Consider the following 56,458-nt stretch of genomic DNA (forward strand, 5'->3'; position numbering starts at 1 on the left):
GCAAGCCCCTCCCCCTTGTGGGGAGGGGTTGGGGAGGGGTCTTTGGGCCGAATGCAGAGGGATCTTTTTCTCCAACCCAGAAACGCACCCCGCCTTGCAATCCCCCCATTTCCACGGAACAACTCCCGCATGACCATCCCCAAGACGCACCCCTTCCCCTTCGACCCCACCTACGGCATGACGCTCGACACGCTGTGCGCCATCGTCCCGCCCGAGGCGCCCCCAGGCTTCGACGCCTTCTGGCAAAAGCGCTACAAACGGGCGCTCACCATCGACCCGCAGCCGGCGCTTAAGCAAAGCAACCTCACCCACCCCGCCTGGCAGGTGCTCGACATCACCTACACCTCGACGGATGACGTCACGATCGGCGGCTGGCTGCTCTTGCCGCGCGACGCGCCGGTGCGGCGCGGGCTGGTGGTCGGCCATGGCTATGGCGGCCGCGATGCGCCGGATTTCGATCTGCCGGTGGAGCAGACCGCCATCCTCTTCCCCTGCGCGCGCGGCATGTCGCGGAGCGCGCAGGCGCCGATCCCGCCCGATGCGCCCGGCCATGTGCTCCACAATATCGATAGCCCCGACGACTACGTCATCGGCGGTTGCGTCGAGGATCTCTGGATCGCGGTCTCGACGCTGCAGGCGCTCTATCCATGGCTCGCAAACCGCATCGGCTATATCGGCGGCAGCTTCGGCGGCGGCCTGGGCGCGTTGGCGATCCCCTTCGACAATCGCATCGATCGCGGCCACCTGATCGTCCCCACCTTCGGCGACCGTAAGCAGTGGCTCACGCTACCGACGGTCGGCAGCGCCGATTCCGTGCAGACCTACCAGAAGACCCATCCCGACGTGCTCGACCATCTGCGCCTCTTCGACGCCGCGACATCAGCGACGCGCATCAAGGTGCCGATGCTGGTGGCCGTCGCCCTCTTCGATCCGGCCGTCGCCCCGCCCTGCCAGTTCGCCGTGGCCAACGCGGTACCGCCGTTAAAATATAATGAAATCTTCATCCTCGACGCCGGACATTTCGACTATCCTGGAATGACGGAACAGAATTTTGCTCTGCGCGAAAAGCTGCGAGGTTTTTTGAAGCTTCATGAACCGGGAATATCTGCGCTGGCATAGCCCGCGCCTGCATCGCGAGATGGAGCTGTTGGTGTTCGGCCATGCCGGCGCCAAGGTGTTGATGTTTCCGACGCGCGATGGCCGTTTCTGGGAGTATGAACGGATCGGCCTCGTCGCCAGCCTCGCCCACAAGCTCGAAGCCGGCCAGTTGCAGCTCTATTGCATAGAGGGTCTCGCCACGGAGACCTTCTACGGCTTCGACCGCCACCCGGCTGACCGCATCCATCGGCATCAGGCCTTCGAGGACTATATCCTCCACGAAGTCCTGCCGCTGATGGCCGCACGAAACGGGCACGACTGCACCATCGTGCATGGCTGCAGCCTCGGCGCCTTCCAGGCGGCCAGCCTCGTCTTCCGCCACCCGCATCTGTTCCGCAAGCTCGTCGCTTTCTCCGGGCGCTACGACCTGACGCTGAGGGTCGAAGCCTTCGGCGACTTGCTTGACGGCTATTACGACAACGCCGTCTATTTCCACACCCCAACGCATTTCCTGCCGGGGCTCCATCACGGCTGGCAGCTGGACAAGCTGCGTGAGGTCGAGATCGTCATGACGATCGGCAATGCCGACCCCTTTCTCGACAACAACCACTATCTGAGCCGGCTTCTGTCCGACAAGCAGGTCGGCCATCAGCTGCATGTCTGGGACGGCCGCGCCCACCGCGCCAGCGCCTGGCGCAAGATGGCGGCACTCTACATCTGAGCCGCCGAACGCCAGTAGGCGGCCAATAACGCCAAAGTCAAAACTCGTGAATTGTCATTGCCGGGACCGTGGCTAAAGGCTTCGAACAGTCATTCCTAAAGAAAGGTCTTTCATGTTCGCTTCGATCCACGCCCTGCAGCCGGCCCTGCTCAGCCTGCTGCGCATCGTCTCCGCGCTCGTTCTCTTCAGCTACGGCACGCAGAAGATCCTGCATTTCCCGGCTGCCGAGCGCGTGCCCGATGTCGGGTCGATGTCCTGGATTGCCGGCCTGCTTGAACTGACGCTCGGCTTCCTGGTGCTGATCGGCTTTCAGACCCGCGCCGCCGCCTTCGTCCTCTCCGGCCTGATGGCTTTCGCCTATTTCATCGGCCACGCGCCACGCGGCTTCTTCCCCGCCCAGAACGGCGGCGTCGCCGCCATCCTCTTCTGCTTCGTCTTCCTCTACATCGTCGCCGCCGGCGCCGGTCCGTTCAGCGTCGATGCGATGATGAAGCGCAAGCAGGGTGCGGTTGCGGCTTGATTGGTTGATGGGCTGGTGAGAAGCGGGCGGCGGAGCGGGGATACCCCCCTCTGCCCTGCCGGGCATCTCCCCCACAAGTGGGGAGATTGGCTGGGCGCAGCCGCTCGTTCCACCTTCATTGTTTGGCGTAAACATCGCAACGAGTCGATCTCCCCCCTTGTGGGGGAGATGCCCGGCAGGGCAGAGGGGGGTGCCCCGCGGCACACCCCCTCCACCCAAGCCAAGCCCGAAACTTACACCTTCACCCAGGCCCCATTGCGCTTCGACGACGCCACGCAGGCATCCACGAAGGCGACACCCTTCACGCCGTCATCCACTGTCGGGTACACCACGGCCTTGTCGACCGCCTTGCCCTTCTTATGCGCGTTGATGGCATGCGCGGCTTCCGTGTAGATCGTCGCAAAAGCCTCGAGATAGCCTTCCGGGTGACCGGACGGGATGCGCGAGACGCGGGCGGCGGCGGCTCCGGAGCCGGCGCCGTTGCGGGTGATCAGGCGCTTCGGCTCGCCGAACGGCGTGAACCACAGATAGTTCGGATCGGCCTGCACCCATTCCAGACCACCCTTGGTGCCGTAGACGCGGACCTTGAGGCCGTTCTCGTGGCCCGGAGCCACCTGGCTGCACCAGAGCATGCCCTTGGCCGGCTTTTCCGAGCCCTTGGCCTTGAAGCGCAGCATCACATGCGCGTTGTCGTCGAGACGGCGGCCTTCGACGAAGCTGTCGAGATCGGCGGCAAGGCTGTCGAGTTCGAGGCCGGAGACGAAGGTGGCGAGGTTATAGGCATGCGTGCCGATATCGCCGGTGGAACCACCGGCACCCGATTGCGCCGGGTCGGTGCGCCACACCGCCTGCTTGGCGCCCTGCTGCTCGACGGCTTCGGTCAGCCAATCCTGCGGATATTCGGCCTGCACCAGGCGGATATCGCCGAGTTCGCCATTGGCGATCATCTCGCGCGCCTGGCGCACCATCGGATAGCCGGTGTAGTTGTGCGTGAGGATGAACAGCGCGCCGCTCTCGTCGGCCACCTTCTTCAGCTTCTTGGCGTCGGCGAGGTTCGAGGTCAGCGGCTTGTCGCAGATGACGTGGATGCCGCGACGCAGGAACTCCTTGGCGGCGTCATAGTGCACGTGGTTCGGCGTCACGATCGACACCGCCTCGATGCCGTTCTTCAGCTTCGCCTCGCGGATCGCCATCTCGCGATAGCTGGAATAGGTGCGGGTCGGATCGAGCCCGAGATCGGCGCCAGACGCCATCGCCTTTTCCGGCGTCGACGACAGCGCGCCCGCGATCAGCTCATACTGATCGTCGATACGGGCAGCGATGCGGTGCACCGCGCCAATGAAAGCGCCGGCGCCACCGCCGACCATGCCAAGACGGATGCGCGGTTCGCGCGTCTGCTGCGTTGATGCTTCGATTGTCATTGGTTTCTCCAAAATTGTGCTGTATTTGCGTGAGGGTCCGGTTTGGCGTTGTGCCGCGTGGCCCCCTCATCCGCCTGCCGGCACCTTCTCCCCGTTGGGGAGAAGAGACTCGGGGCAGGCCGCTCGCTCGACCTTCCCTTCTCCCCCACGGGGAGAAGGTGGCCCGAAGGGTCGGATGAGGGGGCTGCACGGCACCACCTCTCCTACCAGACGAAACCCAGCTTAAATCCCCAGCATCCGCCGATTGGCCGCCTGGTCCGTACCGCTACCCGCGAAGTCGTCGAAGGCCTTCTCCGTCACGCGGATGATGTGCGACTTGACGAACTCGGCACCCTCGCGCGCGCCGTCTTCCGGATGCTTCAGCGCGCATTCCCATTCGACCACAGCCCAGCCATCGAAGTTGTTGGCCGTCATCTTCGAGAACACCGCACCGAAATCGACCTGGCCGTCGCCCAGCGAGCGGAAGCGGCCAGCGCGTTCGACCCAGCCCTGGTAACCGCCATAGACGCCCTGGCGACCCGTCGGGTTGAACTCGGCGTCCTTGACGTGGAACATCTTGATCCGGTCTTTGTAGATGTCGATGTTGTCGAGGTAATCCAGGTACTGCAGCACGTAGTGCGAGGGATCGTAGAGCATGTTGGCGCGCGGGTGGTTCTTCACGCGCTCGAGAAACATCTCGAAGGTGACGCCGTCATGCAGGTCTTCGCCGGGATGGATCTCGTAGCAGATGTCGACGCCGTTTTCGTCGGCGTGGTTCAGGATCGGCGTCCAGCGCTTGGCAAGTTCGTCGAAGGCGGTTTCGACGAGGCCGGCCGGGCGCTGCGGCCACGGATAGATGAACGGCCAGGCAAGCGCGCCGGAGAAGGTCGCATGCGCCTTGATGCCGAGATGCTTGGACGCCGTCAGCGCCATCTTCACCTGCTCGACGGCCCATTCCTGGCGCGCCTTCGGGTTGCCGCGCACTTCGGGTGCGGCGAAACCATCGAAGGCTTCGTCATAGGCCGGGTGCACGGCGACCAGCTGGCCCTGAAGATGGGTGGAGAGCTCGGTGATCTCGACGCCGTTCTGGCGCGCAACACCGGCGAACTCGTCGCAATAATCCTTGGATGATGCAGCCTTCTTGAGGTCGATCAGCTGGCCCGCCCAGGTCGGAACCTGCACGCCCTTGTAGCCGATATCGGCTGCCCACTTGGTGATCGAATCCCACGAATTGAAAGGTGCGGCATCGCCCGCGAACTGCCCGAGGAACAAGCCTGGGCCCTTGATCGTTTTCATGTCAATTCCTCCCTGAATGATGACCGTAAACGTTTCTGGTGTAGTTCTAGCACTTGATTTGCACTCTGCAAGCCGATTTTGGCGAGAATGCAAATCCTGCCCCGATGGGCGGAAATGGACGGTTGCGACTAAACCATGTCGGGCACCTAGCCGCAAGACGTACGTACCGCATTTCTTGGCGCTTACGTCGTGAGAGCCCATGCGGCAGCGCATCTTTGTGGACTTCCCGCCACCGCGTGCTACTCTTGGTCGACCAGGAGGGTGGTCCATGACGCGGCGGCTGGCAGCAATCTTGGATGCGGATGTTGTCGGCTTCTCCCGGCTGATGGGCCTCGACGAAGCGGGGACGTTTGCGGCGCTGAAACGCCACAACACCGAGACCATCGTCCCCACCATCACCAGGCATCGCGGACATGTCGTGAAGTTCGTCGGAGACGGCACGCTGGCGGAGTTTTCCAGCGTGGTCGACGCGTTGCGCTGCGCGATGGAGATCCAACAGGCCATTCTCGCCGGCAATTATGATGTCGTGCCCGACCGCCGGATGATCTGGCGGATCGGCATCCATGTCGGCGACGTCCTCAACGAGGATGGCGATATCTTCGGCGAGAGCGTCAACATCGCCGCGCGGCTGCAGGCGCTGGCGCCGGCCGGCGGCATCTGCCTGTCGCAGCAGGTGCGCGATCAGATCGGCACGGCGCTCGATTTCGAGGCCACCGACTTCGGCAATCGCAAGCTGAAGAACATCGAGCAGACCGTCCGGGTATGGCGCTGGTTTCCGCCGGGCAGCCAGACGGACGGTCTCGACGAAGAAATCCCGGACCGGGCGATCCCGAGCCAGCCGCCTGAGCGCAAGCGCCCGTCGATCGCCGTACTTCCCTTTGCCAACATGTCGAGCATCGAGGGGCAGGAGCATTTTTCCGATGGTTTCACCGACGAGCTGATCGCCACCCTGGCGCGCTGCCGCTGGCTGCTGGTCGCCGCCCGCAATTCTTCCTTCAGTTTCAAGGGCCGCGCCGTCGATGCCCGACGCGTCGCCGAGGATCTCGGCGTCAAATACGTGCTCGAAGGCAGCGTCCGCCGCTCCGACACGCGCATCCGCATCACCGCGCAGCTCCTGGATGGAAGCGAGGGCACGCTGCTCTGGGCTGAACGCTATGACCGCATGCTGGCTGATATCTTCGACCTCCAGGACGAGATCGCCTCCGAGATCACCGGAACCATCGAGCCCGAATTGAGCGCCATCGAATTCGCGGCGCTGCGCGGCCGCTCGATCGTCGACATGACCGCCTGGGAGATTTATCTGAAGGGCCTCTGGCATCTCTACCGCTTCACCATCGACGAATTGAACACGGCCAAACAGCTGTTCGAGCAGGCGATCGCCATCGATCCGAGTTTCGCGCAGGCGCAGGCGCGGCTCGCCTACGTCCACATCCAGCTCGGCTGGTACGGCTCGCTCGAGGAGCGTTCCGGGCGCATATGCGAGGCGATCGAGCTTGCCGAACGGGCGATCACGCTCGATCAGAAGGAGCCCGCCGCGCATCTGGCGCTCGGCCGGGCGCTTGCGCTCGACGGCGCCACGGAGGCAGGGATCGCCCATCTCCGCCATGCGGTGAAACTGGACCACAGCTTTGCCCAGGCGCATTTCGCGCTCGGCCAGGCGCTCTGCTACGCCGATCGGCCGCAGGAGGGCATGCCCGAATTCAGCGAAGCCTTTCGTCTCAGTCCGCGCGACCCGCATCTCTGGACCTTTCACAGCATGATGGCCTTCGCGAACTACCAGATGGACAAGCTCGACGAGGCGGCCGACGCCGCCCGCGCATCGATGCGCTCGCCGAACGTCACCTTCTGGCCGGCGATGGCGCTGGTGGCGATCCAGGGACGGCAGGGCAAGATCGAGGAGGCGCGCCGGACGATCGACGAGCTCTACAATTTTCGACCGGGCATGACGCTTGATGATGCCAGGCGTGAATTCTACTTCGGCCTCAAGCCGGCGATGAGCGAAACCTTCATCGAGCGCTTTGTCGGCGATCTCGCCAAGGCAGGCTTGCCGCCACAATGAAAGACGCCCGCCCTTTCGAGCGGGCGCCTCGTATTCACAAGGATCAGAACGGCGAATCCGGGAAGTAGAAGTCCTTGGCGTTGTCCTTCGTCACCAGCGTGGCGTCGAGGATGTAGGTGCCGCGAACCGGCACCTGGTCGTAAAGCGACGCGGCCGTCAGTTCCATCGCGGTGCCAACCATTGCCGGCGGATAGAGAACGTCGACCGGGATCATCTTGTCTCCGTCCATGACCTTCTTGACCATGTCCTTGGAGCCGGCGCCGGCCACGACATACTTGATGTCGGTGCGCTTGGCCTGCTCGATTGCCTGCAGTACGCCGACGGCCATGTCGTCGTCCTGGCACCAGACCACGTCGATCTTCGGGTACTTGGTGAGATAGTCCTGCATCACCTTGAAGGCGTCATCGCGGTTCCAGTTGCCGAACTGGCGGTCGAGAACCTTGACGTTGGAGCCGGCGATGCCCTTGTCGAAGCCGTCCTGGCGCTGCTGGTCGATCGGGATCGGCAGGCCGCGAATGACGACGACCTGTGCGTCCGGCGTGGTTTCCTTGATGTACTTGCCGGCGACTTCGCCAAGCGCCGGGTTGTTGCCGGCGATGTAGATGTCACGCACGCTGTCGTCGTTGGTGCTCGGCGCACGGTCGACCAGCGCCACGAAGGTGCCCTTGTCCTTGACTTCCTTGATGGCGTTGACGAGCGGATCCGGATCGGACGGCAGGATGACCAGCGCGTCCATGCCCTGCGTCGCCAGATCCTGCACCGCGTTTGCCTGGCTTGCGGCATCCGGCGAGGTCTTGACGATGACGGTGAGGTCAGGGTGCTCGGCCATCAGCAGCTTGGCGACGCGCTCGGCATGGAACACCACGCCGGAGGTCCAGCCGTGGTCGGCCGCCGGGATCGATACGCCGATGGTCTTCTTGTCCGCCGAGTGAGCGACGCCGGCGAGCAGCGCCGCCGTCACGACCGCCAAACTGAATAGTGTCTTACGCATGTCTGTCTTCCTCCCATTAAACCCCAGGGCTTGCGAACCTTGAGACCGGGCGCCCCGCCGACCCGGCCAATCCCTTGCTACCTGCGCGCCAGCGACCGCTGCACGAGCATGGCGATGATGATGATCGAGCCCTGGATGGCGCCGATCAGATATTCCGAGATGAAGTTCGAGAGCAGCATGATGTTGCCGACGAGCTCGAGAATGAAGGCGCCGCAGATCGTGCCCCAAACGCGCCCTGCCCCGCCCTTCAGCGCCGTGCCGCCGACGACGACCGCGGTGATCGCCTGCAGCTCCCACAGGATGCCCGTTGTCGCCGATGTCGAGCCGAGACGCGGCACGTAGAGCAGCACGGCGATTGCCACGCACAGCCCCTGAATGACGAAGGCGATGGTGCGCACCTTGTTGACGGCGATGCCGGAATAGCGCGCCACGTCGCGGTTCGAGCCGACGGCCGTGACATGCCGGCCATAGCGCGTGCGATAGAGAATGAAGGCGGCGACCGCGGTGACCGCGAGGATGACGATGATAGGCACCGGTACACCGGCGATCGAACCGAAATAGACCGGGCGATAGAGCGACTGCTGCTCGGCGGAGCGCAACGTGATCGCGCCGCCCTGTGAGAGCCAGGTCGTCAGGCCGCGATAGATGCCCATGGTGCCGAGCGTGGCGATGAACGGCTCGATCTTGCCAACCGTGGTGATCAGCCCGTTCGCCAGACCGCAGAGCGCGCCGGCGACGATGGTGAAGACGACGGCGACAACAAGCATCAAGGCCGGATCGGCAATGAGGCCGGAATTCATCAACAGGATCATCAGGCTGGCGACGAAGGCGACCATCGACCCGACAGAGAGATCGAGATCCCCCGACGAGATGACGAAGGTGGCGCCGACGGCGATGATGGCGATGAAGGCGCTGCGGGTCGCGACATTGGCGAGGTTGGTGATGCCGATGAAATTCGGATTGACCAGCGCGCCGACGACCAGCAACAGCGCAAGCGCCGCGAACGGCGCAACCGCCCTGAGATCGATATCCCGCCAGGAACGCCGTCTGATCTGACTGGTCTCGTCGTTCGCACTCATATCCAAAGCCATCCTCCCGTCATGCCTGCAGGCATTTTGTCTCTTGATCCGCCGCGTCGGCGGTTATTTCTTGCGACCGCCTCAGGCGGCCTTCTTCTTCAGGCCCGCCGCATAGCGCATGATCTCCTGCTCGGAAATCTCGTCGCCCTCGAGCACGCCGACGATCCGCCCCTCGCGCATCACGGCCACCCGGGTGCAGAGCCCGATCACCTCGGGCATCTCCGAGGAGACGACGATGATCGAGCGCCCGTCGCGCGCCAGTGCCGAGATGAAATGATAGATCTGCTGCTTGGTGCCGACATCGATGCCGCGCGTCGGCTCGTCGATGATGATGATTTCCGGGGCCGTCTCCATGACCTTGGCGAGCAGCAGCTTCTGCTGATTACCACCCGACATGCGCCCGGCCACGATATTGGCGTCGCGCACGCGGATATCGAAGCGCCGCCGCGCTTTCGCCAGCGCTGCCGCCTCGCTGCTGGGGCTGAGATAGCCGTGCCGAGAATGCTGACCCAGCGACTGCAGCGTCAGGTTTGCCAGCATGTTGGAGCCGAGCAGCAGGCCCTTGTGCTTGCGATCCTTGGTCATGTAGGCGAGCCCGGCGCGATTGGCCGCGTGCACGTCGCCCGACTGAACACTCTCGCCACGGATGACAACCTCGCCGGCGGTACGGCCGCGCAGGCCAGCGATCGCCTCCATCAGTTCCGTGCGGCCGGAGCCGATCATGCCGGAAAAGCCGATGATCTCGCCCTTGCGCACCTCGAAGCTCGCATCCTGCACATAGCCGGTCGAGATACCCTCGACCTTCAGCACGATCTCTTCGTCGACATCGGGCTCGTTCTTGGTCGGATAGAGGCTGGAAAGTTCGCGGCCGACCATCAGCTGGGCGATCGATTCACCATCGAGCATCGCCGTCGGCGCCGTCTTCACCCACTGCCCGTCGCGCAGCACCGTCACCCGGTCGGTCAGCTCCATGACCTCGTCGAGCTTGTGCGACACGAAGACGAAGCTCGTGCCCTTGTCGCGAAGCTTGCGCACCTGCTTGAACAGGAAATTGGTTTCCTCGCGCGACAGCACCGCCGTCGGCTCGTCCATGAACACCACGCGCGCATCGCGGCTGATCGCCTTGGCAATCTCCACCATCTGCTTGTCGGCGATCGAAAGCGTGCTGATCAGCGCGTTCTCGTCGACATGCGAACCGAGCAGATCGAGCGCCTTGCGGGTCTCGGCCCGCATGAACTTGCGATCGAGCACGCCGAAGCGCGTGACCTCGCGACCGAGAAACAGGCTTTCGGCGACGGTCAGGTGATCCGCGAGATTGAATTCCTGGTGGATGATGACGATGCCAAGCGCCTCGGCGGCGCCATTCGGCGGCAGCACGACCGGCTGGCCGTCGAGGATGATCTCGCCCGAGGTCGGCTGTTCGAAGCCGGACATCACCTTGACGAGGGTCGACTTTCCCGCACCGTTTTCGCCCATCAGCGCATGGATTTCACCGGCGCGAAGCTCGAAATTGACACTGAAGAGGACCTGCACCCCATTGAAGGATTTGCATATGCGTCGGGCCGACAACACCACCGGCGCAGCCTCGACAGTCTCCAAACTCATGATGTCCTCCCCTGCGGGCTCCCACCCGCTTGACCCTTGTGTAAACCTTTACATGTGCGATGTAAAGGTTTACATCATCATATCACGAAGTTCTCTTGGCTTCGCCCTTTGACGTATCCTTCAGTCTGTGTAGTGTCGCCGCGAATTGAGCCCCAAGGCAGAACGCAGTGTCGAATTCCACGCCAGCAACCATCGAGGATGTCGCCCGGATCGCCGAGGTTTCAATCGCGACCGTGTCGCGGGCGATCCATACGCCGGAGAAGGTCGCCAACTCGACGCGGCTGAAGGTCAACCAGGCGATCGCGATCACGGGATACACGACGAACGCCATGGCCCGCAGCCTGCGTCTCGGCCGTTCCAACATGATCCTGGTCGTGGCTCCCGACATCGGCGACCCCAACTTTTCCAACATTCTGATCGGCCTGGAGAACGAGGCCCGCGCCCATGGCTACGGCATTCTCATCGGCCATACGCAGAACGACGCCCAGCGCGGCCTCGAATATCTCAAATTCCTGAATTCAAACCAAGCCGCCGGATTGATTCTCTTCACCGGCATCCTGCCCTTCGGCCACCAGACGATGACGGCAAGGCTCCCGCCCAGCGTCGGCGTCTTCGAGCCGGTCTTCAACGGCGGCATTCCCTATGTCGGCGTCGACGATATCGAGGGTGCGCGCAAGGCGGTCGACCTGTTGCTCGCCGAAGGTCATCGCAGAATAGCCTTCATCGGCGACAGCAAGACGCGTCTTGCCTATTCCAGGCGCCGCCAGGGCTATGACGAGGGACTGGATGCAGCCGGCGTCGCGAAAGGCCAGCGCATCATCCTCGAAGGCGACGGCACGCTCGAAAGCGGCCGCCACGCCGTGGAGCAGCTCTTCATGCGTGACACGCTGCCGACCGCCTGCATGTGCGTCAACGACCAGACGGCGATCGGCGTGATGATCGGCCTCAACGCCCGCGGCTACGACATCCCCCGCGACTTTTCCGTCACCGGCTTCGATGACGTCCCCCAGGCCGTCTTCATGTCGCCGCCATTGACGACGGTGCGCCAGCCGCGCACCGCGATCGGCAAGCAGGCGATGGCGCTACTGCTGGAATTCCTGGGCGACGGCCAGCCCGCCGAGACCGAGATCCTGCTGCGGCCGGATCTCGTCGTCCGCAACTCGGTGTCGGTGCCGTCGAAACAGTGGTCAAAGCGCTAGCGCAAAACGCGATATCGGCTACGGTGCATAGCGCGTAAAGACATAGTCGTGACTGTTCACGCGCGCCTCGTGACAGGCAAAGCAGGTCTCATGCTGAGCCTGGTCGGCTGGAACGCCATTGATGAACCGGCCAAATCCCCAACCACCAGAGGCGGCGTATTTCGTCGCATCCTTGACCATGACCTGCACCGTCGTCGCCGCACCGGGGACGGACGCGGGCGCGAATTCGGCCGATGGCGTGCGTTTCCAGGCAAGCTTGACGAGCACGCTGCCATCAGGAAACGGAAGCGTGCCGTCGCGATAGGCCTTGACGGCGATATCGTTGCCGACGACCACGCGCAGCTCGTTTAGCGGCGCATCCTCGAGCGCCGGCGCGATCAACTCCCACTGCCGGTAGCCGTCAGGAAGGGAGACGCCGTAGATCGGCGAGACCGGCTTGGCGCTAGGCGTTTCGCCGGCGAGCGAGCCGATCGCAAAGACGCTGGCGCCGACAGCGGTGGCGGCTGAAAGCAGCATGATTTCCCCTGTCATGGCAGCCACTCACGCAAGCCGGTCTGCATCGATGATCGCCTGGGCGAAGGCCGCCGGCGCCTCTTGCGGCAGATTGTGACCGATGCCGCCGGTGATCGTCCGATGCTCGTATTTGCCGGTGAACTTCGTGGTGTAGGAGGCCGGATCCGGGTGCGGCGCGCCGTTGGCATCGCCTTCCATGGTGATCGTCGGCACGCCGATATCGGGCAATTTCGCGAGCTTGCGCTCCAGCGCATCGTATTTCTTCTCGCCCTTGGCGAGATCGAGCCGCCAGCGATAATTATGGATGGTGATCGCGACATGATCCGGATTTTCGAAGGCTTTGGCCGTGCGATCGTAGGTGGCGTCGTCGAAGTGCCATTGCGGCGAGGCGAGCGTCCAGATGAGCTTGGCGAAATCGTGCCTGTTGGCGTCATAGCCCGCACGCCCGCGTTCGGTGGCGAAATAGAACTGATACCACCAGGAGAGTTCGGCCTTCGGCGGCAGCGGCTTCTCGTTGATCGCCTGGCTGCCGATCAGGTAGCCGCTGACTGAGACCATGGCCTTGCACCGCTCCGGCCAGAGCGCGGCCATGATATTCGCCGTCCGCCCGCCCCAATCATAACCGCCGACAACCGCGCGCTCGATCTTCAGCGCGTTCATGAAGTCGATCATGTCGACGGCGATCGCCGCCTGCTGTCCATTGCGCGGTGTCTTCGAAGACAGAAACCGCGTCGTCCCGTATCCCCGCAGATAGGGAATGAGCACGCGATAGCCGGCATCGGCAAGAACCGGCGCGACATCGACAAAGCTATAGATGTCGTAGGGCCAGCCATGCAGCAGCAACACGGCGGGTCCGGTCGCCGGACCAAGCTCCGCATAGCCGATATCGAGCACACCGGTCTTGACCTGCTTCAGCGCTGGAAAGGACGTATTCGTGCCCGGCTTGACCGAAGCAAGCGCGCCACTTCCCGCTCCCGTCGTCTGCGCACGCACAGTGCCGGCAATGCCGACAGCAGCGGCAGCGAAGGCCGCGGCGCCAAGGAAGCGGCGGCGTTGGTGATTGGTATCATCGGACATGGGGGCCTCTCGATTGGCGGTTGCAAGGAGCGCGAGTGCTCAGCCTGAGAGCTAGCGCGAGCCCCAAGAGACCGACAGGCAACCGAGGTATGAAATGGCCTATATGTTGGTATAGAGCGCGGACGCGGCCGGTGCGATGATGGGTTGATATTTCGTAGTTTTAAAACTACAATTCCTTATGCTCGAACTTAGGCAGTCCGAGACCTTTCGAAAATGGCGGGCGCGCTTGAAAGACGAGCGCGCTAGGGCGTTGATCGCTTCACGGCTGGATAGGCTGGCTTTTGGACATGCCGGCGATGCCGCTCCGGTCGGCGACGGGATCAGCGAACTGAGGATACATTACGGACCAGGCTATCGCATCTACTTCAAGCAGGATGGCCAGACGCTGATCATCCTGCTTTGCGGTGGCGACAAAGGCAGTCAGAAGCGCGATATAGCCGAGGCGAAACGGCTGCTCAGCGAATGGAACGAGAACAATGGCTGAGAAATTCACCCAATACGATCCGGCCGATGACCTGACATCGGACGAAGCAATTGCCGTCTTCATAGAAGAAGCCTTCGAGACAGAGGACGCCGCCTATATCGCCCATGCGCTGGGCGTCGTTGCGCGCGCTAAGGGCATGACCCAGATTGCCAGTGAGACGGGGCTCTCCCGCGAACAGCTCTATCGCTCCTTCAGCGCCGAGGGCAACCCGACGCTGAAGACGACGCTATCCGTCATGAAGGCGCTCGGCATCGGCCTGACGGCAAAAGTGCCGGCGCACGCCGATCGAGAGGCAAAGGCGTCGGCTAAACCGTAAACGCCTCGAGGAACGCCACAAGCGCTGCCTCGGGGTCACCCGACGCAAACGCCTCCATGCCGACAGGCACGGCATAGCCCATGGCCTTCAGCGCCCGGGCGCTACTGTCTCATCATGCTCCGGCCAGTTCCACAGCCCGACGCCGAAGCCCATCTCCTTCAGCCTGGAGGCGCGCCATTCGATCGCTCGGTCACGTCAGATCATCTCGGCTCAGTCGGCGAGCTAGAAAGGCAAGCTCATGTGATCCTCCCGATCATGCATGCTGATTTCTGTTCGCAATAGAGCCGAGATCGCGCCCGCCGCAATGCGACATCGCGTGCCATGCCGGCACACGGAATTGACAATTGTCATGAGAGGTTCACGCAGCAGGCATAACTCGAAGGGACGGCTTCTGAGAGAGGAACTGAGATGGCTGACATCACCAACGAGACTATCCACCGGGATCACGAGAACCACCCGCTGCACGGGTCGGCTTCGAAAAAGTGGTTCCTTCCAGCGATCATCCTGCTGCTTGTCGCCGGTCTCGGCTATGTCGGTTACGCGCTCGGGCGCGATCTCACCAGCGTTGCCGCCGTTCCCTGGATCATGCTCGGACTGGCATTGCTCATCGCGCTCGGCTTCGAATTCGTCAACGGTTTCCACGACACCGCCAACGCCGTCGCCACCGTCATCTACACCCGCTCCATGCCGGCCGAACTCGCCGTCATCTGGTCTGGCTTTTTCAATTTCCTCGGCGTCATGATGTCGAGCGGCGCGGTCGCCTTCGGCATCCTGGCGCTGCTTCCGGTCGAGCTCATCCTGCAGGTCGGCTCCGGTTCCGGCCTCGCCATGGTCTTCGCGCTCTTGATCGCCGCCATCCTCTGGAACCTCGGCACCTGGTATCTCGGCCTGCCGTCCTCGAGCTCGCACACGCTGGTCGGCTCGATCATCGGCGTCGGTCTCGCCAACCAGTTCCTGGCGCCTGTTGGTAGCGCCACCAGCGGTGTCGACTGGTCGCAGGCCACCAATATCGGCCTGTCGCTGCTGATCTCGCCCCTGATCGGCTTCGGCCTCTCCGCCGTCCTGCTTCTGGTCATGAAGGTGCTGGTGCGCAACAAGGCGCTCTATGAGGAGCCGAAGGGCAACAACCCGCCGCCGCTCTGGATCCGCGGTCTTTTGATCTTCACCTGCACCGGCGTCAGCTTCGCCCACGGATCGAACGACGGCCAGAAGGGCATGGGCCTGATCATGCTGATCCTGATCGGCCTCGTCCCCACCGCCTTCGCGCTGAACCGCACCCCTGACGTCAACTATCTCGAAGCCTACAAGAGCGCGTCGGCCCAGGTGGAAACCGCGCTCGGCAAATATGTGAAGCCGGGTGCTGCCGCCGGCGATTTCCGCGTCGAGGTCAGCAATGCCGTGAAGAACAAGGTCTGGACCGACGCCACGACGCCGGCGCTCCAGCAGTTCATCCACGCCACGAGCGCCGAAGTCGCCGCCTTCCCGACGCTGGAGGCTGTGCCCACGCATCTCGTCAGCAACGTCCGCAACGACATCTATCTGATCGGCGAAGCCCTGAAGCTGATCGACAAGCAGAAGCTGCTCGCCATGGAGCCGGCCGATCTGCAGGCGGTGAGCGCCTATCACAAGGCGGTCGACAACGCGACCAAGTTCATCCCGCTCTGGGTCAAGATCGCCGTCGCCATCGCGCTCGGCCTCGGCACCATGGTGGGCTGGAAGCGCATCGTCATCACCGTCGGCGAAAAGATCGGCAAGACCCACCTGACCTATGGTCAGGGGGCCGCCGCCGAAGTCGTCGCCATGGTCACCATCGGCGCGGCCGACCATCTCGGCCTACCGGTTTCGACCACCCACGTGCTGTCGTCGGGCGTCGCCGGCACGATGGCGGCGAATGGCTCCGGCCTGCAATGGTCGACGGTGCGCAACATGCTGATGGCCTGGATCCTGACGCTACCCGCCTCCATCGCCATCGCCTTCGTGCTCTTCATCATCCTGCGCCAAGTATTCTGAGGCCTGAGCCGATAGCGCAATTGAAAAAGCCGGGAAGCGAATGCTCCCCGGCCTTTTTGTTTCAACAATCCGCCGACTATCAGACGTAGCGGTTGACGACGTTTTCGAGCAGTTCCTGCTGGCCGGACTTCGGCTGCGGGTTGATGTCCTGGCTCTCGACGCGGGCCGTGATCTGCTCGAGCGAATATTCGCCGCGCAGCATCTTCTGGCTTTCGGCCGAATCCCAGCCGGCATAGCGGTTGGCGAGCGGCTGCGACAGCGCCTTGTCCTCGATCATCTTGGCGGCAGCCTTCAGACCACGGGCGCAGCAATCCATGCCGCCGATGTGACCGATCAGGAGGTCGGCCGGATCGAGCGACTGGCGGCGCAGCTTGGCGTCGAAGTTGGTGCCGCCGGAGGTGAAACCACCGCCTGCCAGAACCTGGTAGTAGGCCAGCGCCATCTCAGGAACGTTGTTCGGGAACTGGTCGGTATCCCAGCCGGACTGGTAGTCGTTGCGGTTCATGTCGATCGAGCCGAAGATGCCGAGCGCGTTTGCGAGCGCCAGTTCGTGCTCGAAGGAATGGCCGGCGAGGATCGCGTGGCCCTGCTCGATGTTGAGCTTCACTTCGTTTTCGAGGCCGTTCTTCTTCAGGAAGCCGTAGACGGTCGCGACGTCGTAGTCGTACTGGTGCTTGGTCGGCTCCTGCGGCTTCGGCTCGATCAGGATCTGGCCCTTGAAGCCGATCTTGTGCTTGTACTCGACCACGAGGTTGAGGAAGCGGCCCATCTGGTCGAGCTCGCGCTTGAGGTCAGTGTTGAGCAGCGTCTCATAGCCTTCGCGGCCGCCCCACAGAACGTAGTTCTCGCCGCCGAGCTTCATCGTCGCGTCCATGCAGGTCTTCACGGTCGCTGCGGAGAAGGCGAAGACATCGGGATCGGGATTGGTTGCGGCACCCGACATGAAGCGGCGGTTGGAGAACAGGTTCGCCGTGCCCCAGAGCAGCTTAGTGCCGGTGGCAGCCTGCTTCTCCGCGAAGTAATCGACGATCTCGTTCAGGTTCCTGGTGTTCTCGGCGAAGTTCTTGCCTTCGGGGCGCACATCGGCGTCGTGGAAGCAATAATAGGGTGCACCGAGCAGCGAGAAGAATTCGAAGGCAACATCGGCCTTCAGCTTCGCAGCCTTCATCGTGTCTTCGAACCACGGACGCAGGAACGTCTGCCCACCAAAGGGGTCGCCGCCCGGCCATGTGAACGTGTGCCAGTAGGCAACGGCGAAACGCAGATGGTCTTCCATCCGCTTGCCGAGAACGATCTCGTCCGGCTGGTAATAGCGGAAGGCCAGCGGATTGGTGCTGTCCGGGCCTTCATACTTGATCTTCTGGATATCGCCGAAAAATCCGGTGCTCATGGGGTACTCCTCCTTGGGTGTGGTTTAAAAAAGTGTCCGTAATTCCGTGTGGCCCCCTCATCCCCGGTGCAGCAAGCTGCACCTGACCTGCCGGCACCTTCTCCCCGTTGGGGAGAAGAGACTCGGGGCGGGCCGCTCGCTCGACCTTCCCTTCTCCCCCACGGGGAGAAGGTGGCCCGAAGGGTCGGATGAGGGGGCTCCGACCTCAGTGCAAGCGTCCGTCAGCCCTCAATGCGCCAAAGCCTTGATCGCCGGATAAAGCGCACGATAGCGGCCATAAGCCTCCTCATACGCCCCGCTCAGCGCAGCAACCGGCTCGATCGTCCCATCCGTTTCCGGCGGCGTGCATACCGCGACCGGATCAGCCCCCGTCGCCGCAATCAGCCCCAGACGCGCCGCACCGAAGGCGGCGCCGAAATCGCCGTCGGCGGGCAGATCGACGGGGACGCCGAGTGCTGTGGCGATCGAGGCCAGCCAGTAACGCGAGCGCGAGCCGCCGCCGATGGCGGTGACGCGGGCGATATCGGTGCCAGCCGAGCGCAGCGCCTCGAGATTGTCGCGGATCGCGAACGACACGCCTTCGAGCACCGCTTGGGTCAGCACCACGCGGCTGCTCTCATGCTCGAGCCCGATGAAGGCGCCGCGAATGACGGCGTCGTTGTGCGGCGTGCGCTCGCCGGAGAGATAGGGAAGGAAGGTGACGCCCGATGGCGCCTTCAGCGTTTCGCCAAGCTCGGCGGTCAGCTCCGCCGCCGACTTTGACGTGACATGCGAGTGCCAGTTCAGCGCGTCGGTGGCGGACAGAATGACGCCCATCTGGTGCCAGGTGTTGGGCAGCGCGTGGCAGAAGGCGTGAACGGCACTTTCCGGCTTCGGCAGATAGGAACCGTTGGCGGCGAAGAGCACACCCGATGTACCGAGCGACACGAAGGCCGCGCCATGGCTGACGGTGCCCATGCCGCAAGCGGATGCCGCGTTGTCGCCTGCCCCGCCGGCAACGACGACGGAACCGGTGATGCCCCATTGCGAGGCGAGCTCGCCGCGCAGCCTGCCGCCCTCTTCCGTGCCTTCGACCAGCGTTGGCATGTGCTTTTCATCGAGGCCGGTCGCGGCCAAGAGCTCGGACGACCACTTGCGCTTGCCGGTATCGAGCCAAGACGTGCCGGCCGAATCCGACATCTCGGAAATGTGCTCGCCGGTCAGCCACAGGCGCAGATAATCCTTCGGCAAAAGCACCTTGGCGACCTTGGCGAAAATCTCCGGCTCGTGCTTGGCAACCCAGGCAAGCTTCGGCGCGGTAAAGCCGGGGAAAACGATGTTGCCGGTGAGTTTGCGGAACTTCGGATCGGCATCGAGCGCTGCCGCCTCGAGATAGCTGCGCGTGTCGTTCCAGAGAATGCAGGGACGCAGCACCTTGTCATCGGCATCGAGCAGCGTCGCGCCGTGCATCTGGCCGGAAAGGCCGATGCCCCTGACGGCGGCAAGCTCCTTCGGATGCTTCGCCTTCAGCCCAGCGATCGCCTCCTCGGTCGCCCGCACCCAGTGCGAAGGCTCCTGCTCCGACCATCCGTGATGCGGACGCGACACGTCGAGCGAACCGTTGGCCGAGCCGATGATCTTCTGATCGCCATCGATCAGCATGGCTTTGACGCCGGAGGTTCCGAGATCGAGACCCAGATACATGTGTTTCTCCCTTTGCCGTTACGGCAGATTGTCTTTCAGAAAGATATCGAGACGGATGCGCTCCTGCGCGTCGATGACCGAGAGCCCGTCGGCCTTGGCCTTCAACACGCGAATGGCGCTGCGCACCTCGTGGCCCGCATCCTGGTTCAAGATTGCGTCGATCGTACCGTCGAGAAGGGCCGTGCGCGTATGATCCGTCAGTTCGTGCGCGATGACGGTGAGCGCCCGGTCGACGGATTTATCCTTCAGCGCCCGGATCAGGCCGCGATTGCCGGCGCCGAGGCTGTAGACACCGATGATGCCGTCGCGCTTCGACAGCGCGTCCGAAACCAGCATATGCGCCATGTCAGGATCGTCGCGCCCCTCGATGACGGGCAGGATGGAGAGACCGGGAAACTCTTCCGCCATGACGGCCGCGAAGCCCTCCAGCCGCTCGCGATGGTCGCGCACCAGCATGGAGCCGGCGAGAACCGCGACATCGCCCTTGGCGCCACCAAGGAAACGCCCGAGCAATCGCGCAGCCGTCCGCCCGGCCGCGATATTGTCGACGCCGGCATAGTGATGGCGCAGCGAGCCGGTGAGATCGGAGACGACTGTGACGACGGGAATGCCATCCTGCACCAGCCGGTCGACGGCATCACGCACCTCCGGCGCATCGGTCGCGACCAGGGCCACGCCGGCGGGACGCTCGATGCGTAGCGTATCGAGTGCAGCGGCAAGGGCTGCAGGATCGAAGGCCGGAACCTCCAAGGTACGGATATCTGTGCGTTCCACCGGCGAGCGCGCAACCGCGGCCATCACCTCGGCGTTCAGCCCGTGCATGAAGGAATTGTCGCTGGCGGGAACAATGAACACGAATGAATAAGTCCGCCCCTTCGCGAGATTGGCGGCGGCGACGTCGCGCACATAACCGATCTCGCGAATGGCGGTTTCGACCTTCTCCCGCGTCACGTGCCGAACGCCCGGGCGCTGGTTCAGCACCCGATCGACAGTCGCAAGGCTGACGCCCGCAGCTGCGGCAATATCGTGAACCGTAGGTCTCATCGCTCCTCCTGACGAGACCTTTAGCGCCATTTTTGATGTACGTAAATCAAATTTTTCGACGACGTGTTTTCCGTGCCGAAATGACCGCTACTTTTCGTGATCCCTGGCGATCTCGGCTTCGAGCCTGGCTGCCGCACGCTTCAGATCACGCGACCTGCCGGCGACGCTTTCGATCGCCGCCACCGCCACATCCCGCGCGACATAGTCCGACTTGTGACCCATGTTGTGGATCATCAGCAGCCACGCGCCCTTGATGGCGCGGGCAAGATGGCGCGCGTGGATATCAGGCGAGACGACGCTGTCGGTATCGCCCGAAATGATCACCGTCGGTGCATGGATGCGGCCGAAGTGCTGTGAATTGCGCTTCGTCCATTCCAGGAGATTGGCGACATCGATGGCGTTGTCACGGAAAGCCTTCGGCCCAAGCGCCTGCAACGCACGCGCCTCCTTGATGTAGCCGGGCGGCCGGGGGTTGGGCGCGAAAACCGAGCGGGTGGCGCTGTCGATCATCGCGAGCCCCACCGGCGGCACGACGATGGCACTGAACAGCGCGCCGGTTACCGGCACCTTCGCGGCATCGTAATACCAGGCGATACCGCCCGGCCAGGGGTAGACGGCGGGCGACAGAAAGACGAGGCCGAGCACCCGGTCGGGATGCCTCAGCGCGAAGCTCGCCGCCACCGCGCCCCCGAAGGAATGACTGACGATGATTGCCTTCTTGATACCGCGTTTCGTCATGACGTCAGCGATGGCATCGGCCTGCCCGTCGGGAAATGCATTCTCCTGATCGCCGCGATCCGAGCGCCCGTGGCCGGGACGATCGACGAAGAGAAGATCGGCGCGCCCTTCCAACAGGTCGCGAAACGAAAACACCGGATCGTGCAGATTGGCGCTGGCCCCGTGGATGAACACGATCGGCGGCAGATCCGGCCGCTTCGCCTTGAGATAAAGGCTGTTCATCCTGTAGCCGCCGACATCGATGCGCGCCTCGTCGGCGGACGGACTGGCGGCGAACACATGGTTCACGGCGACGGACAACATAAGGGTGAGGAGTGCAACGAATCTGGCGGAAGCTTTGAACATGAAGCGCGGTCGATCCCGGTTATATCATCGCGTATACGCGAAAACGCCGGCTTTGGTTTCCCAAGCCGGCGCCATAATTCGTCCATGCTGTCGTGAACCGTCAGTGGCCGCCGCCACCCCCGCCACCGCCTTGCGGCGGCGCCGGCTTGTCGATCAGCACGATGCCGAAGATCATCGCCACGAAAAGTCCGGTGAGGATGACGAAAATATCGCTGAACGACATCACCATCGCCTGCTTCGTCACCATGCCGACCATCTGCTTGATCGCGACGGCCGCGCCATCCATGCCATATGTGTCGAACTTCGACGCCATGTTGTTGATCTGGTCGCTCGCGACAGGGTTACCCCAGTCCAGATGCTCGCGGATTCGCTGGTAGTGCACGTCCTGGCGGTTAGTCAGCACCGTGTTGATAACCGCGAGACCGACGGCGCCGCCGAGGTTACGCGTCAGGTTGAAGAGGCCAGACGCGCCGCGCATGCGCGCCGGCGGCATGGTGCCAAGCGCGATATTGTTGATCGGCACCATACACATCATCAGGCCGAAGCCGCGCAGGATCTGCGGGATGAAGAGCTCGTAGAAGTCCCAATCGGTCGTCACGCCGGTCATGATCCAGGTGCCGGCAGCGAAGCTCGCAAAGCCGAGCACCATCATCAGGCGCAGATCCATCTTCGCCGACAGCTTGCCGGCGATCGGCGCGGTGAAGAACATGGCGAGACCGGAAACGAACATGGTCTCGCCGATCATCAGAGAATCGTAGCCCCGGATGCGCCCGAGATAGAGCGGGTAGATATAGGTCAGGCCGTAGAGGCCGATACCCATGACGAAGGAAAACAGCGAGCCGACCGCGAAGTTTCGGTTGCTGAACGCCCTGAGATCAACGACGGGAAAGTCCACCTTGAAGGCGCGGTAGAAGAAGACCACGCAGCCGATCGCCGAGGCGATGGCGCCCATGGTGATGTGGCTGTCGTTGAACCAGTCGTTCGAGTTGCCTTCTTCGAGCACATATTCCAGCGCGCCGAGGAAGACGCCCATGGAGACCAGGCCCCACCAGTCGAACTTCTTGAACAGCGAGAATTCCGGCTTGTCGAAATCGATGAAATTCCAGGTCACGATCGTGACGATGATACCGGGAATGATGTTGACGAGGAACAGCCAGTGCCAGGAGAAGGCATGGCTGAGGTAGCCACCGACCGTCGGGCCGATGGTCGGCGCCAACGTCGCGATCAGGCCGATGATCGGCGAGACGATGCTGCGCTTGGAGGGCGGGAAGATCGTGAAGGCAGCCGCAAACACCGACGGGATCATGCCGCCGCCGATGAAGCCCTGGATCGCACGATAGACGATCATCTGGTCGATATTCGTGGCGGTGGCGCACAGCGCGCTGGCAGCCGTGAAGCCGGCCGCCGAGAAGGCGAACAGATAGCGCGTCGAGATGATGCGCGCGAGCGTACCCGACAGCGGAATCATGATGACTTCCGCGATCAGGTACGACGTCTGCACCCAGCCGATTTCATCCGTGCCGGCGCTGAGACCGGCCTGGATTTCGGCCAGCGACGCCGACACGATCTGAATGTCCAGGATGGACATGAACATCCCCACCACCATCGCGAAAAACGCGATGAGCTTGCGGGGGTCCATGGCGTCGGCTGCCGGCGCGGCCGGCATCGATCCTGCTGTTGTGCTCGCGGCCATCGGCCTACCTCGTCTATTACGTGGCCAGGTTAAGCGCGAAGCGCCTTACTTGGCGGCATCCGGCGCCGTGCGCGTGTCGACGTCGACAACGACGCTGAGGCCGGCGCGCAGGCGACCCGTGTCGAGCGCGTCCTGCGGCAGGGCGATGCGAACCGGTACGCGCTGGATGATCTTGGTGAAGTTGCCCGTCGCGTTTTCAGGCGGCAGCAGCGAGAACACCGAGCCCGATGCCGGCGAGATCGATTCCACCGTGCCGACGATCGCATGATCGTCATAGGCGTCGACATGGACATTGACCTTGGAGCCCGGAACCAGATGCTGGATCTGCGTTTCCTTGAAGTTGGCGTCGATATAGAGCTGGCGGACCGGAACGAGCGCCATCAGGCGCTGGCCGGGCGAAACCAGATCGCCTTCCTGAACTGAGCGGTTGCCGACGACACCGTCATAAGGCGCCTTCAGAACCGTGAAGGACAGGTCGCGCGCGGCCTTGTCGCGGGCAAGCTCGAGCTGGCGGATCGTGCCTTCGGCTTCGCGGCGCTGTGCGTGCAACAGCGTCACATTGGCTTCCGCCGATGCGATCGCGGCGTCGCCACCGACGAGATTGGCCTTTGCCTGGTCGAGCGCGATGTTCGCGGTATCGAGCGATGCGGTCGTGCCGACCGACTTCGCCTGCAGTTCGCTGGCGCGGGTCTGGGTGATCTGCGCGCCGCGAACGGTAGCATCGAGCGCAACCTTCTGCGCCTTGGCCTGGTCGAGGCTCGCCTCGCCGCCGGCGATCTGCGCGTCGATGCGCTGCAGCGACAGCTTCTCGGTGTCGAGCGAGGCCTGCGCCTGCTCCAGCGCCAGCTTGTAGTCGCCGTCGTCGAGCGTCGCCAGGGTGTCGCCGACCTTGACCCGCTGGTTGGCGACGACGTTCACCTTGGCGACGTAGCCAGTGACCTTCGGAGAGATCGTGGCGATATCGCCTTCGATATAGGCGTCATCCGTCGAGATCATGAAACGGCCGACCGTGAACCACTGGTAGCCGAAATAGGCAGCGCCGGCGAGAAGGGCCAGCCCGAGGATCGGCAGCACGGGGCTGCGCTTCTTTTTCTTCTGCTCAGGTGCCGTCTCGACCGGGGCGGCCACGGTCTGCGGCGTGCGCGGGGCTTCCGCGGTGACGGCTTCCTGAGCCTCACCTTCGGCAGGCTTGCTGACAATCCTGGTGACATTGGCGTTCTGGCTGGACGACATGAGAGAATACCGGTAAATCGAGTAAAACTGATCGAACTGAACGGTTCGGTTTAGTTGACATAGAGCCTTTTTACGTTCATATCAAGATGTATCGAACCACCCGGTTCGATTTTGTTAACGAAACATTCGCATGTGCGAATATGGTTAAGGAGCTATGACAGACTTTTCCGACGTTTCCGTGGAGGAATCGACATCTGCAGGAGGCAGATGGGCAGCGGGTGAAGATCCCGCAAAACGCAAACAAATTCTCGACGGTGCCCGCCGCGCGTTCATGAAATACGGCTTCGATGCCGCCAGCATGAACGACATCACGCGCGAGGCCGGCGTTTCGAAGGGTACGCTCTACGTATACTTCGCCAACAAGGAAGAGCTGTTCGCCGCGATGATCGAGAGCGAACGCGCCGCCTTCGTTGCCGCGATGCGCACCACGCTTGCCGAGCGCGAGGACGTGGAAACCGGTCTCCATGATTTCGGCATGGATTTCATAGCCCATATGACCGATGAGAAGGTCATCAGCGCCATGCGCACCGTGCTCGGTGTGCGCGACCGCATGCCGGCGCTCTGTCAGCGCTTCTTTAACGGCCCGGAAAACCTGCGCACCATCCTGCGCGACTATCTCATTCGCTATGTCGAGGCCGGCCAGCTTCATATCGACGACATCGAACTTGCCGCCGCCCAGTTCCTCGATCTCTCCAGCGGCAGCTTCTTCAAGTTCCGCCTGTTTGGCAGCATGGAAAAGCCGCCGTCGAAACAGGAAGCCGAGCGCGTCATCAATGGCGCCGTGCGCATGTTCATGGCGACCTATGGGGTCGCGAACAAAGGCTGATCTACGCCTGACATCCCCGGATCAGGACCGTTCCGGCACAGGAGCGGTCCCGCTTAAACGACCTGGGCCATGGAATAAAACCCCGCCGACTTTCGTATACTCCCTTGCGCGCTTTCCAAGACATGCTTGCCAAGCAGAGGCGCGCGATTACATTCGAGCGACCGCTAATGTGGCGCAAAGGGATATACATAGATGCAAGACATCATGATGCTCGTGCAGGACCCGGCCGCCTGGGTGGCCCTCGTCACCCTGGTGGTGATGGAAGTGGTCCTCGGGATCGACAATCTCATCTTCATTTCCATCCTCACCAACAAGCTTCCACCTGAAACCCGCGAAAAGGCCCGCAAGCTCGGCATCGGCCTGGCTCTGATCATGCGCCTGGCGCTGCTCGGCACCGTCGCCTGGATCGTCAAGCTGACGACGCCGGTCTTCGAAGTCTTCGGCCACGGCTTCTCGTGGAAGGACATGATCCTGATCGCCGGCGGTCTCTTCCTGCTCTGGAAGGCGACCAAGGAAATCCACCACACCGTGGACCCGGTCGATCATGAGAATGACGCGGCATCCGCTGCTGTCGTCGCGAGCTTCACCGCCGTCATCGGCCAGATCCTGGTTCTCGACCTGGTCTTCTCCGTCGACAGCATCATCACCGCCGTCGGCATGACGCCGCATCTGCCGATCATGGTGATCGCCGTTATCGCAGCCGTCACGGTCATGCTGGTTGCCGCAACCCCGCTTGCCAACTTCATCGAGAAGAACCCGACGATCGTCATGCTGGCGCTCGGCTTCCTGATGATGATCGGCATGACGCTGATCGCCGAAGGCATGGGCTTCCACGTCCCCAAGGGCTACGTCTACGCTGCCATGGCCTTCTCCGCCCTCGTCGAGGTGCTCAACATGCTGGCCCGCAACGCCAAGAAGAAAAAGCGCGGCGGCACCAGCAAGGAAACCTTGCACTAAAGACAAAACGGGCGCGGCCATCAGGCCGCGCCCGTTTCGCATCGGAACCATCTCTCAGAGCATATCGCCGAGCGTCCAGTGGTTCGCCCAGCGCGCGTCGATCTCGTCCTCGACATTTTGAAAGCGGATATCGGTCGAAAGCCGGATCAGGCCCTCGGCGCTGCGGTTGGTCGTCGCGGCGTGGATCATGTAGGGGCTGTGCAGAACCACATCGCCCGCCTCGTAATCGGCGATCAGCCAGCGCGTATCGAAGCGCTCGGCCATCCCAGGCAGATCCTTCGACACCCAGCCGCCCTCGCTCATGTTCCTATTATAGGCGTTGATCCGCTCTTCCGGTGAGAGCGCCACGCTCTTTTGCGCAAACTCCGCCTCCATCCGCTTGCCGATCGCATGCGACCCCTCGAGATAAACCAGTCCGCCCATGTCGACCGGCGTATCGCCGAGCGGGATCCAGGCCGTGACGATCCGGCTCGTTCCGCCGCGCAGATAGACGAGATCGTAATGCGCGGGCGTCGCCGTGGGCGTGCCGGGGCGGGTGAAGCGCATGATCTTGCGCTTGTGCAGATAGGAGATGCCGGAAAGGAACTGGTCCATGAACCGCGTCAGCCGAGGCTGCGCGCAAAACCCCTCATAAGCCGCCGAGCGCACCAGCGCCATCAGGATGCGGTCGGCCAGCTGCTTCTCGGGCTCGGCGCCAGAGACCAGCCCGAGCGCCGGGTCGGACCCCGCCTCGATCAGCCCGGAGCGCGCCAGATGCGAGAACACCCATCCGCGAAACGCCAGCACGTCATCCCGTTTCAGGAACCCTTTCAGCCAGACATAGCCGTCCCGCTCATAGCGCTCGCGGATCGCCTCAAGCCCAATACCGGGATCCGTCGCCTCCAACCGCCCCATGCGGTTCGGCGCGGTCGACAGGCGCTTACCGTCGGCAAACAGCTCGATCGCGGGTACGTCACGGGATTGAACAGCAAGACTTGACATTTCGATCACCTCCCAAGCGAATAGTCTGACGCTTTATCGCCCGCACCAAGGAGGAAGGCCATGGACGGAAAAACGGGCTGGACTTTTCGCTCATGAGCGACGCCACGATTGCGCTCTATCGCTCCCCTCCATCAGGTGCCACCAGCTTGACCGTAACAGGCTTCGGCCGCCAGCGCGTCACCAGTCGACTCAAGAACCGCAGGCTACCGACGCATGCCGTCGTGATGGTGGAACGCGGGCATGGGTGGCTGCAGAGCGACAAGGCGGGAACGATCGAGATATCAGGCCCGGCGCTCTTTTGGCTCCCTGCCGGAATGGTGCACGGCTACGGCCCCGATCCGGGCGAAAGCTGGGACGAGCGCTGGGCGCTGTTTTCAGGCACCCTCGCCGACGAATGGCTCCGCCAGCGCCTGATCGACGAGGCCGCACCAATGATGCCACTCGAAAACCCGCGCGAGATGCGGCATCTCTTCACCACGCTGCAGGACGAGTTCGCCGAAGACAATCCGCTCGGCCTCGCCGCATCGGCCGCGACCCTCTACCGGATCGTCATCGAGTCCGCGCGCCAGGCATCCCGCGCGACGGCAGGCGCCAAGACGGATGCGACGATGGAAAAGGTGGTGGAAGCGCTGGAACAGCGGGCGTTCGAACCGGTCGACATGACCGCCCTCGCCTCAGAATTCGGCCTGTCGCCGGCGACGCTGCGCCGACGCTTCGCGGCCGCGACCGGGCTTTCGCCCAAGGCCTTCCAGCTGCGCCTGCGCATCGACCATGCCAAGCAGCTCCTGACGACGTCGGACCTTGCGATCGAGGCGATCGCGCGCGCGATCGGTCTCGACGACGCCTTTTATTTCTCACGGCTGTTCCAGGATCGCGAACGGTGCTCGCCGAGCGAGTTTCGCCGCCGGCACCGTCGCGCCTGATCAGATCACCCTGCCGCCAACTCCTTGTCGATCGCCTGCACCAGACGCTGGTCGTCGGCGGTCACATCCGGTGCGAAGCGGGCGACAACCTTGCCGTCGCGGTCGACCAGGAACTTCTCGAAGTTCCAGAGAACGCCCTTGTCGCCGGCTTCCGCGAGACCGCGATCGACCAGCTTCTCGCGCATCGGCCCTTCGCCCGTGCTCGGCAGGCCCATACCCGTCAGCATCTTGTAGAGCGGATGCTGGTCATCGCCCTTCACCGAGATCTTCGAGAAGATCGGGAATTTCACATCATAGGTCAGCGTGCAGAACTCGACGATCTCGGCGTCGGTGCCCGGCTCCTGGCCCTTGAAGTTGTTGGCCGGGAAGGCGGCGATGACGAAGCCGCGTTCGCGCTTGTCTTCGTAGAGCTTCTCCAGCCCTTCATACTGCGCCGTCAGCCCGCATTTCGAGGCAACGTTGACGACAAGCACGACCTTGCCCTTGTATTCGTTCAGCGTGGTCTCGCGGCCATCGGCGAGCTTTACCGGCACGCTCAAGATATCGGTCATCATCAATCTCCAACATGAAATACCGACGCGGAAGCTATACCCGCGCGCCCGTTTGTCCAGCGCCGAAATCGCCCGCTGGCAAAATCGCTCAAACCATCTAGTCTGGACGGAATGACGCGGCAGCATGCAGAGGATCGGGCGGGAGGATCTGGATGTCTCGGGAAGTGTTTTTGGCAGCCTTTATCTGCGCCTGCCTGATCGCCGCCTCTATCGGTACTATGCTCAGCTATCACAAGCTGCCGAGCCACCACCGGCAGGAAGAGACCAATGCCGTCGTGCGTCTGGTCGCCAACATCTTCGTGGTCATGACCTCGCTGGTCTTCAGTCTGATGATCAACTCGGCGAAGAACACCTTCGAGGGCATCGACAGCAACGTCCACGCCTTCGCCACCGAGATCATCCTCTTCGACCAGACGCTTCGAACCTACGGGCTGGAAGCCAACGAAACCAAGCGGCGACTTTCCACCTACGTCGAAATCGCGCTCGGCAACGTTCCGCCATCCAGCGACCCGCTGGTGAAAGGCGACCCCGCCGCCGAGTTCGCCTTGAACGAGGTCGGAAACAGCCTGTCCCTCCTCACCCCCGACGATCCCGGCCATATCGCGCTCTTGAACAATGCGCGCCAGCAGTATCAGCGCATCGTCGAGCAGCGCTGGGTCCTCGTCGAGCAGTCCGAAGGCGTCATACCGAGGCCGCTGATTGCCATGCTGGCGACATGGCTGATCCTGATCTTCGCGAGCTTTGGCTATCGCGCGCCGAAAAACATCATCGTCGTCTCGATGTTCGCCATCGCCGCATTCCTGATCTCGGCCTCGATCTATCTGGTGCTCGACATGGACATCCCCTTCAACGGGCTCATCCAGATTTCCGACCTGCCGCTGCGCCGCGCGCTGGCCGAACTTCAGCGCTGACGACGACCAAATGTCGGAACCATATTGGCTCTCGATCGGTTTGGTCCGTATGAAGAGCACAGAAAAGAAAGCCCGCCGCGGCATGACGCGGTTCGTCGCCATCATCTTCACCGTCGCCGTGGTCATGGCCATGGTCTACTATTTCGGCTTCACGCCCGGATCGGCCTGATTACTTAGCCGGCTTGAAGGTCCACTTCACGACATAGTCGCCGTTGCGCTTGGTCTTGATCTTGGTCTTGACCCTGACCGGACCACCGATGGCCGCTTCCGCCGCCTCGAATGCCTGGCGCGCCTGCGCCATGGCGTCGTGATAGCTGGAGTTGTCGCGCCGCGGGCTATCCGCGATCGCTTTCAACAGCGCGAGCGTATCGGGCGCCTTCTCATCCGGACGCTTGCCGCTAGCTGCGCCCTTGCGCGTCTCGTTACCCATGCTCACTCCTCGGCGGCGCCGTCCGCCCATCAGCGTCCATATACCGGCCGCGACCGAAATCTCAATGCGAACGATACTCGGCCGCTGCGCACCGCATGAAGTTTGCGCGCCCTAAGCCATTGAAGTGCATCGCGCGCGGCACAGTTATCCGCGAAGGCCGGGAAATCTCCCGGCTTCCGATCCAGTTCCCGGAAACGCATGACAACACAGCAGATTCTCGCCTTCGGCGTCATTGGCCTGATGATGGCGGTCTTCATCTGGGACCGCTTTCGCTACGATCTCGTCGCCTGCTGCGCGCTGGTACTGGCGATCGCGGTCGGCCTCGTGCCTTTCGACAAGGCCTTCTCCGGCTTCAGCGACGATATCGTCATCATCGTCGGCAGCGCGCTTGTCGTCAGCGCCGGCGTCGCCCGCTCGGGCATCGTCGATACCGCGATCAAACGCTTCTTTCCCAATCTCGACACGCTGCACACCCAGCTGGCGCTGCTGCTTATCGTCGTCGCCGTGCTCTCCGCCTTCATCAAGAACATCGGCGCGCTGGCGATCATGATCCCCGTCGCCTTCCAGTTCGCCCGCAAGAGCGGCAAGTCGCCCTCGCTCTATCTGATGCCGATGAGCTTCGCGGCCCTTCTCGGCGGCCTGATGACGCAGATCGGCACCTCGCCCAACATCGTCGTCTCGCGCCTGCGCGGCGAGATCACCGGCACGCCCTTCACCATGTTCGACTTCACCCCCGTCGGCGCCACGCTGGCGCTGGTTGGCGTCGTCTTCCTGATCTTCTTCCACTGGCTGGTCCCTGAAAGAAAGAACGAGAACCCATCGCTTGAGGAAGCGCTAGACGCCAAGGCCTATTTCTCCGAAGCAACCGTGGCCGAGGAATCGACCGTCGAGGGCAAGCCGCTCAGCGATCTCCTGAAGCTCGGCGACGGCGACGCCGTGGCGACCGCGATCCTGCGCGGCCACACCCGCCTCTCGCCCTTCCCCGACGTGGAACTCAGAAGCGGCGACACGCTGCTGCTCGAGGGCAGCCCAGACGCGCTCGACCGCATCGTCTCCAACGCCAAGCTCAAACTCTCCGGCAAGCCGATCGCCGACCCCGCCGAGCGCAACGACCTCATCTCGATCGAGGCGATCGTCGCCTCGGAATCGCAGCTGGTCGGCTGGTCGGCGCGGCAGCTGTCGCTTTCGAACCGCCGCAGCGTCAATCTGCTCGCCGTCTCCCGCAAGGGCCACCGGCTGAACGAGCGCCTGAGCGAAGTGAGACTACGCGCCGGCGACGTGCTGGTGCTGCAGGGCAACCGCCGCAATTTGCCTGCCTTCCTGCAGGAATTCGCCTGCCTGCCGCTCGCCCAGCGCGACATCATGCTCGGCACCTCGCGTCGTGCCTATCTGCCGCTGCTGATCCTGCTCGCCGCCATGGCCGCAACCGCCACCGGCGTCGTGCCCGTCGCCACCTCCTTCTTCTGTGCGGCGCTCGCCATGGTCGTCTTCCGCGTCATCCCGCTGGTCGATGTCTACAAGGCGCTCGACGCCCCGATCCTGATCATGCTCGCGACGCTGATCCCCGTCTCCGATACGCTCCGGACCACGGGGGGAAGCGAGCTGATCGCCGGCTGGCTCGGCCATCTCGCAGCGCAGATGCCGCATTACGGCGCGCTGGCACTGATCCTGATCACCGCGATGGCGGTCACGCCTTTCCTCAACAACGCCGCCACCGTGCTCGTCATGGCACCCATTGCCGCAAGCTTCGCCCAGACCCTCGGCTACAAGCCCGACGCCTTCCTGATGGCGGTGGCGATCGGCGCCGGCTGCGATTTCCTGACCCCGATCGGCCACCAGTGTAACACGCTGGTCTTCGGCCCCGGCGGCTATCGCTTCAGCGATTACCCCCGCCTCGGCCTGCCGCTCTCCTTCCTGATCATCCTCGTCAGCGTGCCGCTGCTGCTCTGGGTCTGGCCAGTAACTTAAGGAGGCACTTAAGGCATGCCGCCGGCACCGGGCGGGCGGCATTTTCCTTGACGTGTGCAGCCGAATATGGCCTTAAAGCCAGCCAAACGGACAATTGGCCGGGCAAGCGGGCGAAATGCCCTTTTCCGGCCGGTTTCCTGATCCAGTTATCTGCATTCTTCAGGCCGAGCGTTGCTTTCCCTCAGAAAGCCGTCCGGCATTTATTTGACGGGCACATAAAATGACAGCTTCCGGCGTCCGCGTCCGCATTGCTCCCTCGCCAACCGGCGAGCCGCATGTCGGCACCGCATACATCGCACTCTTCAACTACCTCTTCGCCAAGAAGCACGGCGGCGAGTTCATCCTGCGTATCGAAGACACCGATGCCACGCGCTCGACGCCCGAATTCGAAACCAAGGTGCTCGACGCGCTGAAGTGGTGCGGCCTGGAATGGTCGGAAGGCCCCGATATCGGCGGCCCCTACGGCCCCTATCGCCAGTCCGACCGCAAGGACATGTACCAGCCTTACGCCCAGGAACTGCTGGACAAGGGCCATGCCTTCCGCTGCTTCTGCACGCCCGAGCGCCTGACCGAAATGCGCGAGGCCCAGCGCGCCTCCGGCAAGCCGCCGAAGTATGACGGTCTCTGCCTGAAGTACTCCGCCGAGGAAGTCTCCGCCAAGCTGGCATCGGGCGAAAGCTCCGTCATCCGCATGAAGATCCCGACCGAGGGTTCCTGCGACTTCACCGACGGCGTTTACGGCGACGTCTCGATCCCGTGGGATTCGGTCGACATGCAGGTCCTGATCAAGGGCGACGGCATGCCGACCTATCACATGGCAAACGTCATCGACGACCATCTGATGAAGATCACCCACGTCGCGCGCGGCGAGGAGTGGCTGGCATCGGTGCCCAAGCACATCCTGCTCTACCGCTATTTCGGCTGGGACCAGCCGGTGTTCATGCATCTCTCGCTGATGAGAAATGCCGACAAGTCGAAGCTGTCGAAGCGCAAGAACCCGACCTCGATCTCCTATTACTCCGCGCTCGGCTATATCCCGGAAGCGCTGATGAACTTCCTCGGCCTGTTCTTCGTGCAGATCGCCGAAGGCGAGGAACTGCTCGACATCGAGGAACTGGCCGGCAAGTTCGACCCGGAAAACCTCTCCAAGGCCGGCGCCATCTTCGACATCCAGAAGCTCGACTGGCTGAACGGCCGGTGGATCCGCGAAAAGATGTCGGAAGAAGAGTTCCAGAGCCGCGTTCTGACCTGGGCGATGGAAAACGATCGCCTCAAGGCCGGCATGGCGCTGTCGCAGTCGCGCATCTCCAAGCTCGGCGAACTGCCGGAGCTGATGGGCTTCCTCCTGAAGTCGGACCTCAACCTCGATCCGTCCGCCTTCGCCAAGATCAAGTCGCCGCCGGAAGAAATCCTCGAGATCCTGAACACGGTGCAACCGGATCTGGAAAAGATCCTCGAGTGGAACGTCGAATCCATCGAAGCCGAACTGCGCGCCATCGGCGACCGCATGGGCAAGAAGCTCAAGGTGATCGTCGCCCCGCTCTTCGTCGCCGTCTCCGGCTCGTCGCGCTCGCTGCCGCTGTTTGACAGTATGGCCATCCTCGGCCGCTCGGTCGTCCGCCAGCGCCTGAAACTGGCCGCCCAGGCCGCGGCCTCGCTGGTCGGGCCGAAGTGATTTGACAAGAAAGTGCCGGCGTTGACGCCGGCATTCTGAAGTACCCCCCTCTGCCCTGCCGGGCATCTCCCCCACAAGTGGGGAGATCGACCAGCGGTCCGGCCTACGCCAGACAATGAGCGTAGGCGATCGGGTGAGCCCAGCCAATCTCCCTCCTTGTGGGGGAGATGTCCGGCAGGACAGAGGGGGGTAACCGCAACGAACACAGCCCGAAAAAGGCAAATGACATGACCGAAAAGACCGAAACCGCCACCCTCTCCTCCGACGCGACTGAGGTCCGCGCCCAGAAGCTGAAGCTGCTGCGCGAAAAGATCGGCGACGTCTATCCGGCGCATTTCCACCGCACCATCACCAATGCCGAGCTGGCCGAGAAGTACAAGGATCTGGAATCCGACATCGAGACGACTGACGTCGTAACCGTCGCCGGCCGTGTCTACTCCTCGCGCAACTCCGGCATGTTCATGGATATCCATGACGCCGGCGGCAAGATCCAGATCTTCAGCCACAAGGACGTGACGCCCGAGGCCGCCCGCGAGATGCTCGCCATGATCGACATCGGCGACATCATCGGCGTGACCGGCACGGTGCGCCGCACCAAGCGCGGCGAACTGTCGATCAACGCCCAAGAGATCACCATGCTCACCAAGTCGCTTCTACCCATGCCGGAGAAGTGGAACGGCATCGCCGATATCGAGATCCGCTATCGCAAGCGCCACCTCGACATCATGAGCAACGACGAATCCAAGCTCCGCTTCCAGCAGCGCTCGAAGATCCTCTCCGGCATCCGCCGCTTCATGGAAGACGACGGCTTCATGGAAGTCGAGACGCCGATGCTGCACTCCGTCTACGGCGGCGCGACGGCCGATCCGTTCAAGACGCACCACAACACGCTGAAGCAGGACATGTACCTGCGCATCGCGCCCGAGCTTTTCCTGAAGCGCACGCTGGTCTCGGGCCTCACCGACAAGGTCTTCGAGATCAACCGCAACTTCCGCAACGAGGGCGTCTCCACAAGGCACAATCCCGAGTTCACCATGATGGAGTGCTACTGGGCCTATGCCGATTACGAGGACATCATGGACCTCGTCGAGCGCCTGTTCGAAAAGCTGGCGCTGCAGGTGCACGGCACGACCGAATTCCCCTTCGGCGACAAGCAGATCTCCTTCAAGGGTCCGTTCAAGCGCGTTCCGATGCCTGACGCCGTCAAGGAAGCGACCGGTATCGACTTCCTCGCCATGAAGACCGACGAGGAAGCCCGCACCGCCGCCAAGGCCGCCGGCTTCGAAGTTGAGAGAGACTGGACCTGGGGCGAATGCTTGGCCTTCATCTTCGAGGAGAAGGTCGAAGGCACGCTGATCCAGCCGAGCCACGTCACCCACTTCCCGAAGGACATCTCGCCCTTCGCCAAGGAAGTGCCGGGCGAGCCGCGCCTCGTTGAGCGCTTCGAGACCTATTGCAACGCCTGGGAACTGGGCAACGCCTTCTCGGAACTCAACGATCCGGAAGAACAGCGCCGCCGCATGGTCGAGCAGCTCGAGCAGGCCCATGCCCGCGGCGAGAAGGACAAGCAGCTGGACGACGAATTCCTCGATGCCATCGACCAGGGCATGCCGCCCGCAGGTGGTCTCGGCATCGGCGTCGACCGCCTGACGATGTTGCTCACCAACGCCCCCTCGATCCGCGACGTCATCCTTTTCCCGGCCCGCAAGGCCAAGGCTGACTAAGGCTGGTTACGGACATGCAAAAGGCGGCAACCCGAAAGGGTTGGCCGCCTTTTTTGTTTGTGTTTCCGCTAACGAAATACCGACGCGTTGTTCTCCGTTGCCGGACGGAAAGACCCCGCCGACCGAGCAACCAATCAATGCCCGCCTGAAGGCGCCGCCGCCGGGGCTGCTTCACCTTCGGCCGGTGCAGCGCCGTGCCCTCCCTCGGCCGGCTTCGCGCCTTCGCCCTTCGCAGCGGGTTTGCCCTCTCCGCCCTCGGTCGCGGCCACCGCGATCGGGTCGATACAATCGGACACGTCCTTGAAAGACGCGTTGAGCGTAGTGATCTCGTCCTCGGGCAAATCGATGCGTTCGCCGAAGAACAGGCCGTTGGCCGCAGCCGTGCCGTCGTAGTAGCGGGCGGTATATGTCTTGTTGCCCTCGATGCTTTCGACGATCGGATCGGGATGTGGGATATAGACCACGTCGGCGCCGATCGCCCGGCCGCGGATATCGGAGCGCAGCGTCGGGCCGTTGGCGTCGAGAACCACGACCTGCACCAGATCCGGCTTCTGCGCCTCGTAGACAGCTTTTGCTACCCTAAGCGCCGTCTTGACGCGGGTCATGCCGTCGGTCGGCTCGGTCTTGATGTATTTGCGAATCCAGACCCGCTTCTGTTTCTTGATGGTGACGAGATTGACGTCGGTGCACGCGGCGCCGTTCACGGTCTCCGCGGGAGGACCGAGCAGGGTGTCCTTGCCGATATACAGCGCTGCGCCGCCGGAAACGCCCCCGAGAAGGGCAATTCCGCCGATGATCAGCACCAATTTCCGGGAAGGCCGGAAGATGCGCAGTAAGGCCTTCACGCCAACTGCTCCGCCATCAAGTCACTCCAACGCAATAAACTGGTGTGGACGCTAGAGAAATGACGTTTCGGAATACTTAAATGCGGGCAAGAAGTTTGTGCCACAAAGAGACTTATCCCAAAAAAGGTCCAGCATGGTGCACGCTTGCAATGGCCTCGGGCGCCATGCTCTAAGATGCCATGGCCTTCACGCTTCGCCAGATTCAATACTTCATCGCAGTGGCCGAGCAGGGCTCGATCACGCGGGCCGCGCAGAACCTGTCGATCTCGCAATCCTCGGTTACGGAAGCGCTGAAGGAGCTGGAGACCGACCTCGGCGTCGAGCTCTTCGACCGCCATCCGCGCGGGCTGACGATCACCCATAACGGCCACCAGTTCCTGCGCCACGCCACCAAGATCCTGGCCAGCGTCTCCGATGCCCGCGCCAGCTTTTCCGGCACCAGCAACCAGCCCTCGGGCACGCTCAACATCGGCGTCACCTCGCTGGTCGCCGGCTACGTGCTCTCCGACCTGCTCGCCCGCTACCGCCGCGCCTGCCCCGGCGTCGAGGTCTCGGCCATCGAGGACAATGGCGGCTATCTCGAGCATCTGCTTGTTGGCGGCGAGCTCGATGTCGCCGTCATGGTGATCTCCAACCTGCGCGACCGCATGGCATTGCAGGCCGAGATCCTGGAAACCTCGCCCTATCGCCTCTGGCTCCCCATGGGCCACCCGCTTGTGTCCGCCGACATCATCTCGATCGCCGATATCGCCCGCGAACCGCTGATCATGCTGACCGTCGACGAAATCGAGGAGAACACCGGCAAGCTGCTCTCGGCGCTCGGCGCCCGCCCGCACGTCGCCTTCCGCACCCGCTCCGTCGAAGCGGTGCGCAGCCTGGTCGCGACAGGCGCCGGTGTGGCGCTGCTTCCCGATCTCGTCTACCGCCCATGGTCGCTGGAAGGCGACCGTATCGAAAGCCGCGATGTCTCGGGCTCCCTTCCGGTCGTTCAGGTCGGCATGGTCTGGCGCAAGGGCTCCAGCCTCCCGCAGGCAGCAAGGGATTTCGTCGGCATCGCCGAGGCCATGCGCTCAGGACGACCGCGCTAAACCTTAGCGCACGCAACCACCTATCGGAAATTCCGATAACGCCATTCTGATAAATGAATTTGCGAAAGCGGCTTTTTCGCGTCACCTTTTCTGCCGGGAACAAAACGCCACGAAGTGGCACCAAAACCGGGAGACATCAGATGAAATATCTTCTGAAATCGTGCACGGCTGCGCTTGCGACCCTGAGCTTCGTGACGCAGGTCGTGGCGGCCGAGCCGCTGAAGGAATTGGGCAAGGGCGAAGGCGCCGTCAGCATCGTGGCCTGGGCCGGCTATATCGAGCGCGGCGAAAGCGACAAGAATTACGATTGGGTCACCGGTTTCGAGAAGGAGACCGGCTGCAAGGTCTCGGTCAAGACCGCCGCCACCTCCGATGAAATGGTGTCGCTGATGAACGAGGGCGGCTTCGACCTCGTCACCGCCTCCGGCGACGCCTCGTTGCGCCTCGTGGCCGGCAAGCGCGTCCAGCCGATCAACACCGATCTCATCCCGAGCTTCAAGAACGTCGACAAGCGTCTGCAGGATGCGCCCTGGTACACAGTTGGCGGCGTTCATTACGGCGTTCCCTATCTCTGGGGACCGAACGTCCTGATGTACAACACCGACGCCTTCAAGGGCGAGGCGCCGAAGAGCTGGAAGGTGGTCTTCGAGGAAGAGACGCTGCCCGACGGCAAGTCCAACAAGGGCCGCGTGCAGGCCTATGACGGCCCGATCTATATCGCCGACGCCGCGCTCTATCTCATGGTCCATAAGCCGGAACTCAACATCAAGAACCCCTACGAACTGAACGAAGACCAGTACAAGGCCGCCCTCGACCTACTCCGCGGCCAGCGCAAGCTCGTCTCGCGCTACTGGCACGACGCGATGATCCAGATCGACGACTTCAAGAACGAAGGCGTCGTCGCCTCCGGCTCCTGGCCCTTCCAGGTCAACCTGATGCAGGCCGACAAGCAGAAGATCGCCTCCACCTTCCCCGAAGAGGGCGTCACCGGCTGGGCTGATACGACCATGCTGCACGCCGACAGCGAGCACCCGAACTGCGCCTACATGTGGATGGAGCATTCGCTGTCCGCCAAGGTCCAGGGCGACGCCGCCGCCTGGTTCGGCGCCGTCCCCTCGGTTCCGGCTGCCTGCAAGGGCAACGAGTTGATGACCGACACCGGCTGCGCCACCAACGGCTATGATCACTTCGACAAGATCAAGTTCTGGCGCACGCCCACCGCCAAGTGCGAACAGGGCGAATGCGTGCCCTATCACCGCTGGGTGTCGGATTATATCGGCGTGATTGGCGGGCGGTAACAGCTGGCCGCAGCCTCTCTTCTCCCCAACGGGGAGAAGATGTCCGAAGGACAGATGAGGGGGTGAGCGACGAAGGAGCGAGCGTCTGAGCGACAAGCGAAGACGACGCCTGCCGTGTCGCCCCCTCATCCGACCCTTCGGGCCACCTTCTCCCCGTGGGGGAGAAGGGAACACCGCAAACATCGGAGCCCCCAAAATGACACCCGCCGTCCGTTTCCAGAAGGTCTCCCGCCATTTCGGCGCCGTTCGCGCCGTCGATGGCGTCGATCTCGAGATCGCGCCGGGCGAGTTCTTCGCCATGCTGGGGCCGTCGGGTTCGGGCAAGACCACCTGCCTGCGCCTGATCGCCGGCTTCGAACAGCCGACGGCGGGGCATATCGAGATTTTCGGCGAGACCGCCGAGGGCGTGCCGCCATACAGGCGCAACGTCAACACCGTGTTCCAGGACTACGCGCTCTTCCCGCATCTGAACATCCTCGACAACGTCGCCTACGGGCTGATGGTCAAGGGCGTCGGCAAGATGGAGCGCGCGAAAGCGGCCGAACAGGCGCTGGAACTGGTGAAGCTCCCCGGCTACGGCGCCCGCAAGCCCGGACAACTCTCCGGCGGCCAGCGGCAGCGCGTGGCGCTCGCCCGGGCGCTGGTCAACAAGCCGCGCGTGCTCTTGCTCGACGAACCGCTCGGCGCGCTGGACCTGAAGCTGCGCGAGCAGATGCAGGAGGAGCTGAAGGGCCTGCAGCGCGCGCTTGGCATCACCTTCGTCTTCGTCACCCACGATCAGGGCGAAGCACTCTCCATGGCCGACCGCGTTGCCGTCTTCAACGATGGCGGCATCGTGCAGGAGGGCACGCCGCAGGATATCTATAACAGGCCGAAAACCCGCTTCGTCGCCGATTTCGTCGGCTCCTCCAATGTGATCGCCCCCGAGCTGATGACCGCGCTTGGCGGCGAGAAGCGCTGGGCGAGCCTGCGCCCCGAAGCGATCCGACTCACCGGCGACGGCGTCGAATCCCGTGTCGAAAACGCCAGCTTCCTCGGCGCCGCCACGCGGCTCACCGTCGCGGCCCGAGGCACGCGCCTGCATGTCATGCTGCCGGCAGGCGCCACTATCCCCGAAGTCGGCGCCGATGTCCGCCTGTCGTGGCAGCCCGTCGACGTGCACTACATGGACGACGCCGCATGACCGCGATCGCGCTCACCCACGAGGAGGCGGCGACCTCGATCCTGCCCGGTCGCGGCGGTTTCTTCGGCCGGATGTCCGACCTGTTCTGGCGCCGACCGAAGCTGCTGCTCTTCCTGATGCTGACGCCGCCGCTGCTCTGGCTCGGCATCATCTATATCGGCTCGCTCCTGGCGCTTCTGCTGCAGAGTTTCTTTTCGATCGACGATTTCTCCGGCCTGGTGACCTACGAATTCACGCTGGCAACTTATGCGCAACTGCTGTCGCCCACCAATTTCGACATCATCGTGAGAACCGTGCTGATGGCGGCGCTGGTGACGCTCGCCTCCGCCGTCGTCGCCTTCCCGATCGCCTATTACGCGGCCCGCTACGCCAAGGGGAAATGGAAGGCGCTCTTCTATCTCGGCGTCATGCTGCCGCTCTGGTCAAGTTATCTCGTCAAGATCTACGCCTGGAAGCTGATCCTCGCCAAGGAGGGTATTCTCACCTGGTTCTTCGCCAAGCTGCATTTGGCCTGGCTGCTCGACGGCGTGCTGGCGCTACCCATTGTCGGCGGCAATTCGCTGTCGGTGAGCTATATCGGCACCTTCCTCGTCTTCGTCTATGTCTGGCTGCCCTACATGATCCTGCCGACGCAGGCAGCGCTCGAACGCGTGCAGGGCAACCTGATCGAGGCATCGTCCGATCTCGGCGCCACGCCGGGCCAGACCTTCCGCACCGTGCTCTTTCCGCTGGCTCTGCCCGGCATCGTCGCCGGCTCGATCTTCACCTTCTCGCTGACGCTGGGCGATTACATCATCCCGCAGATCATCGGCTCCTCGCGCCTCTTCATCGGCCAGGCGGTCTATGCGCAGCAGGGAACGGCCGGCAACGTGCCGCTCGCCGCCGCCTTCTCCGTCGTCCCCATCGTCATCATGGCCGTCTATCTGTGGCTGGCCAAGAAACAGGGAGCCTTCGATGCGCTCTGACCGTGGCCAACGCGCGCCGATCGCGCTCAAGATCGCCGCAGCCGGCGGGCTGCTCTTCCTGCACCTGCCGATCCTGCTGATCTTCGTCTACGCCTTCACGACGGAAGAAAAGAGCTACCAGTGGCCGCCGCCGGGGCTGACGCTGCAGTGGTTCGGCATCGCCTGGAACCGGCCGGATGTCTGGGCCGCCCTTGGGCTTTCAGTGCAGGTCGCCTGCATCGCCACCGCCATCGCGCTGGTGCTCGGCACGCTCTGCGCCGCCGCCGTCAGCCAGACGAAGTTCTTCGGCCGCGAGGCGATCTCGCTGCTGGTCATCCTGCCGATCGCGCTGCCGGGGATCATCACCGGCATCGCGCTGCGCTCGGCCTTCAGCCTGTTCGACATTCCCTTCTCGGTCTGGACGATCGTGCTCGGCCACGCCACCTTCTGCGTCGTGGTGGTCTATAACAACGCCGTTGCCCGCTTCCGCCGCACCCAGGGCTCGCTGATCGAGGCCTCGATGGATCTCGGCGCCGATGGCTTCCAGACCTTCCGCCACGTCATCCTGCCGAATATCGGCACGGCGCTTCTTGCCGGCGGCATGCTTGCCTTCGCGCTCTCCTTCGACGAGGTCATCGTCACCACTTTCACCGGCGGCCAGCAATCGACGCTGCCGATCTGGATGCTGGAAGAGCTGATCCGCCCGCGCCAGCGCCCCGTCACCAACGTGGTCGCCATGGTCGTCGTGCTCGTCACCTTCCTGCCGATCCTGGCAGCCTACTACCTCACGCGCGATGGCGATCAGGTCGCCGGAGCTGGAAAATAACCGGAGCGCGGGATACCCCCATCCCGCCCCAGCGATAACAAGGGAGAACATCATGGACACCGCGATGCTGATTGGATCCCGCTTCGAAGCGGGCACCGAGATCGAAGAAAACATCCTGAACCCGAAGACCGGCGAGACGGTGCTGAGCCTCGCCGAGGCATCGCTCGGCCAGATCGACGCCGCCGTAGACGCCGCCGAAAAGGCCTTCTCCGCATGGTCGCAGACGACACCCGGCGAGCGCGCCGGCTATCTGCTGAAAATCGCCGACGCGATCGAGAAGGACGCCCAAGGCTTCGCGACGCTGGAAGCGCTGAACTGCGGCAAGCCGATCAACGCGGTGCTGAACGACGAGATCCCCGCCATCGTCGATTGCTACCGCTTCTTCGCCGGCGCGGTGCGCAACCTGCATGGCCCGGTCGCCGGTGAATATCTCCCCGGCCACACCTCGATGATCCGCCGCGACGCCATCGGCATCGTCGGCTCGATCGCGCCGTGGAACTACCCGCTGATGATGATGGCCTGGAAGCTGGCACCCGCAATCGCAGGCGGCAACACCGTCGTCTTCAAGCCTTCCGAGCAGACGCCGCTGACGGCGCTGAAGATGGCGAAGCTCCTCTCCGACATCCTGCCCGAAGGCGTGGTCAACGTCATCCTCGGCCGCGGCGAGAGCGTCGGGAACGCGCTGATCAACCATCCGAAGATCTCGATGCTGTCGATCACCGGCGATGTCGCGACCGGCAAGAAGGTGCTGCAGGCGGCCGCAAAGACCGTCAAGCGCACGCATCTGGAACTCGGCGGCAAGGCCCCGGTCATCGTCTTCGACGACGCCGATATTGACGCGGTTGTGTCAGGCATCCGCACCTTCGGCTACTACAATGCCGGCCAGGACTGCACCGCAGCCTGCCGCATCTATGCCGACGCCAAGGTCTACGACAAGTTCGTCGCCGACCTCTCCTCGGCGGTCTCCTCGATCAAGTTCAACCTTGCCGACGACGCCGAAAACGAGATCGGCCCGCTGATCTCCAAGCGCCAGCGCGACCGCGTCGAAAGCTTCGTCGCCCGCGCCGGCGAGCACAAGCACATGGAGATCACGACAGGCGGCAAGACCTCCGGCGACAAGGGCTTCTTCTACACGCCGACGGTGATTGCCGGCGCCACGCAGGAAGACGAGATCGTCCGCCGCGAGGTCTTCGGCCCCGTCGTCTCGGTCACCCGCTTCACCGATGTCGAGGATGCCGTCACCTGGGCCAACGACAGCGACTATGGCCTGGCCTCGTCGGTCTGGACCAAGGACATCAGCCGCGGCATGAAGACCGCCGCCCGCCTGCAATATGGCTGCACCTGGATCAACACCCACTTCATGCTGACCAACGAGATGCCGCATGGCGGCCTGAAGCAATCGGGCTACGGCAAGGACATGTCCGTCTACGCACTGGAAGACTACACCGCCGTTCGCCACGTGATGATCAACCACGGCTGACGCATGCCATGCAGACCGAAAACGCCGCCGTTGGAAACAGCGGCGGCGTTTTCGTCGACGGGGTGACTTGTCAGCGCGGCGGCATGGCCTCGAATGTCGGCAAGGCCGGATCGAGGTGATCCCAGGTGTGGCCGGCGGCGGTCCATGCCACCAGCTGCGGCTTGTAGCGGCTGGGATCGTCGAGGCTTGATGGCGTGACGATGAACACATCCGGCATGTCGGGAAATGTCAGATAGACATGCGAGCCACAGGTCGGACAGAAGGCGCGCCGCTTCACCGTGCCGCCATCGCCCACGCTCTGCCATTGCGATGCCTCACCCTTCAGCGTCACCTCGGCGGCAACGAAGGTCAGGTGCGATTGATGTCCGGTGCCACTGTCGCGCTGGCATTGGCGGCACTGGCAATCGAGCATGACGACGGGCTCGCCGGCGATCTCGTAGCGCATGGCGCCGCAGGCGCAGCCGCCGGTATAGGATGCGTTCATGACATTCTCCTCCTCTAGATTCGTCTCAATGCAGCGTCCGCGACGCCTCTTCCGCGACCACAGTGTCCAGGCGCTCGACGAGCTTCTTCCAGCCCTCGCTCATGTTGCGATAGGCGGCATCGTTCTTCGGCAGCACGAAGCCCGAATGCACCAGACGCAACCGCGTGCCCGCTTCCGTTTCGGCAAGGGTGAAGGTGACGATCGTCTCCAGCTTCGAGCCGTAGCCCTGATTGCTCTCGTGGCCGCCCCTCCAGGCATAGGAGAGCCGCTGCCCTTCCACGACCTCGAGCACCTCGCACCGGATGGTGCCGTCCCATTCATCGGCGGGCTTGGTCTGAAATGTGAAACGATTGCCGACGACCGCCTCGAACCCCTTGGGCTCCATCAGCCATCGCCCGATCAGCGCGCCTGAGGTCAGCGCCTTCCAGACGATCTCCCGTCTATGCGGGAAGACCTCGTCCAGGACGATGGATGACGTGTCGGCATGGTCGGTCATGGGTCGATTTCCTTCAAGAGGTCCCTCAGATCGGCAAAGCGCTCGCGCCAGAAAACGCCATAATGGCTCATCCAATCCGCCAGCGGCTCCAGGCCGGCCGGTTGCGCCCGATAATAGACATTGCGGCCCTCCGGCCGCTCGCTGACGAGGCCCGCCTGTTTCAACGTCTTCACATGCTGCGAGATCGCACCCTGGGTCACATTGCTCGTCCGGGTGAGCTCCGCCACGGTGATCTCCTCGGCATTGGCGATGCGTTCGAACACCGCCCGCCGCGTGGGGTCGGCAAGCGCGCGCATGACTGTCGTGATGATCTCGGATTCTGTCATACGCATTCAATAGCAATCACTAATCAATCAGTCAATACTAATCGATTTCAGATAATGACTACAATGCGCCGCGAAACCCGCAACGCCCCAAAACGTCACCGCTATCTCATTGGATATGGAACCTTTTTCGCTCTGGCGCGTCTTCTATGGGACCAACTAGAAGGAACGCCTCCATGCTGAAATGGGCTCTTATCTTTTTCGTGATTTCGCTGATTGCGGGCTTCTTCGGCTTTTCCGGGATTTCCGCGGCGACGGCGACGATCGCGCGCGTTCTCTTCGGTATCGCGCTGATCATCTTCGTGATCTTCCTGGTGCTCGCGCTGCTGGCCGGGCAGGCAATATTCTAGGAAGCCGATCTATAGTCCGGTCTTGACTGAAAACAGCGATACGGGATCGGCGACGCCCTTGAGCGATACCGGTTCCAGCGCCTCGAAATCCATCTCCGACATCTCGTCTGTGGCGGCATCATGCGTTCCGCCGCAGACAAGCACCTGCGAAGGTGCGGCGACCGAAGCGATCCGCGCCGCCAGATTGACCGTGTGGCCGAAAATGTCGCCGTCGCGCGGCACCACCTGACCGGTCGCAACACCCACCCTCACCTCCGGCAGCTGATGCGCAGCACTTTCGGCGACGAGCGACAGTGACGCCTTCAACGCCGCCTCCGCATCCGGAAACAGCATCATCACCCCGTCGCCCAGCGGCTTGACGATCCGCCCGCCGGCAAGATTGGCGAGACGCTGCGCCAGCGCCTCGAAGCTCGCCGCCTTCTCGGCCGCCCTGACATCGCCGATATCGCGCGTCAGTGCCGTGAAGCCGGTGAGATCGGCGAAGGCCACCGCCGGCAGCGCCTGATCACCCTCGGCGTCGATGCCAAGCCCGCGCAGGGCGTCCTGCAGCCGCCCGACCACATTGTCGAACACCGCCTCCTCGAGCATCCGCCGCTGCAGCAGGAAGAGCATGCGGATGCCGATGCGCTGCAGCGAAAGCCGCGTGGCCGCGCCCGCCGCGAGCACCTCGCGATGGCTGAGGCCGGCGGCCAGCATCGGCTCTTCCACCTCGGCGCGGAAGAGATCGCGCATCGTATCCACGCAGCGCCGCATCGACTGGCCGAAGACCCTCAGCACCCGCTGCATGCCATCGTCTGAAGCGCCGAGCCCGGTGCATTCGGTGATCAGCCGGATGAACTCCTCGTCATCCTCCCGCAGCGCCCGCTTCGGCGACATCGGCGAAAGCCCGGCGCTGGAATGCAGCGCGTTGAGGCGCCCGAGATCAAGCGAGGCATCGGCGAGCGCTTCCGCGAGCGAAATATCCGACATGGTGACCGGTTCGAACATCAACTGGCTGGCGAAATCGAGCGAGACGATCTGTTGGCGCAGACCGGTGGCGAGCGTCTCCATCGCGATGCCGGCGGCATTCAGCGCCAGCACCAGCCGCAGCCGGCTGACATCGCTCGCCGCATAGCCCTCCGGCCCGGCCTCGATGATCTGAAGCCGCGCCACGGCGTCCAGCTGCTCCGCATCGCAACCGGCAAGCGCCGCCAATCTCTCGCGCGACAACGACCCCATGAAGCCCCCAAAACAACCCCAGGTGAAGAAAACCCCTCTTACACCAGATTGCCAAACGGCTCTATCGCGCGCGCCTACCTCTAAAGGAGGCTTGCGCCGACATTGATGGCGAGCGCCAGGATGGTCGTATTGAACAGAAACGACAGCACCGAATGCAGCAGCGTCAGCTTGCGCATGACAGTCGAGCTCGTCGCCACATCCGCCGTCTGCGAGGCGACGCCGATCGTGAAGGAGTAGTAGAGGAAGTCCCAGTAGACGGGCTCGTCCAGCCCCTCGGGGAACTTCAGCCCGTCTCCCTTGACGCCGTCGCCATCATCGTCGCCGCCATAGAAGCGGTGCGCGTAATGCACGGTAAACAGCGTGTGCAGGAACACCCAGGAGATCAGAATGGTGACAACGGCCGCCAGTGCCCGACCGAGCGCGACGCTGGGCGCCGCCTCGTTGACCTGATGCAACTCGAGCCCGATGCCAGCGATGCTGGCAAGGGCGGCCGAGATCGACAGGAACAACAGAAGCGAGTCCGAGAAATCGAGATCCGCCGAGCGCTTGCGGATCGTCGCCACGCTCGCCTTCAACATCCGCCGCCATGTGGCGACGATGAACATCACTGCAGCCACGTTCCAGCCGGCCAACAGGTTGCGTGCCGTCACCTCGCGCGTCGTCAGAAGCAGGAAGACCGCGAGGCCGACAAGCACCGCGATCACGAAGATCGCGTGCTTGCGCAGCAACCGAAGGGGACGGCCGCTGCCGCCAGACGTAACCTCTGCCATCAAATGCTCCGCCGCTGCGAGATCACCAACGATATCAGCTTGATACCGGCAAGAGCAATATGGCCTCAGCCGGTCCAGCCGCCATCGACCACATGGATCTGGCCTGTCGTGAACCCGGCCTCGTCGCCGGCGAGATAGGTGACCAGCGCCGCGATCTCCTCGGCTGTTGCGATACGGCCCATCGGCTGGCGGGCGATGAAGTCGCTGAGCGCCTTGTCGTAATCGCCGGTGGCGCGCAGCCGCTCGTGCAGCGAGGGGCTGTCGACGGTCCCCGGGCAGATGGCGTTGGCGCGGATGCCCTTGGCGACGAAATCGGACGCGATCGACTTGGTGAGCCCGATCACGGCCGCTTTCGATGCGCTATAGGCAAAGCGGTTTGGCACGCCCTTCACGCTGGAGGCGACCGACGCCATGTTGACGATCGAGCCCTTGCCCTTGTCGAGCATGCCGGGAAGGAAGGTGCGGCAGGTCGTATACATCGCCTTGGCGTTGAGGTTGAAGGAGAAGTCCCAGTCCTTCTCCTCGCAATCGAGGATCGAGCCGGCATGCACGAAACCGGCGCAATTGAAGAGCACGTCGATCGGCCCGATCTCGTCTGCGAAGGCGCGCACGGCGTTTCCATCGAGCACGTCGAGAACCGTGGTCGTCGCGCCGGCGAGCGTCGAAAGCGACGCCTGGTTGATGTCGGTGGCGTAAACATGGGCGCCGAGCGAAATGAAACGCTCCGCACTGGCGCGTCCGATCCCCTGACCGGCCGCCGTGACGACGACCTTCTTGCCTTCCAGACCGTGGCTCATAATTCCTCCCGTTATGCGTGGCGCTTGCGGCGCATTCATTCATATGCAAACATTATATTCATTATGTCGTCAATCACATTGTCCGACGCCGGACGCTGACACGGGTGGGAGGCCCGCGTCACGCATAGAAAATTCCGACGAAGGACGAGAGGAAGGCAAGAAAGCCTGCATGAAGGGGGAGGAACCGCATGCTCTTCGACACACATCTGCACGTCATCGACCGCAATCGCCTGCACTATCCTTGGCTCCCCGACGTGCCGGATCTGAACCGCGACAGCCTCTACGAGCACTATGCGCGCGACGCGCTTCGCTGCGGCATCACCAATGTGCTGCACATGGAAGTCGATGTATCAGGTGATGCGATCGAACAGGAAACGGCCTTCATCAAGGAGATCGCCGAAAGGCCTAAAAGCCTCGTGCGCGGCGCCATCGCCGCCTGTCGTCCGGAAGAAGACGGCTTTCCGGCCTATCTCGAACGCTGCCTCGCCGACCCCTTCATCAAGGGCTTCCGCCGCGTGCTGCATGTGGCACCCGACGACACATCCGAGCGGCCGCTGTTTCGCGAGAACGTCGCGCGGCTGGCCGATACCCGGCTAACCTTCGATCTCTGTGTCTTCCCGCATCAGTTCGAACGCATTCTCGATCTTGTCGACCTCAACCCCGATGTCCGCTTCATCCTCGACCACTGCGCCAATCCGCCGATCAAGTCAGGCATGAGCGCCGTCTGGCATCGCGGCATCACCGAATTCTCCCGCCGCCCAAACGTCACCGCCAAGATCTCCGGCGTCATCGCCTATGGCGATCTCGAACGCTGGTCCGTCGACAGCCTGCGCCCCTATGTGGAGCACACGATCGAAAGCTTTGGCTGGGATCGCGTCGTCTGGGGCAGCGACTGGCCCGTGTGCACGCTCGGCGGCGGCCTGACGCCCTGGGTGGCGGCCACGCACGCGCTGACATCAGGCTGCAGCGCCGAGGAGCGCGACAAGCTGTATCAGGGCAATGCCAAACGGATCTGGGCGGTCGACTGAACGCAGTTCGATATCCCCCAACAAAAAAGGGCGGCGCCACCGGCACCGCCCTTTCCTCATTCAAGTGCCCGCAAAGCCCTTAGGCAGCCGCGAGCTGCAGTTCCTTGGTGACCATGGCGCGCAGCGTGCCGAGGTCCTTGGCGAAGGCGCGGATGCCTTCGGCGAGCTTTTCGGTCGCCATGGCGTCTTCGTTCATCATCCAGCGGAAGGTCTTCTCGTCGACGGCGATCTTGGAGATCGGCTTGGCACCTTCCGGCGACAGCTTGCGCTCCAGCTTGCCCTGGTCGTTGGAGAGTTCGTCGAGCAGGTTCGGCGCGATCGTCAGGCGGTCGCAACCGGCCAGTGCTTCGATCTCGCCGGCCGAGCGGAACGAGGCGCCCATGACGATCGTCTTGATGTCGTTGGCCTTGTAGTAGTTGTAGATCTCGCGAACGGAGAGTACGCCCGGATCTTCCTCAGGCGTGAAGTCCTTGCCGGTCGACTTCTTGTACCAGTCGAGGATACGGCCGACGAAGGGCGAGATGAGGAATGCCTTGGCGTCGGCGCAAGCGATCGCCTGTGCCTGCGAGAACAAAAGCGTCAGGTTGCAGTCGATGCCTTCCTTCTGCAGGATTTCGGCGGCGCGAATGCCTTCCCAGGTGGAAGCGAGCTTGATCAGGATGCGATCCTTCTCGATGCCGCGTTCCTTGTAGCCGGCGATGATGCCGTGAGCCTTTTCGACCGATGCCTTGGTGTCGAAGGAGAGGTCGGCGTCGACTTCGGTCGAGACGCGGCCGGGAACGAGCTTGGAGAGCGCTGCACCGACGGAAACGGCGAGACGGTCGGCAACGGCGGAAGCAACGGCTTCGGAATTGCCGCCCTGCTTCTTGCCCCAGGAAACGGCTTCCTTGATCGCGTCGGCGAACATCGGCGTGCCGAGTGCCTTCAAAACGATGCTCGGGTTGGTCGTGCAATCGACCGGCTTCAGGCGGGCAACGGCTTCGATGTCACCGGTGTCGGCGACGACGGTGGTGATCTCGCGGAGTTGGTCAAGCTTGGATGTCATGGTCGCGTGTCCTTTTGACTTGAGCTGCGAGCCGGAGCACTTGAGGCCCGGCGAATGAGGTGATCTACGGATTGCCCGTACTGTCTTTGAAGTCGCTGTCTGTGAAATCGTGCCCGCGCGTTTGGCTTACATCATAAACGTCGGCGAGTACCCCATCGTTCCCGTCTCGGGCTGCCGCAACGAAGACGTCCAAGGGCAATCGAGCCCCGGCGCAAGACCGCTGCGATTTGCCATATGCCCGCACAGTGCCTCCTACAATGGACGGAACGACCAGTTGCCAAGACTATCGCTATTCCGGGGCCATAATGTCAAGGACATTTGTGCATTTCAATTGACATAAGTGTCACACCGGTCATTATCGCGGCGACAAACCATGCCCTGCCTCGAGCAGGATCTAGGGCGCCTTTGCTTTTGGAGGAGATGTGGTCAAGCTAAAACGCGGCACGCACACCGCCTATTCGGAAGCCTCCTCGCTCAGACTGCGCGCTGCCTGGCTCTACTATAACCAGGGATTGACGCAAAAAGATGTCGCCGAGCAGCTCGGCATCAGCCGCACGACCGTCATCCGGCTGCTCGACGAGGCGATGAAGCGCAGTGAAGTGCAGATCTGGATCAACGATTCGATCGGCGATTGCGTCGAGCTGTCGGTGAAGCTGGAGCGCGCATATGGCCTGGACGAGGCGATCGTGGTGCCCGCTCCCGTTACCTCCGATCCGAATGCGCTGGCCAAGAGCGTCGGCCTGGCGCTCGGCCAGTTTCTCTCCGAAGCCATCCCCGACAATTACACGATCGGCGTCGGCTGGGGCCGCACAATGACGGCCTCGCTGTCGAGCTTCCGTCCGCCGCGCCGCGACAATTGCAAGGTCGTTTCGCTGCTCGGCGGCATCGTCGCCGTCCATCAGACCAACCCGATCGACTACACCTGGCGGCTCGCAAGCCAGCTCGGCGCCGAATGCTACATGTTCCTCGCGCCGCTCTTGGTCGATTCCACCGAGACCAAGCGCAACCTCATCGAAAAGTGCGGCCTCGACACCATCTATCGGCTCGCCGAGACGCTTGATCTCGCCATCGTCAGCTGCGGCGATATCGGCCCGCATTCGACCTCGCTGTCGGAGGGATGGATCTCCAAGGGCGAGCTGCAGGAGCTGATCGATGCCGGCTGCGTCTGCGACACCATGTTCAATTTCCTCGACAAGGACGGCAACACGGTCGATCATTCGATCAACAGCCGTGTGATGTCCGTTGATCTCGATACGCTGAAGAAGGCCAAGCACATCGTGCTCTCCTCCGGCGGTGCCCACCGCGCGGTCGCGATCAGCGCCACCATCAAGCGGATTGGCTGCAACACGCTGATCACAGACGAAAGCGCCGCCCGCGCCCTGATCGAGCTCGCCGAAGCAGCCTGACGCATCGGGCGCATCGGCGACATATATCGCATCATCCAGACGCCGGTCATTTGCGTAAACGCTGCATGACCAAAGCCGCAGACGATGCCTCCACCGACAACGCGGAAAGCCCAACCGGCAGGTTTATCCTGGCTGGCCTCTACATGATCGCCGGCTGCGCGCATCTGCTCTTCCCAGCCGCGTTCCTGTCGATCACTCCGGATTGGGTTCCCTTCCCGGCCGCGGTGATCGCGTTCACCGGCCTGTGCGAAATTGCCGGCGCGATCGGCCTGACGACTGAGCGATTACGCCGCTCGGCCGGCATCTGCCTGGCCCTTTATGCCGTCTGCGTGTTCCCGGCCAACATCAAGCACGCCATCGACGATCTCGGCTCGACCACGGCCGCCTTGGGCTGGTGGTATCATCTGCCGCGTCTCGCCCTGCAGCCGGTCATCGTCTGGTGGGCGCTGTTTGCCGGCAAGGTGACGCGCTGGCCATTGCAGGCGTCGCACTGACCTCGGCCAGCGGACGGAACTGAAACGGCTCGACACGCCGCGACTGGCCGGCGCATGATCGTTCTGCGTCAAACCGCCACGTCGTACGCACCGGGCCATTTGATAATAGCCAAGGGAAGAACTGGCCGTGGGGGCACAGTCAGGAGGCAAGATTTGTCGAAGCGTAGCTTTTCGTTTCCCGTAGCCGATGTCCGCGCCCGCGCGCTCGGCGAAATCCATTCGCGCCCCTATACGCTGATCCCCGTCTCCCGCGTCATCTTTCAGGTCGCCTTCCTGACTGAAGCCAACTTCGCCGCCGATCAGGCGATCCTGAAGGCGCTCTCGCTTGCCCAGGGTGTTCCGGCACCCGCCGCAGACACCAGCCACCACACGATGAGCTGGGGCAGCGGCACGCTGCGCTGGGAGCGCCACACGGAATTCTCGACCTATTTCTGGGACACGCCGGCACCGGCGGAATTCGGCGCCGAAATCCCGATCAATCCCTTCGGCGCCAGCTTTGCGGCACCGGGTGCCTTCATCTCGGGCGTTCGCATCGAGATCCGCCCTGATAGCGAGGATGTCGCCGACGTCATCGCCAATTTCGATCCGACAAGCCTCTGTCAGAGCATGGTGGCCGACAGCCAGGCGACCGTGATCACCGATTTCCGCCAGGACGGCGACGGCTTGACCAAGTTCCTGGTGCTCGACCACGGCATGACGGATGGCGCCCGCGGCATGCTCGCCCAGCGCCTGCTCGACATAGAGACCTATAGAACGCTGGCCATGATGGGCCTGCCGCTGGCGCAGACGCTGTCGCCCGAGATCCGCCAGATCGAAACGAGCTTCACCGCCATCACGCAGGGCATGAAGCAGCATGCGCGCGCCGAAGCCGACGCCACGCTGTCGGAGATCACTCGCCTCGCCGCCGAGCTCGAGGCCAATGCTGCCCTCAGCCTCTACCGCTTCGGCGCCAGCCGCGCCTATTACAACATCGTGCTCGAGCGCGTCGCCATGCTGGCCGAAAAGGCGCTCCCCGGCAACGAGACGCTCGGCGCCTTCCTGCAGCGTCGGCTGGCGCCCGCCATGCGCACCTGCCAGTCGGTCGAGGAGCGGCAGGCGGACCTGTCGCGAAAGCTCGCCCGCGCAACGGCCCTCCTGCGCAGCTGGATCGATGTCGAATTGGAAAAGTTCAACACCGAGATCCTGGCCTCGATGGACAAGCGCGCCCATTTGCAGCTGCGCTTGCAGCAGACGGTCGAAGGCCTGTCGGTCGCCGCCATCTCCTATTACGTCATCGGCCTCGTCGGCTATCTCGCCAAGCTTCTGCATGGCGTCGGCGTCGAGATCGCGCCGGAGACGCTGACCGGCGCCGCCGTGCCCTTCGTCGTTCTCGGCGTGTGGCTCACGGTGCGCCGCATTCGCAGCAAGCACAGCGACGACCACGTCAAAGAGGCCAACCGTCCCGACGCGCTCAGCTGATCCGAGAGGCCGGCAGCACGCTCACCTGCCGACCACTTTGCGCACACATCTCCGCGTCCGGCCGAAGCGTCATATATCCTTCATGACACGCTGCTTATTTGGCGCCATGAGTGGCCTTGCCGTGCGTGCTTTCATGATATCGTCATGAGGCGCAAAGCTAGCCAGCTCCGCAAGCGTCCGAAGCGACAAATCTGAACAGGGATCGAGATGACCACCATGAGAGGCACGCCTTCAACCGACTGGCTCGAGGCCGAACTGGCCGATACGCTGGATGAAGACTATGAGCTCGAGCTCTCCGAGCCGGCGCTGTCCGAGGAAATCCGCAAGATCTACCGCAAGGCGCATCCGCCATCGATGCCGCGCATCGAGTATTTCCGTTCGCTGATCGCGCTGCAATCCGAACTGATCCGCCTGCAGGATTGGGTCACCTATCACAAAGAAAAGGTGGTCGTGATCTTCGAAGGTCGCGATTCCGCCGGCAAGGGCGGCGTCATCAAGCGCATCACCCAGCGTCTCAACCCGCGCGTCGCCCGCGTCGTGGCGCTTCCGGCACCGTCGGACCGCGAGAAGTCGCAGTGGTACTTCCAGCGCTACGTGCCGCATCTGCCTGCTGGCGGCGAGATCGTGCTCTTCGACCGCTCCTGGTACAACCGCTCCGGCGTCGAACGCGTCATGGGCTTTGCCGACGAGGATCAGGTCGAGCAGTTCTTCAACGACGTGCCCGAATTCGAACGCATGCTGGTCCGTTCCGGCATCCGTCTGGTCAAATACTGGTTCTCGATCACCGACGAAGAACAGCAGCTACGCTTCCTCGTGCGCATCCACGATCCGCTGAAGCAGTGGAAGCTGTCGCCGATGGACCTGCAGTCGCGCATCCGCTGGGAGGCCTACACCAAGGCAAAGGAAGAAACCTTCGCCCGCACCAACATCCCGGAAGCCCCGTGGCATATCGTCGAAGGCAACGACAAGAAGCGCGCCCGCCTGAACTGCATCGACCATCTGCTGTCGCAGTTCCCCTACGAGGACGTGCCGCACGAGGAGATCGCCTTGCCGGAACGCGTCTTCAACCCGGATTACGAGCGCAAGGTCCTGCCGCCGGAGTTGTACGTTCCGTCGAGGTATTGATTGGAACTGTCGGCGGGTGTGCCGTTGATTGAATAGAACCGTCGGGCGGGTGAGGCCCCTCATCCGCCTGCCGGCACCTTCTCCCCGCTGGGGAGAAGAGACTCGAGGCGGCCGCTCGCGCCAACCTCCCCTTCTCCCCTGCGGGGAGAAGGTGGCCCGAAGGGTCGGATGAGGGGGCTGCTTCCTCCAACGTCGCGGGGTAAAACCCCTACCCCACCATCTCCGCTTCCGCCTTCAATCCCAGCAACGCCGCCCCAATCAGCCCGGGTTCAACACGGCATTCGCTGCGCACGACGAGCGGGCGGTCGAATTTGCGCAGGATGCGTTGGCGCACGGCCTTGTCGAGCTCATCCAGCAGCGGTTCCACATTGGAGAGCCCACCGGCGACGGGGACGATGGTGGCGCCGGTGATGTTGACGGTCAGCGCCAGAGGAGAGGCGAGGAGATCGATAAAGACGTCGATCGTGCGGGTCGCCTTTTCCTCGCCGCCCAGCCACTGGCCGATGATCTCCTCGCTGGTGAAGTCGAGGCCGTGGAGGGTCTTGTGCAGGCGTTCCATGCCGCGCGCGCCGCCGACGGAATCGACGCAGCCGCTCTGGCCGCAGCCGCAGGCATAATGCGGGATCTCGACCGGCGGGTGGCCGGCGCGCAGCGCAACGATCGGGCCGTGTCCCCATTCGCCTGCAAAGCCGCCCGCCTCGTTGATCAGCCGGCCATTGGCGATCACGCCGCCGCCGACGCCGGTGCCGAGGATGACGCCGAGCACGATGCGGTGGCCGCGACCGGCGCCGAGGCCGGCTTCGGCCATGGCGAAGCAGTCGGCGTCGTTGGCGACCAGGACCGGCACGCCGAGCTCGGCCTGAAGATCGGCGGCGATGGTGCGCTGGTGAATGCAGGGAATGTTGGCGCAGGTGAGCAGCTGCGTATCGGGATCGACGACGCCGGCGATCGAGATCGACAGCAGCGTCGGCGAGCCGCCGGCTTCCGCGATGAAGGTTCGCAGCGTATCGACGAAGGCGCCGAAATCATCGAGGGGGGTCGGGCGGCGGCCGAGCGGCGTGATCTCGGTTTCGGAAAGGGCAACGCCGCCCTTGATCGCCGAGCCGCCGATGTCGAAGGAGATGATCATTCGTATTCTGCTTGTTCCAAACGGTTAGAATCTGCTCGCATCGTTAGGTGCGATTTGCAAGCCCAAACCCTGATCAGGCAGGCAGCGTGATGCGCGCCTCGAAGCCGGAACTCTGGCCGCTGGCGGGCGAGATCAGGTCGAGCGTTCCGCCCATCTGCGAGACGATGCGATCGGCGATTGCAAGCCCAAGCCCGGAGCCTGAGGCGCTGGTGTTGCCGCGCCGGAAGCGTCTCTTCAGCGTCGCCATATCGCTTTCGGGCACCAAGGCCCCGCCACTGACAACACGCACGACGCCATTCGCATCGAGGCTGACATCGACCGATAGCTCCGGGTCGCCATGAACCAGGGCGTTCTCGATGAGGTTGCGCAGGATGATGCCGAAGGCGTCCATGTCGGCGTTGCGGACCAGCTTTGTCGCAGGCGCGGCGGTGTAGCGCAGGCGACCCTGCGAGCGGCTGTCGCGTTCGTAATCGGTGACGATCATGTCGAGCACCGGGCGAAGATCCGTTGCCGTGGCGCTGCCGCCGATGCCGGCCTCGGCACGGGCGAGCTGCAGCAGCTTTTCGGCGAGGCGCCCGAGATTGACCAGCGAGCTCTCAACCTGGTGGGCGCGAGCCTTGGTTGGTCCCGGGGGTAGTTCCTCGGCAAGCCGCTGCGTCTGCGCCAGCGCGCCGGCGATCGGCGTTCTGAGTTCGTGGGCGCTGTTGGCGGTAAACTCGCGCTCGGCCTCAAGCGCGGAGCGCAGGCGTCCGAGCAGCAGGTTGACGGAGCGGGCGATCGGCTTCAGCTCTTTCGGCAGACCGGCGCTCTCCACTTCCGCCAGATTGCCGCCATCCTTGGTGCCGATATCCTGGCGCAGCGCATCCAGCGGCTTTAGCGCGCGGCCGACGATGAACCAGATCGCAAATATGCTGGCCGGGATAAGCGCGATCAGCGGAATGAGCAGGGTGACGGCGCTTTCGCGCACGGCCTCGCGCCGATTCTTGAAGCGATCCGCGACCTGCAGGAAGAGCGAGCCGTCGGATGTCTTTTCCGTGTAGATACGCGCGGTCGCGCTGTCGAAGAAGCCTGTTTCGAGCGGGGCGGGGAAGGGCTCGGCAAGCGCGTCATTGGAGCGCAACACCACCTTTCCTGATGGATCACGAACCTGATAGGTCAGATACTCGCGGTTGGCGGCGGTGTTCAGCATGGCGATGCCATGCGGGTCGCCGATGCCGCGCTGGTCCATGTC

53 protein-coding genes (1 of these 53 cut by a window edge) are annotated in these 56,458 nt (G+C 63.2%); 27 read left to right on the forward strand and 26 right to left on the reverse strand.

The features are described 5' to 3' along the window. Window positions 1–129: 129 nt before the first annotated feature. From J5286_RS19220 to J5286_RS19230, 3 genes are all read left to right on the forward strand, one after another. Window positions 130–1,119 (forward strand): acetylxylan esterase, encoded by a 990-nt coding sequence (locus tag J5286_RS19220; protein WP_209191734.1) that lies wholly within the window; start codon window positions 130–132, stop codon window positions 1,117–1,119. Next, window positions 1,091–1,819, forward strand: coding sequence for an esterase family protein (locus tag J5286_RS19225; protein ID WP_209191735.1), 729 nt, complete (start codon window positions 1,091–1,093; stop codon window positions 1,817–1,819). The genes J5286_RS19220 and J5286_RS19225 overlap by 29 nt, the downstream gene beginning before the upstream one ends. A 112-nt stretch (window positions 1,820–1,931) precedes the next feature. Continuing rightward, window positions 1,932–2,339: a DoxX family protein gene (locus J5286_RS19230; protein ID WP_209191736.1), complete on the forward strand. Its 408-nt coding sequence runs from the start codon at window positions 1,932–1,934 to the stop codon at window positions 2,337–2,339. A gap of 233 nt (window positions 2,340–2,572) precedes the next feature. Here J5286_RS19230 and J5286_RS19235 read toward each other — a convergent pair whose 3' ends face one another. Further along, a complete protein-coding gene (locus J5286_RS19235) occupies window positions 2,573–3,760 on the reverse strand; it encodes a Gfo/Idh/MocA family protein (protein WP_113009223.1) in 1,188 nt (395 codons plus the stop codon). Between the two features lie 222 nt (window positions 3,761–3,982). Then, window positions 3,983–5,035, reverse strand: coding sequence for a sugar phosphate isomerase/epimerase family protein (locus tag J5286_RS19240; RefSeq protein ID WP_209191737.1), 1,053 nt, complete (start codon window positions 5,033–5,035; stop codon window positions 3,983–3,985). Window positions 5,036–5,303: 268 nt separating this feature from the next. Here J5286_RS19240 and J5286_RS19245 point away from each other — a divergent pair, with 268 nt between their 5' ends. After that, on the forward strand, window positions 5,304–7,094 hold the full coding sequence (locus tag J5286_RS19245; RefSeq protein ID WP_209191738.1) for an adenylate/guanylate cyclase domain-containing protein: 1,791 nt from the start codon (window positions 5,304–5,306) through the stop codon (window positions 7,092–7,094). 43 nt (window positions 7,095–7,137) lie between these two features. Here the strand turns inward: J5286_RS19245 and J5286_RS19250 are convergent, their stop codons facing one another. From J5286_RS19250 to J5286_RS19260, 3 genes are all read right to left on the reverse strand, one after another. Further along, window positions 7,138–8,085: a substrate-binding domain-containing protein gene (locus tag J5286_RS19250; protein ID WP_037179586.1), complete on the reverse strand. Its 948-nt coding sequence runs from the start codon at window positions 8,083–8,085 to the stop codon at window positions 7,138–7,140. Window positions 8,086–8,162: 77 nt separating this feature from the next. Then, window positions 8,163–9,164 carry an ABC transporter permease gene (locus J5286_RS19255; RefSeq protein ID WP_112944165.1) on the reverse strand — a complete coding sequence of 334 codons (1,002 nt, stop codon included), beginning with the start codon at window positions 9,162–9,164 and terminating at the stop codon, window positions 8,163–8,165. A gap of 81 nt (window positions 9,165–9,245) precedes the next feature. Further along, window positions 9,246–10,769 carry a sugar ABC transporter ATP-binding protein gene (locus tag J5286_RS19260; protein ID WP_209191739.1) on the reverse strand — a complete coding sequence of 508 codons (1,524 nt, stop codon included), beginning with the start codon at window positions 10,767–10,769 and terminating at the stop codon, window positions 9,246–9,248. Window positions 10,770–10,936: 167 nt separating this feature from the next. Here J5286_RS19260 and J5286_RS19265 point away from each other — a divergent pair, with 167 nt between their 5' ends. Continuing rightward, entirely contained in the window at window positions 10,937–11,968 is a 1,032-nt protein-coding gene (locus tag J5286_RS19265; RefSeq protein WP_209215374.1) for a LacI family DNA-binding transcriptional regulator, read from the forward strand. 18 nt (window positions 11,969–11,986) lie between these two features. Here the strand turns inward: J5286_RS19265 and J5286_RS19270 are convergent, their stop codons facing one another. After that, complete coding sequence (locus J5286_RS19270; RefSeq protein ID WP_209191741.1) at window positions 11,987–12,484, reverse strand: cytochrome P460 family protein; 498 nt, start codon at window positions 12,482–12,484, stop codon at window positions 11,987–11,989. Window positions 12,485–12,508: 24 nt separating this feature from the next. Beyond that, window positions 12,509–13,558, reverse strand: a complete 1,050-nt coding sequence (locus tag J5286_RS19275) for an alpha/beta fold hydrolase (protein WP_209191742.1) — start codon at window positions 13,556–13,558, stop codon at window positions 12,509–12,511. A 178-nt stretch (window positions 13,559–13,736) separates the two neighbouring features. Between J5286_RS19275 and J5286_RS19280 the strand changes: the two genes are divergently transcribed. The 3 genes from J5286_RS19280 (at window position 13,737) to J5286_RS19290 (ending at window position 16,368) form a co-directional block, all read left to right on the forward strand. After that, window positions 13,737–14,042, forward strand: a complete 306-nt coding sequence (locus tag J5286_RS19280; RefSeq protein ID WP_209191743.1) for a type II toxin-antitoxin system RelE/ParE family toxin — start codon at window positions 13,737–13,739, stop codon at window positions 14,040–14,042. Beyond that, window positions 14,035–14,358: an addiction module antidote protein gene (locus J5286_RS19285; RefSeq protein ID WP_209191744.1), complete on the forward strand. Its 324-nt coding sequence runs from the start codon at window positions 14,035–14,037 to the stop codon at window positions 14,356–14,358. The genes J5286_RS19280 and J5286_RS19285 overlap by 8 nt, the downstream gene beginning before the upstream one ends. Before the next feature lie 408 nt (window positions 14,359–14,766). Beyond that, window positions 14,767–16,368 carry an inorganic phosphate transporter gene (locus J5286_RS19290; protein ID WP_209191745.1) on the forward strand — a complete coding sequence of 534 codons (1,602 nt, stop codon included), beginning with the start codon at window positions 14,767–14,769 and terminating at the stop codon, window positions 16,366–16,368. 79 nt (window positions 16,369–16,447) lie between these two features. Here J5286_RS19290 and xylA read toward each other — a convergent pair whose 3' ends face one another. The 6 genes from xylA to J5286_RS19320 form a co-directional block, all read right to left on the reverse strand. Continuing rightward, window positions 16,448–17,758: a xylose isomerase gene (xylA, locus tag J5286_RS19295; protein WP_209191746.1), complete on the reverse strand. Its 1,311-nt coding sequence runs from the start codon at window positions 17,756–17,758 to the stop codon at window positions 16,448–16,450. Window positions 17,759–17,986: 228 nt separating this feature from the next. Beyond that, entirely contained in the window at window positions 17,987–19,441 is a 1,455-nt protein-coding gene (gene xylB, locus J5286_RS19300; RefSeq protein WP_209191747.1) for a xylulokinase, read from the reverse strand. A gap of 18 nt (window positions 19,442–19,459) precedes the next feature. Then, window positions 19,460–20,485, reverse strand: a complete 1,026-nt coding sequence (locus J5286_RS19305) for a LacI family DNA-binding transcriptional regulator (protein WP_209191748.1) — start codon at window positions 20,483–20,485, stop codon at window positions 19,460–19,462. 87 nt (window positions 20,486–20,572) lie between these two features. Next, window positions 20,573–21,568 (reverse strand): alpha/beta fold hydrolase, encoded by a 996-nt coding sequence (locus tag J5286_RS19310; protein WP_209191749.1) that lies wholly within the window; start codon window positions 21,566–21,568, stop codon window positions 20,573–20,575. A 100-nt stretch (window positions 21,569–21,668) separates the two neighbouring features. After that, window positions 21,669–23,261, reverse strand: a complete 1,593-nt coding sequence (locus J5286_RS19315) for a DHA2 family efflux MFS transporter permease subunit (protein WP_209191750.1) — start codon at window positions 23,259–23,261, stop codon at window positions 21,669–21,671. A 45-nt stretch (window positions 23,262–23,306) separates the two neighbouring features. Continuing rightward, a complete protein-coding gene (locus J5286_RS19320) occupies window positions 23,307–24,494 on the reverse strand; it encodes an HlyD family secretion protein (protein ID WP_209191751.1) in 1,188 nt (395 codons plus the stop codon). Between the two features lie 154 nt (window positions 24,495–24,648). Between J5286_RS19320 and J5286_RS19325 the strand changes: the two genes are divergently transcribed. Together J5286_RS19325 and J5286_RS19330 are read left to right on the forward strand one after the other, a co-directional pair. Next, window positions 24,649–25,320, forward strand: coding sequence for a TetR/AcrR family transcriptional regulator (locus tag J5286_RS19325; RefSeq protein ID WP_112944176.1), 672 nt, complete (start codon window positions 24,649–24,651; stop codon window positions 25,318–25,320). Window positions 25,321–25,512: 192 nt separating this feature from the next. Continuing rightward, on the forward strand, window positions 25,513–26,277 hold the full coding sequence (locus J5286_RS19330) for a TerC family protein (RefSeq protein ID WP_047509731.1): 765 nt from the start codon (window positions 25,513–25,515) through the stop codon (window positions 26,275–26,277). 54 nt (window positions 26,278–26,331) lie between these two features. Here the strand turns inward: J5286_RS19330 and J5286_RS19335 are convergent, their stop codons facing one another. After that, window positions 26,332–27,258, reverse strand: coding sequence for a phytanoyl-CoA dioxygenase family protein (locus J5286_RS19335; protein WP_209191752.1), 927 nt, complete (start codon window positions 27,256–27,258; stop codon window positions 26,332–26,334). Window positions 27,259–27,350: 92 nt separating this feature from the next. Between J5286_RS19335 and J5286_RS19340 the strand changes: the two genes are divergently transcribed. Beyond that, a complete protein-coding gene (locus J5286_RS19340) occupies window positions 27,351–28,181 on the forward strand; it encodes a helix-turn-helix domain-containing protein (protein WP_209191753.1) in 831 nt (276 codons plus the stop codon). 5 nt (window positions 28,182–28,186) lie between these two features. On the opposite strand, the gene J5286_RS19345 is transcribed toward J5286_RS19340, so the two are convergent. Continuing rightward, window positions 28,187–28,732, reverse strand: coding sequence for a glutathione peroxidase (locus J5286_RS19345; RefSeq protein WP_449090066.1), 546 nt, complete (start codon window positions 28,730–28,732; stop codon window positions 28,187–28,189). Window positions 28,733–28,884: 152 nt separating this feature from the next. Here J5286_RS19345 and J5286_RS19350 point away from each other — a divergent pair, with 152 nt between their 5' ends. Continuing rightward, on the forward strand, window positions 28,885–29,643 hold the full coding sequence (locus J5286_RS19350; protein WP_209191755.1) for a bestrophin-like domain: 759 nt from the start codon (window positions 28,885–28,887) through the stop codon (window positions 29,641–29,643). 169 nt (window positions 29,644–29,812) lie between these two features. On the opposite strand, the gene J5286_RS19355 is transcribed toward J5286_RS19350, so the two are convergent. Further along, entirely contained in the window at window positions 29,813–30,073 is a 261-nt protein-coding gene (locus tag J5286_RS19355; protein WP_245206306.1) for a hypothetical protein, read from the reverse strand. 198 nt (window positions 30,074–30,271) lie between these two features. Here J5286_RS19355 and J5286_RS19360 point away from each other — a divergent pair, with 198 nt between their 5' ends. The 3 genes from J5286_RS19360 to lysS all read left to right on the forward strand — a co-directional run bounded on the left by J5286_RS19360 (window position 30,272) and on the right by lysS (window position 35,440). Further along, the gene (locus J5286_RS19360) at window positions 30,272–32,041 is read left to right on the forward strand and encodes an SLC13 family permease (protein ID WP_209215375.1); all 1,770 of its coding nucleotides are present in this window, start codon (window positions 30,272–30,274) and stop codon (window positions 32,039–32,041) included. Between the two features lie 220 nt (window positions 32,042–32,261). Continuing rightward, complete coding sequence (gltX, locus tag J5286_RS19365; protein WP_209191757.1) at window positions 32,262–33,716, forward strand: glutamate--tRNA ligase; 1,455 nt, start codon at window positions 32,262–32,264, stop codon at window positions 33,714–33,716. Window positions 33,717–33,943: 227 nt separating this feature from the next. Beyond that, window positions 33,944–35,440: a lysine--tRNA ligase gene (gene lysS, locus J5286_RS19370; protein ID WP_209191758.1), complete on the forward strand. Its 1,497-nt coding sequence runs from the start codon at window positions 33,944–33,946 to the stop codon at window positions 35,438–35,440. Window positions 35,441–35,574: 134 nt separating this feature from the next. On the opposite strand, the gene J5286_RS19375 is transcribed toward lysS, so the two are convergent. Then, window positions 35,575–36,285 carry a hypothetical protein gene (locus tag J5286_RS19375; protein WP_209191759.1) on the reverse strand — a complete coding sequence of 237 codons (711 nt, stop codon included), beginning with the start codon at window positions 36,283–36,285 and terminating at the stop codon, window positions 35,575–35,577. Between the two features lie 179 nt (window positions 36,286–36,464). Between J5286_RS19375 and J5286_RS19380 the strand changes: the two genes are divergently transcribed. The 6 genes from J5286_RS19380 (at window position 36,465) to J5286_RS19405 (ending at window position 43,104) form a co-directional block, all read left to right on the forward strand. Beyond that, window positions 36,465–37,373 carry a LysR family transcriptional regulator gene (locus J5286_RS19380; protein WP_018901998.1) on the forward strand — a complete coding sequence of 303 codons (909 nt, stop codon included), beginning with the start codon at window positions 36,465–36,467 and terminating at the stop codon, window positions 37,371–37,373. Window positions 37,374–37,513: 140 nt separating this feature from the next. Then, on the forward strand, window positions 37,514–38,671 hold the full coding sequence (locus J5286_RS19385) for an ABC transporter substrate-binding protein (RefSeq protein WP_209191760.1): 1,158 nt from the start codon (window positions 37,514–37,516) through the stop codon (window positions 38,669–38,671). 196 nt (window positions 38,672–38,867) lie between these two features. Then, window positions 38,868–39,854, forward strand: a complete 987-nt coding sequence (locus tag J5286_RS19390) for an ABC transporter ATP-binding protein (RefSeq protein ID WP_209191761.1) — start codon at window positions 38,868–38,870, stop codon at window positions 39,852–39,854. Further along, window positions 39,851–40,819, forward strand: a complete 969-nt coding sequence (locus J5286_RS19395; protein ID WP_209191762.1) for an ABC transporter permease — start codon at window positions 39,851–39,853, stop codon at window positions 40,817–40,819. Before J5286_RS19390 ends, J5286_RS19395 begins: the two co-directional genes overlap by 4 nt. Next, the gene (locus J5286_RS19400) at window positions 40,809–41,624 is read left to right on the forward strand and encodes an ABC transporter permease (RefSeq protein ID WP_037179553.1); all 816 of its coding nucleotides are present in this window, start codon (window positions 40,809–40,811) and stop codon (window positions 41,622–41,624) included. Before J5286_RS19395 ends, J5286_RS19400 begins: the two co-directional genes overlap by 11 nt. A gap of 52 nt (window positions 41,625–41,676) precedes the next feature. Next, window positions 41,677–43,104 (forward strand): gamma-aminobutyraldehyde dehydrogenase, encoded by a 1,428-nt coding sequence (locus J5286_RS19405; RefSeq protein ID WP_111564946.1) that lies wholly within the window; start codon window positions 41,677–41,679, stop codon window positions 43,102–43,104. Window positions 43,105–43,174: 70 nt separating this feature from the next. On the opposite strand, the gene J5286_RS19410 is transcribed toward J5286_RS19405, so the two are convergent. The 3 genes from J5286_RS19410 to J5286_RS19420 are packed head-to-tail and all read right to left on the reverse strand — an operon-like array spanning window position 43,175 to window position 44,410. Next, complete coding sequence (locus J5286_RS19410; protein WP_209191763.1) at window positions 43,175–43,588, reverse strand: GFA family protein; 414 nt, start codon at window positions 43,586–43,588, stop codon at window positions 43,175–43,177. A gap of 25 nt (window positions 43,589–43,613) precedes the next feature. Further along, window positions 43,614–44,084, reverse strand: coding sequence for an SRPBCC family protein (locus tag J5286_RS19415; RefSeq protein WP_209191764.1), 471 nt, complete (start codon window positions 44,082–44,084; stop codon window positions 43,614–43,616). Continuing rightward, entirely contained in the window at window positions 44,081–44,410 is a 330-nt protein-coding gene (locus J5286_RS19420; protein WP_209191788.1) for an ArsR/SmtB family transcription factor, read from the reverse strand. Before J5286_RS19420 ends, J5286_RS19415 begins: the two co-directional genes overlap by 4 nt. A 173-nt stretch (window positions 44,411–44,583) precedes the next feature. Here J5286_RS19420 and J5286_RS19425 point away from each other — a divergent pair, with 173 nt between their 5' ends. Beyond that, window positions 44,584–44,757: a DUF1328 domain-containing protein gene (locus J5286_RS19425; RefSeq protein WP_018902004.1), complete on the forward strand. Its 174-nt coding sequence runs from the start codon at window positions 44,584–44,586 to the stop codon at window positions 44,755–44,757. A gap of 9 nt (window positions 44,758–44,766) precedes the next feature. Here J5286_RS19425 and J5286_RS19430 read toward each other — a convergent pair whose 3' ends face one another. The 3 genes from J5286_RS19430 to J5286_RS19440 all read right to left on the reverse strand — a co-directional run bounded on the left by J5286_RS19430 (window position 44,767) and on the right by J5286_RS19440 (window position 47,542). Continuing rightward, window positions 44,767–45,975 carry an adenylate/guanylate cyclase domain-containing protein gene (locus J5286_RS19430; RefSeq protein ID WP_245206309.1) on the reverse strand — a complete coding sequence of 403 codons (1,209 nt, stop codon included), beginning with the start codon at window positions 45,973–45,975 and terminating at the stop codon, window positions 44,767–44,769. An 80-nt stretch (window positions 45,976–46,055) separates the two neighbouring features. Beyond that, the gene (locus J5286_RS19435) at window positions 46,056–46,745 is read right to left on the reverse strand and encodes a DUF1345 domain-containing protein (RefSeq protein ID WP_209191765.1); all 690 of its coding nucleotides are present in this window, start codon (window positions 46,743–46,745) and stop codon (window positions 46,056–46,058) included. 65 nt (window positions 46,746–46,810) lie between these two features. Beyond that, window positions 46,811–47,542, reverse strand: a complete 732-nt coding sequence (locus tag J5286_RS19440; protein ID WP_112944194.1) for an SDR family oxidoreductase — start codon at window positions 47,540–47,542, stop codon at window positions 46,811–46,813. A 188-nt stretch (window positions 47,543–47,730) separates the two neighbouring features. Between J5286_RS19440 and J5286_RS19445 the strand changes: the two genes are divergently transcribed. Next, complete coding sequence (locus J5286_RS19445; protein ID WP_209191766.1) at window positions 47,731–48,570, forward strand: amidohydrolase family protein; 840 nt, start codon at window positions 47,731–47,733, stop codon at window positions 48,568–48,570. Between the two features lie 79 nt (window positions 48,571–48,649). Here the strand turns inward: J5286_RS19445 and tal are convergent, their stop codons facing one another. Further along, window positions 48,650–49,615 carry a transaldolase gene (gene tal / locus J5286_RS19450; protein WP_113200039.1) on the reverse strand — a complete coding sequence of 322 codons (966 nt, stop codon included), beginning with the start codon at window positions 49,613–49,615 and terminating at the stop codon, window positions 48,650–48,652. A gap of 422 nt (window positions 49,616–50,037) precedes the next feature. Between tal and J5286_RS19455 the strand changes: the two genes are divergently transcribed. The 4 genes from J5286_RS19455 (at window position 50,038) to ppk2 (ending at window position 54,098) form a co-directional block, all read left to right on the forward strand. Beyond that, window positions 50,038–51,021, forward strand: a complete 984-nt coding sequence (locus tag J5286_RS19455) for a sugar-binding domain-containing protein (RefSeq protein WP_113200040.1) — start codon at window positions 50,038–50,040, stop codon at window positions 51,019–51,021. Window positions 51,022–51,086: 65 nt separating this feature from the next. Next, window positions 51,087–51,515, forward strand: coding sequence for a DoxX family protein (locus J5286_RS19460; protein WP_209191767.1), 429 nt, complete (start codon window positions 51,087–51,089; stop codon window positions 51,513–51,515). Window positions 51,516–51,668: 153 nt separating this feature from the next. Then, window positions 51,669–52,973, forward strand: a complete 1,305-nt coding sequence (locus J5286_RS19465) for a DUF3422 family protein (RefSeq protein ID WP_209191768.1) — start codon at window positions 51,669–51,671, stop codon at window positions 52,971–52,973. 207 nt (window positions 52,974–53,180) lie between these two features. Then, entirely contained in the window at window positions 53,181–54,098 is a 918-nt protein-coding gene (ppk2, locus tag J5286_RS19470; protein ID WP_209191769.1) for a polyphosphate kinase 2, read from the forward strand. A gap of 208 nt (window positions 54,099–54,306) precedes the next feature. Here the strand turns inward: ppk2 and J5286_RS19475 are convergent, their stop codons facing one another. After that, complete coding sequence (locus J5286_RS19475) at window positions 54,307–55,227, reverse strand: ROK family protein (RefSeq protein WP_209191770.1); 921 nt, start codon at window positions 55,225–55,227, stop codon at window positions 54,307–54,309. A gap of 73 nt (window positions 55,228–55,300) precedes the next feature. Next, window positions 55,301–56,458 carry the 3' portion of a sensor histidine kinase gene (locus J5286_RS19480; protein WP_209191771.1) on the reverse strand. 177 nt of this gene lie beyond the right edge of the window, so 1,158 of the gene's 1,335 nt are visible here — the last part of the coding sequence; its start codon lies beyond the right edge, outside the window; the stop codon is at window positions 55,301–55,303.

It is taken from the genome of Rhizobium sp. 16-488-2b, assembly GCF_017741815.1.
Taxonomy (GTDB): domain Bacteria; phylum Pseudomonadota; class Alphaproteobacteria; order Rhizobiales; family Rhizobiaceae; genus Rhizobium.

What these genes read in the sequence shown, in the direction of transcription:
- J5286_RS19355 (WP_245206306.1), bottom strand. Translation starts at nt 30,073, where the DNA reads ATGGGTAACGAGACGCGCAAGGGCGCAGCTAGCGGCAAGCGTCCGGAT.
- J5286_RS19400 (WP_037179553.1), top strand. Translation starts at nt 40,809, where the DNA reads ATGCGCTCTGACCGTGGCCAACGCGCGCCGATCGCGCTCAAGATCGCC.
- J5286_RS19360 (WP_209215375.1), top strand. Translation starts at nt 30,272, where the DNA reads ATGACAACACAGCAGATTCTCGCCTTCGGCGTCATTGGCCTGATGATG.
- J5286_RS19395 (WP_209191762.1), top strand. Translation starts at nt 39,851, where the DNA reads ATGACCGCGATCGCGCTCACCCACGAGGAGGCGGCGACCTCGATCCTG.
- J5286_RS19405 (WP_111564946.1), top strand. Translation starts at nt 41,677, where the DNA reads ATGGACACCGCGATGCTGATTGGATCCCGCTTCGAAGCGGGCACCGAG.
- J5286_RS19260 (WP_209191739.1), bottom strand. Translation starts at nt 10,769, where the DNA reads ATGAGTTTGGAGACTGTCGAGGCTGCGCCGGTGGTGTTGTCGGCCCGA.
- J5286_RS19285 (WP_209191744.1), top strand. Translation starts at nt 14,035, where the DNA reads ATGGCTGAGAAATTCACCCAATACGATCCGGCCGATGACCTGACATCG.
- lysS (WP_209191758.1), top strand. Translation starts at nt 33,944, where the DNA reads ATGACCGAAAAGACCGAAACCGCCACCCTCTCCTCCGACGCGACTGAG.
- J5286_RS19340 (WP_209191753.1), top strand. Translation starts at nt 27,351, where the DNA reads ATGAGCGACGCCACGATTGCGCTCTATCGCTCCCCTCCATCAGGTGCC.
- J5286_RS19430 (WP_245206309.1), bottom strand. Translation starts at nt 45,975, where the DNA reads ATGGGGTCGTTGTCGCGCGAGAGATTGGCGGCGCTTGCCGGTTGCGAT.
- J5286_RS19390 (WP_209191761.1), top strand. Translation starts at nt 38,868, where the DNA reads ATGACACCCGCCGTCCGTTTCCAGAAGGTCTCCCGCCATTTCGGCGCC.
- ppk2 (WP_209191769.1), top strand. Translation starts at nt 53,181, where the DNA reads ATGACCACCATGAGAGGCACGCCTTCAACCGACTGGCTCGAGGCCGAA.
- J5286_RS19410 (WP_209191763.1), bottom strand. Translation starts at nt 43,588, where the DNA reads ATGAACGCATCCTATACCGGCGGCTGCGCCTGCGGCGCCATGCGCTAC.
- J5286_RS19255 (WP_112944165.1), bottom strand. Translation starts at nt 9,164, where the DNA reads ATGAGTGCGAACGACGAGACCAGTCAGATCAGACGGCGTTCCTGGCGG.
- J5286_RS19290 (WP_209191745.1), top strand. Translation starts at nt 14,767, where the DNA reads ATGGCTGACATCACCAACGAGACTATCCACCGGGATCACGAGAACCAC.
- xylB (WP_209191747.1), bottom strand. Translation starts at nt 19,441, where the DNA reads ATGTATCTGGGTCTCGATCTCGGAACCTCCGGCGTCAAAGCCATGCTG.
- J5286_RS19320 (WP_209191751.1), bottom strand. Translation starts at nt 24,494, where the DNA reads ATGTCGTCCAGCCAGAACGCCAATGTCACCAGGATTGTCAGCAAGCCT.
- J5286_RS19325 (WP_112944176.1), top strand. Translation starts at nt 24,649, where the DNA reads ATGACAGACTTTTCCGACGTTTCCGTGGAGGAATCGACATCTGCAGGA.
- J5286_RS19445 (WP_209191766.1), top strand. Translation starts at nt 47,731, where the DNA reads ATGCTCTTCGACACACATCTGCACGTCATCGACCGCAATCGCCTGCAC.
- xylA (WP_209191746.1), bottom strand. Translation starts at nt 17,758, where the DNA reads ATGAGCACCGGATTTTTCGGCGATATCCAGAAGATCAAGTATGAAGGC.
- J5286_RS19330 (WP_047509731.1), top strand. Translation starts at nt 25,513, where the DNA reads ATGCAAGACATCATGATGCTCGTGCAGGACCCGGCCGCCTGGGTGGCC.
- J5286_RS19420 (WP_209191788.1), bottom strand. Translation starts at nt 44,410, where the DNA reads ATGACAGAATCCGAGATCATCACGACAGTCATGCGCGCGCTTGCCGAC.
- J5286_RS19460 (WP_209191767.1), top strand. Translation starts at nt 51,087, where the DNA reads ATGACCAAAGCCGCAGACGATGCCTCCACCGACAACGCGGAAAGCCCA.
- J5286_RS19250 (WP_037179586.1), bottom strand. Translation starts at nt 8,085, where the DNA reads ATGCGTAAGACACTATTCAGTTTGGCGGTCGTGACGGCGGCGCTGCTC.
- J5286_RS19380 (WP_018901998.1), top strand. Translation starts at nt 36,465, where the DNA reads ATGGCCTTCACGCTTCGCCAGATTCAATACTTCATCGCAGTGGCCGAG.
- tal (WP_113200039.1), bottom strand. Translation starts at nt 49,615, where the DNA reads ATGACATCCAAGCTTGACCAACTCCGCGAGATCACCACCGTCGTCGCC.
- J5286_RS19475 (WP_209191770.1), bottom strand. Translation starts at nt 55,227, where the DNA reads ATGATCATCTCCTTCGACATCGGCGGCTCGGCGATCAAGGGCGGCGTT.
- J5286_RS19305 (WP_209191748.1), bottom strand. Translation starts at nt 20,485, where the DNA reads ATGAGACCTACGGTTCACGATATTGCCGCAGCTGCGGGCGTCAGCCTT.
- J5286_RS19415 (WP_209191764.1), bottom strand. Translation starts at nt 44,084, where the DNA reads ATGACCGACCATGCCGACACGTCATCCATCGTCCTGGACGAGGTCTTC.
- J5286_RS19240 (WP_209191737.1), bottom strand. Translation starts at nt 5,035, where the DNA reads ATGAAAACGATCAAGGGCCCAGGCTTGTTCCTCGGGCAGTTCGCGGGC.
- J5286_RS19280 (WP_209191743.1), top strand. Translation starts at nt 13,737, where the DNA reads ATGCTCGAACTTAGGCAGTCCGAGACCTTTCGAAAATGGCGGGCGCGC.
- J5286_RS19275 (WP_209191742.1), bottom strand. Translation starts at nt 13,558, where the DNA reads ATGTCCGATGATACCAATCACCAACGCCGCCGCTTCCTTGGCGCCGCG.
- J5286_RS19230 (WP_209191736.1), top strand. Translation starts at nt 1,932, where the DNA reads ATGTTCGCTTCGATCCACGCCCTGCAGCCGGCCCTGCTCAGCCTGCTG.
- J5286_RS19245 (WP_209191738.1), top strand. Translation starts at nt 5,304, where the DNA reads ATGACGCGGCGGCTGGCAGCAATCTTGGATGCGGATGTTGTCGGCTTC.
- gltX (WP_209191757.1), top strand. Translation starts at nt 32,262, where the DNA reads ATGACAGCTTCCGGCGTCCGCGTCCGCATTGCTCCCTCGCCAACCGGC.
- J5286_RS19310 (WP_209191749.1), bottom strand. Translation starts at nt 21,568, where the DNA reads ATGTTCAAAGCTTCCGCCAGATTCGTTGCACTCCTCACCCTTATGTTG.
- J5286_RS19345 (WP_449090066.1), bottom strand. Translation starts at nt 28,732, where the DNA reads ATGACCGATATCTTGAGCGTGCCGGTAAAGCTCGCCGATGGCCGCGAG.
- J5286_RS19435 (WP_209191765.1), bottom strand. Translation starts at nt 46,745, where the DNA reads ATGGCAGAGGTTACGTCTGGCGGCAGCGGCCGTCCCCTTCGGTTGCTG.
- J5286_RS19225 (WP_209191735.1), top strand. Translation starts at nt 1,091, where the DNA reads ATGAACCGGGAATATCTGCGCTGGCATAGCCCGCGCCTGCATCGCGAG.
- J5286_RS19220 (WP_209191734.1), top strand. Translation starts at nt 130, where the DNA reads ATGACCATCCCCAAGACGCACCCCTTCCCCTTCGACCCCACCTACGGC.
- J5286_RS19440 (WP_112944194.1), bottom strand. Translation starts at nt 47,542, where the DNA reads ATGAGCCACGGTCTGGAAGGCAAGAAGGTCGTCGTCACGGCGGCCGGT.
- J5286_RS19235 (WP_113009223.1), bottom strand. Translation starts at nt 3,760, where the DNA reads ATGACAATCGAAGCATCAACGCAGCAGACGCGCGAACCGCGCATCCGT.
- J5286_RS19385 (WP_209191760.1), top strand. Translation starts at nt 37,514, where the DNA reads ATGAAATATCTTCTGAAATCGTGCACGGCTGCGCTTGCGACCCTGAGC.
- J5286_RS19350 (WP_209191755.1), top strand. Translation starts at nt 28,885, where the DNA reads ATGTCTCGGGAAGTGTTTTTGGCAGCCTTTATCTGCGCCTGCCTGATC.
- J5286_RS19335 (WP_209191752.1), bottom strand. Translation starts at nt 27,258, where the DNA reads ATGTCAAGTCTTGCTGTTCAATCCCGTGACGTACCCGCGATCGAGCTG.
- J5286_RS19425 (WP_018902004.1), top strand. Translation starts at nt 44,584, where the DNA reads ATGCTGAAATGGGCTCTTATCTTTTTCGTGATTTCGCTGATTGCGGGC.
- J5286_RS19270 (WP_209191741.1), bottom strand. Translation starts at nt 12,484, where the DNA reads ATGCTGCTTTCAGCCGCCACCGCTGTCGGCGCCAGCGTCTTTGCGATC.
- J5286_RS19315 (WP_209191750.1), bottom strand. Translation starts at nt 23,261, where the DNA reads ATGGCCGCGAGCACAACAGCAGGATCGATGCCGGCCGCGCCGGCAGCC.